Below are 47,024 nucleotides of genomic sequence, written 5' to 3' on the forward strand. Positions count from 1 at the left end.
GGCGCCGCTGCGCGGCTTTCCCCCTCTGTGGCGCGCCTTCGGCGCTTCGAAGGGGGACGGCATCTCGGGCTGGCGCAGCCGGACCCTGGATGCCGCTGGACGGGGCTGCTTCATGCGGTCGGGTCGCGCTGCGGCGCGGTGAAAAACTGATACCGCCTGCCCCAGGGCCATGACGCCCAGCTACCGAGGCCGCTTCGCCCCCTCCCCCACCGGCCCGCTGCACGCGGGTTCGCTGGTGGCCGCACTGGCCAGCTGGCTGGACGCACGCGCGCACCGCGGCGTATGGCTGGTGCGCATTGAAGACGTGGACACGCCCCGCTGCGTGCCCGGTGCCGACCAGCACATCCTGGCGCAGCTGGCCGCTTGCGGCCTGGCCAGCGACGAGCCGGTGGTCTGGCAATCGCAGCGAGCGGCGCACTACCAGGCCTTGCTCGATGCGCTCATCCAGCAAGGCCACGCCTACCCCTGCGGCTGCTCGCGCAAGGACATTGAGGCCGCGCTGCACGCACAGGGCCTGACCCGCGAGCGGCACCATGCCGCGGTCTACCCCGGCACCTGCCGGCCGGACCGGGGCGGGCTGAACGGCAAACCCGCCCGCGCCTGGCGCTTCGCGATTGACCACCCGGGCCGGCTGCACTGGTTCGACCGGCGCCTGGGTGCGCAGCAACAGAACGTGGCCACCGAGGTGGGTGACTTCGTGCTGCGGCGCGCCGACGGCCTGTGGGCCTACCAGCTCGCGGTGGTGGTGGACGACGCAGCTCAAGGCATCAGCCACGTGGTGCGCGGCGAAGACCTGGCCGACAACACCGCGCGCCAGCTGCTGCTGCAGCGCGCGCTTGGCCTGCCCTACCCGATCTACCTGCACACACCGCTGGTGCTGGGCGCCAACGGCGAGAAACTGAGCAAACAGAACGGCGCGCAGGCGCTGGACCTGAGCGACCCGCTGGCCGCGCTGGCGCTGGCGGCACAGGCGCTGAGCCTGCCGCCGGTTGGTACCCACAGCGTGCCCGAGGCGCTGGCGCAATGGACGCGGGCCTGGGCGGCCTAAAATCCACCGCTTTCCTGCCTGCCGACATCCCCCGCCATGACCGACCCTCGCCACGCGCAGCCGCGCACCCCTCCCAGCGACGTGCCCTACCTGCGCGAGGTCAAAAGCTATGTGCTGCGCGCCGGGCGCACCACCGTCGGCCAGGCCAAGGCCTACGAACAGTTCGGCCCGCGCTTCCTGCTGCAATACGCACCCGTGGCGCTGGACCCGGCCGCCGCCTTCGGGCGCGAGGCGCCGCTGATCATGGAGATCGGCTTCGGCATGGGCGGCGCCACCGCCCACATCGCGGGGGTGCGGCCGCAGGACAACTTCCTGTGCTGCGAGGTGCACGAGCCCGGTGTGGGCGCCTTGCTCAAGCTGGTGGGCGAACAGGGCCTGGAGAACATCCGCATCTTCCGGCACGACGCGGTCGAGGTGCTGAACCACATGCTCGGCGAAGCCAGCCTCGATGGCGTGCACATCTTTTTCCCCGACCCCTGGCACAAAAGCCGGCACCACAAGCGCCGCCTGATTCAGGGCGAGTTCGTGAACCGGCTGGCGCGCCACCTCAAGCCCGGCGGCTACATCCACCTGGCGACCGACTGGGAGCCGTATTCGCAGCAGATGCTGGAAGTGCTCAGCGCCGAACCGCTGCTGCAGAACACCGCCGAGCCCGGTGGCACCGGCTTCGTGCCCAAGCCCGACTACCGGCCGCTGACCAAGTTCGAGAACCGTGGCCTCAAGCTCGGCCACGGCGTCTGGGACCTGGTGTTCCGCCGCGTCTGAGCGGCGGCGGCGCGGGCCTTATTGCGCGGGGCCGCTTGGCGTGGCCGCCTCGTCGGGGCCCATCACCGCGTCCGCGGTCTTGCCGATGATCTTGCCGCCGATGCGCGCCGTGCCCACCGCCGCATCCACCGCGAGCCCTGCCACGCCCACCACGGCCGAGGCCGCCACATCGGCCACCGTGATCACTGCGCAACCGCTCAAGGCCAGTGCGCAACAAGACAGCGCAGCGGCATGCCACCACCGCCGCCCGCGTGGTAACACACGGCGGGCTTGGGCATCGGGTTCGGGGCTGGGCTTCACGTTGGTCTTTCGGTGTTGGCGCTTCGCCGGGAACGCCGCCACCGGCAGTGGCGGCGGCAGCCTGGCGCGAAGCCACCGAGAATAGCGGCTTCGCGGACGGGTCAACCCACCGCCCATCCGTCAAACCGCGCCATGTCACGCCCACCCAAGAACCCCCTGATCCCGACGCGCCACGGCGTGTCGGCCAGCTGCATCGCGCTGCCCTACGACAAGGCCGCGCCCTGGCCGTTGCTGATCGACTTTCTCGCCGAGCGCCTGGGCGCCGTGGCGCGCGACGACTGGGCACGCCGCATGGCGCGTGGTGACGTGCTCGACGAGGCGGGGCAAGCGCTGGCACCCGACGCCCCCTGGCGGCCCGGCATCCGGGTCTATTACTACCGCGCGCTCGACAACGAGCCGGTGGTGCCGTTCGATGAAGCCGTGCTGTACCAGGACGAACACCTGCTGGTCGCGGACAAGCCGCACTTCCTGCCGGTCACGCCCGGCGGGCGTTACGTGCAGCAGTCACTGCTGGTGCGCCTGAAGAAGCGCCTGGGCATCGACACGCTGAGCCCCATCCACCGCATCGACCGCGAGACCGCCGGCCTGGTGGTGTTCAGCCTGCGGCCGCAGGACCGCGACGCTTACCAGGCGCTGTTCCGCGAGCGCACGGTGCACAAGGTGTACGAGGCGGTGGCAGCGCACGATCCGTCACTGGTGTTGCCGCAGGTGTGGCGCAGCCGCATCGTCGAGGAAGAAGGCGCCTTCTTCCGCATGCACGAAGCCGTCGATGGCGAGGCCAACAGCGAAACCCTGATCGACCGGCTGGAAATACGGGGTGCCTGGGCACGCTACCGGCTCGAGCCGCTGACGGGTAAGCGCCACCAGTTGAGGGTGCACATGAACGCCCTGGGCCTGCCGATCGCGGGCGACCAGTTCTACCCGCAAGTGCAGCGCGGCCCCGACGAAGCCGAAGACTTCACGAACCCGTTGCGCCTGCTGGCGCAGGCGATCCGCTTCACCGACCCGGTGACGGGCGCAGCGCGTCGATTCGAAAGCCAGCAGACGCTGGTCTGGCCAGGCGCATAGGCGGGGCGCCGCCCCCCTTGGGGGGTGACGCCGCAGGCGGCGCGAGGGGTTACAGGCGTTCCGCCACCCAGCCCTGCACCGACTGCAGGGCCTTGGGCAGGCCGCTGGCATCGGTGCCACCGGCCATGGCCATGTCAGGCTTGCCGCCACCCTTGCCGCCCACTTGCTGGGCGACGAAGTTCACCAGCTCACCGGCCTTGACCTTGCCCATGCTGTCGGCGGTCACACCCGCGGCCAGCTGCACCTTGGCGCCGTCCACGGCCGCGAGCACGATGGCGGCGGTCTTGAGCTTGTCCTTGAGCTTGTCCAGCGTGTCGCGCAGGGTCTTGGCGTCGGCGCCGTTGAGCACGGCGGCCAGCACCTTGATGCCCTTGACGTCCACCGCCTGCGCCACCAGCTCGTCGCCCTGGCTGGAGGCCAGCTTGCCCTTGAGCGAGGCCACTTCCTTCTCCAGCGCCTTCACCTGCTCCAGCGTCTGGCCGATGCGGGTATTGAGTTCGGCCGTGGGCGCCTTGAGTGCACCGGCGGCCTGCGCCACCGTGTCTTCGAGCGACTGCAGGTAGGCCAGAGCGTTGGCACCGGTGATGGCCTCGATGCGGCGCACGCCCGCGGCCACACCGCTCTCGCCCACCACCTTGAACAGGCCGATGTCGCCGGTGCGCTGCACGTGCGTGCCGCCGCACAGCTCGCGGCTGCTGCCGATGTCGAGCACGCGCACGGTCTCGCCGTACTTCTCACCGAAGAGCATCATGGCGCCGGTCTTCTGGGCAGCCTCGATGTCCATCAGGCGCGCCTGGGTGGCGGCGTTGGCCAGGATCTCGGCGTTGACGATGTTTTCGATCTGGCGGATCTGCGCGTCGGTGACGGGTGCGTTGTGCGCGAAGTCGAAACGCGTGCGCTCGGCGTTCACCAGCGAGCCCTTTTGCTGCACGTGATCGCCCAGCACCTCGCGCAAGGCCTTGTGCATCAGGTGGGTCGCGCTGTGGTTGCGCACGGTGGCGGCGCGCAGCGCGGTGTTGACCTGCGCGTTCACGCTGTCACCCACGTTGAGCGTGCCCTGCTCCACGGTGCCGTGGTGGCCGAACACGTCGGCCTTGATCTTCTGCGTGTCGCCGACGGCAAAACGCGCCGAACCGCTGGTGATCAGGCCTTCGTCGCCAACCTGACCACCGCTCTCGGCATAGAACGGCGTGTTGTCCAGCACCACCACGCCGGTCTGGCCGGCGTTCAGTGCGGCGACCGGGGTGCCATCGAGGTACAGCGCGGCGATCTTGCCGGGCGCTTCCAGCTGTTCGTAACCGACGAACTGGTTGCCCGCGCCGGTGTAGTCCAGCGCCTTGTCCATCTTGAACTTGCCGGCCGCACGGCCCGCGGCCTTCTGTTTTTCCATCGCGGCGTGGAAGCCGGCCTCGTCCACCGACAGGCCACGCTCGCGGCACACGTCGGCCGAGAGGTCGAGCGGGAAGCCGTAGGTGTCGTGCAGCTTGAAGGCGACGTCGCCCGGCAGCACCTTCTCGCCGCCGGCCAGGGCCGCGTCGAGGATTTCCATGCCGTTGGCCAGCGTCTCGTAGAAGCGCTCTTCTTCGGCCTTGAGCACGTCGATGATGCGTTGCTCCTGGCGCGCCAGGTTGGGATAGGCCTCGCCCATCAGCTTCACCAGATCGGGCACCAGCTTGTGGAAGAACGGCGTCTTCTGGCCCAGCTTGTAGCCGTGGCGGATGGCGCGGCGCACGATGCGGCGCTGCACGTAGCCGCGGCCTTCGTTGCTCGGGATCACACCGTCGCTGACCAGGAAGGCGGTGGCGCGGATGTGGTCGGCGATGACCTTGAGCGAAGGGTTGGCCAGGTCGGCCGTGCCGGTCTCGCGGCCGGCGGCCTTGATCAGCGCGTCGAACAGGTCGATCTCGTAGTTGCTGTGCACGTGCTGCAGGATCGCGGCCAGGCGCTCCAGGCCCATGCCGGTGTCCACGCAGGGCGCCGGCAGCGGCGTGACGGCGCCGGTTTCGTCCATGTTGAACTGCATGAACACGTTGTTCCAGATCTCGATGAAACGGTCACCGTCTTCATCGGGGCTGCCGGGTGGGCCACCGGCGATGTGCGGGCCGTGGTCGTAGAAGATTTCGCTGCAGGGGCCGCAGGGGCCGGTGTCGGCCATCATCCAGAAGTTGTCGCTCTTGTAGCGGCCGCCCTTGTTGTCGCCGATGCGGATCACGCGCTCGGGCGGCAGGCCGATTTCTTTCGTCCAGATGTCGTAGGCCTCGTCGTCCTCTTCGTACACCGTGGCGAGCAGGCGTTCCTTGGGCAGCTTGTAGACCTCGGTCAGCAGTTCCCAGGCCCACTTCAGGCTCTCGCGCTTGAAGTAGTCACCAAACGACCAGTTGCCCAGCATCTCGAAGAAGGTGTGGTGGCGCGCGGTGTAGCCCACGTTCTCCAGGTCGTTGTGTTTGCCGCCGGCGCGCAGGCAGGCCTGCACCGAGGTGGCGCGCACGTAGGGGCGCTTGTCGGTGCCGAGGAACACGTCCTTGAACTGCACCATGCCCGAGTTGGTGAACATGAGCGTGGGGTCGTTGCCGGGCACCAGCGGGCTGGAGGCCACCACGGTGTGGCCCTTGGAGGCGAAGAAGTCCAGGAAGCTTTTGCGGATGTCGGCGACGGAAGCAACGGGGCGGGTCATGGGGGCCTTGTGGGTGGTCGGTCGGTCTTGGGCTGCGGGCAGCGCTCGCGCGCGCGGAACCCGGTATTTTCCAACATGTGAGGCCACCCCTGTGCGCGGCCCCCGAAATCGGGTGGATTGCCCGTTGGCGTCGCGGGCGGCACCGCGCCGGCCGGGGCAAAAGGATATGCTGGCCGTCGATTCGGCGGCACAATGCCCAGGGCTTTATTTAACAAGTTAAATGAAGCCGGCCCGCCCCTGGCGCGCCCTGCGCCGCACCGACGGAGACACCCGATGGACATGAAGACCTCCCCCCTGGGCCTGCTCAAGGACCCGACGCTGCTCAAGACCGATGGCCTGATCAACGGCCAGTGGGTGGCCGGCCGCAGCCGCTTCGACGTGCTCGACCCCGCCACCGGCCTCAAGCTGGCCGATGTGGCCAACCTGGGTCCGCAGGATGCCGAAGCCGCGATCAGCGCCGCCAACGCCGCCTGGCCAGCCTGGAAAAACAAGACCGCCAAGGAGCGCAGCAACATCCTGCGCAAGTGGTACGACCTGCTGATGGCGAACCAGGACGACCTGGGCACCCTCATGACGGCCGAACAGGGCAAGCCCCTGGCCGAGGCCAAGGGCGAGGTGGCCTATGGGGCCAGCTTCGTCGAGTGGTTTGCCGAAGAGGCCAAACGCGTCAACGGCGAAACCCTGCCGACCTTCGACAACAACCGCCGCCTGCTGGTGCTCAAGCAGCCCATCGGCGTCTGCGCGGCCATCACGCCGTGGAATTTCCCGCTCGCCATGATCACGCGCAAGGTGGCGCCGGCGCTGGCCGCGGGCTGCCCGGTGATCATCAAGCCGGCCGAGCTCACGCCGCTGACCGCGCTGGCGGCGGCCGAGCTGGCCATCCGCGCCGGCATTCCGGCCGGTGTGTTCAACATCCTCACCGCCGACAGCGAACAGTCCATCGCCGTGGGCAAGGTGCTGTGCGCGAGCGACGTGGTGCGCCACATCAGCTTCACCGGCTCCACCGAAGTGGGCCGCATCCTCATGGCGCAGTGCGCGCCGACGGTGAAGAAGATGTCGCTCGAACTCGGCGGCAACGCGCCCTTCCTGGTGTTCGACGATGCCGACATCGACAGCGCGGTGGAAGGCGCCTTCGCCAGCAAATACCGCAACGCCGGCCAGACCTGCGTCTGCACCAACCGCTTCTACGTGCAGGACGGCGTGTACGACGCGTTCGTGCAGAAGTTCGCCGCCAAGGTGAAAACCGCCAAGGTCGGCAACGGTTTTGGTGAGGGCGTGAACCAGGGCCCGCTGATCGAAGAGGCCGCGCTGGTCAAGGTGCAGCGCCATGTGGATGATGCCGTGGCCAAGGGTGGTCGCGTGGTGGCCGGCGGCCAGCGCCTGAGCAGCCTGGGCAGCGGCCAGTTCTTCGAACCCACGGTGGTGGCCGATGCCAGTGCCGACATGCTCTGCGCGAAGGAAGAAACCTTCGGCCCGTTCGCGCCGGTGTTCCGGTTCCACACCGAGCAGGAAGCCATCGACGCCGCCAACAACACCGAGTTCGGCCTCGCGAGTTACTTCTACAGCCGCGACATGGGCCGCATCCTGCGTGTGAGCGAGGCGCTGGAGTACGGCATGGTGGGTGTCAACGTGGGCATCCTGGCCACCGAACACGTGCCCTTCGGTGGCGTCAAGCAGTCGGGCCTGGGCCGCGAGGGATCGCACCACGGCATGGACGACTACGTCGAGATCAAATACCTCTGCATCGGCGACGTGCTGAAGTAAACGCCCCCGCGCCGGCCTGCGGCCGTCACCCCCCAGGGGGCACACCCGCGCCCCGGCACAGCCGGTTCCGCGGTGCTCTGGACCGAGTCCGTGCACGCCGGTCACCTCTCTTCTTTTTCTCCAAGCAGGCAACCCTTGAACTTCTCCTGGCACAACCCCTATCCGATGTCGCGGGCGCCGCTCATGGCGCGCAACGTGGTCGCCACCTCACAACCCCTGGCCGCACAGGCCGGCCTGCGCATGCTGCTCAAGGGCGGCAACGCGGTGGATGCGGCCATCGCCGCCGCCGCCGCGCTGACCATCGTGGAACCCTGCTCCAACGGCCTGGGCAGCGACAACTTCGCCATCGTCTGGGACGGTGCGGAGCTGCACGGCATGAACTCCTCGGGCGCGGCGCCGGCCGGCTGGAGCAAGGCCTACTTCGACAACAAACACGGCGGCCAGATTCCCCTGCGCGGCGTGGACGCGATCACCGTGCCCGGCGCCGTGGCCGGCTGGGCCGCGCTGTCGGAGCGCTTCGGCGCCCTGCCCTTCGCCGACCTGCTGCAGCCCGCCATCGAACTCGCCGAAGGCGGCCACGCGGTGGCGCCGGTCATCGCCCACAAGTGGGCGTTGGCCGTGCCCCTGCTGCAGAACCAGCCCGGGTTTGCCGAAGCCTTCATGCCACACGGCCGCGCACCACAAGCCGGTGAACGCTTCACCTTCGCCGAAGCCGGCCGCGCGTTGCGCCGCATCGCCGAGACACGTGGCGAGGCCTTTTACCGTGGCGAGATCGCCGCCGCCATCGAGGCCTTTGCGCGTGAACACGGTGCACAACTGCGCGCCAGCGACCTGGCGGCCCACGCGGTGCAATGGGTCAAGCCGATCGAGATGGCCTTTGCCGGCCACACCGTGCACGAGCTGCCACCCAACGGCCAGGGCATCGCCGCGCTGATGGCGCTGGGCATGCTGGAGCAGCTCGACATCGGCCGCTTCGGGCCGGACAGCATCGAAAGCCAGCACCTGCAGATCGAAGCCATCAAGCTGGCCTTTGCCGACACTTATCGCTGGGTGGCGGACGAACGTTTCATGACCGAGGTGCGCGCATCCGACCTGCTTGACCCGGGCTACCTGCGCGAGCGCTCGAAGCTCATTGACCCGAAGCGCGCCATTCACCCCGGCGCCGGCCATCCGCCGCGCGGCGGCACGGTGTACCTCAGCGCCGCCGACGCCCAGGGCCGCATGGTGAGCCTGATCCAGTCGAACTACCTGGGCTTTGGCAGCGGTGCGGTGGTGCCGGGCTGGGGCGTGAGCCTGCACAACCGCGGCCACGGCTTCACGCTGCAGGACGGCCACCCCAACCAGGTGGCGCCGGGCAAGCGCCCGTTCCACACCATCATCCCGGGTTTCGTGACGCGCGAGGGCCAGGGTGTGATGAGCTTCGGCGTGATGGGTGCCAACATGCAACCACAAGGCCATGTGCAAACGCTGGTGCGCATGCTGGTGCACGGACAACAACCCCAGGCCGCATGCGACGCACCGCGCTGGAAATGGGGCAAGGGCATGGACGTGGACTTTGAAGCCACCATGGCCCCCGCCCTGCGCGACGGCCTCAAGGCCCTGGGCCACCGCTTCGAGCCCACCGCCGACACCTACCTCGATTTCGGCAGCGGCCAGTTCATTGCCCGCATGAGCGACGACATGGCCGACGGCTACGTGGCCGCGAGCGATTCGCGGCGCGACGGGCAGGCTGTGGGGTTCTGACGGAGCGCAAGGCCTTCAACGCCTTCGTGCGAGCCTTGCGCCCGGGTCAACGCGCCCAGGCCTTGAGCTGCACAAATCGCCGCTCGCACCAGGCGTATCCATGCGCCAGGACGATGCCGACCACCGTGGCCGAAATCAGCGACAGCCACGGTCTCGCGTGGCCGAACACCTTGAGCACCAGGGACATCATTTGATAGTGGCTGAGATAAATGAACATCGAGGCACTTGCGATTTCAGCCACGATCACCTTCGCCGGCGCGGGTACGACGATCGCCGGAACAAACAACACAATCGCACAGCCGCCCGCCACATAGAAGGCCGCAGAGGTAAAGCCCCACACGGTCAATACAGACACGACGGCAACAGCCATCGCCAGGCAACGCGTGCGCAAGTCGTTTGCACTGGCCAACACCATTCCGAGAACAAATGCCCACGCATAGTGCCAAGGCACACGGTGGTAGTTGTAGTCGGTGTTCCAGACCATTTCGATACCCCGGTCGATGACGACCACCGACACAAACAGCACCAGCGCACTCACCATCGGACGCACGCGAAACGACTCACGGACTCTCGGAAAAGAAAACAGCAGCGCGGCCAGCAAAAGCAGCTGGATGTAAAACTCTACGAAGTAGAAAAGATAGCCCTTCAATGCGCCCGGATCCAGAAAATTGGAGACCAGCAGCAGCGGCGTGATCTCGAACCTGTGCGTCAGCACTTGCAACAAGGCAACCATGAGCATCGTGGGGATGGCCACATAGCGGACCGTACCCAGCAGCGTCTTCACGCTGCCGGCGCGGATGATTTCAGGCAACTGCCAACGCGCGACCGAGTAGCCGGCGAGCATTACCAGGAAATACGCGGCACCCCAGTTCGGGCTGTAAACAAAGGCCTCCGCGTGCAGCGCCACAATGCAGACCATGAAGAACGCACGGGTCAGCGTGGTGGACTCCAGACGCCGCCAGAAGGACTTGGTGGCCCCACCCACGCGTTGCTGCAGCTCGGCGGCCGTGAGTCGTTCCCAGTTGTTGGGCATCGGGCCGAAGCGCTGCTCAAACCGCAGTGAGAACTGGATGTAGTGCAGAGAGTCACCACCGAGTGACTCGAAGGTGTCTTCCGGGCCAATCTTCTGGCCGGGAAACTCGTGCTGGAACAAGGACAGCACATCGCTGATTTTCCCAACAGGCAATGGTGCATCGGTCACTGCCGCCGGCAGTTGCGCAACAAATTGAACCGCCAGCACGCTGCGCTGCACTTTGCCGGTGCCGGTGACGGGCAGCTTCTCCACCGCCATCACCTGCAACGCACTGCCGGCGTCAACCCCCATCTCCCTCAGTGCGGCAATGGCCACCTCTTTGACGCGTGCCGTACCGGACGGCGCGGATTGCACGGCAACCAGCACCCCATCGCCGCGTTGCGCGTCTGGAATCTTCGCCACCGCAATCTGCGCCCCCGGCTCCAGGCGGGCGCGCACACGCGCTTCGAGTTGGTCAGGGACGACCTTCACGCCGCCGCAATTGATCAGATCGTCGGCACGGCCATCAAAGAACAGGTGGCCATCGCGCATGTGGCCCAGGTCGTTGGTCTGCAGCCAGCCGTTGGCGTCCCTCAGATCGTGCAGGCCCTCGGCGTCGATGCGGGACCTGGCGACATGCGGTCCGCGAATCATGATGCGACCGTCGGTGCTGAGCTGCACTTCCGTCTTCCCCACCGGTTGGCCCACGGACTCCAGCAACGCCGCCGGCGCATCGGAAATCTGCAGGAAGGTCGTCCGCGAGGCTTCGGTCAGACCGTAATGCTGCACGATCAGCGCGTTCGGGAACAGCGCCTTGATGCGGGTCTTTTCGTCCGCCGTCATCTGCTGCGAGCCGATTTCCATCCAGCGCAGATTCTTGCCCGCCTCACCGATGACCTCGGGCGAAGCCAACAGGATGCGCAGCAAGGTTGGCACGGCCGAGAGCGCGTTGACTTCACCGGCGGCAAGCATGCGGGCAAGTTCGAGCGGATCGAACCCGCGCGGCGGCAGATAGGCCCGGCCGCCCACCGCGGCGATGGCCCGGTAGCGGGCCATGCCGAAACTGAACGTGGCAGGCACACCCACGTACTCACGGATCTCTGCGGTCATCCGCATCTGCTGGATGATGCGTTCAGCGGCATCGGCCAGGTTGGCGTAGGTCAGCACGATGCCTTTGGGCAGGCCTTCGGTGCCCGAGGTGTAGGTCACCTGCGCGGGCAGATCGTCGTGGATCAGCGCATGCTGGCCGGCGAACCAGCCCGACCGGTCCAATGGCACGGCGCAGCGGTCGATGACGATGCCCGACAGCTTGTCGATCTGGGCCTCGCTGGTCACGATCACCAGCGGCCGTCGTGACTCGTAAAGCGCAAAGACCTGCTCGACGAAGGCAATCGAATTTCTACCGACCACCGCAGTGGCATGCAAGCCCATGGCACTCATACTGGATTCCTTGCACGAATGCAAAAACCAAAGCACCTCAAACGCCAGACGCAATTCAGACGTTGGGGGTGAGACCGATCAAGATACCCGACCTCGGAAAGCCTCTGCGGCCGGTGTCGGTGCCGGCTGCGCAATTCATCACTGAGGATGCAAGAAAAAAAGCCCGGACCGATCTGCAGAAGACCTTGCCCCCTGCGCAAGGGGGCTTGGCGTGCGCCTGGTCATCTGCAACTCGCGCCACTTGTGGCTGGAGCGGGTGAAGGGAATCGAACCCTCGTATGAAGCTTGGGAAGCTGCCGTTCTGCCATTGAACTACACCCGCGTCTCGCATCCCTCAAGTCTCCAAGAGGGTCTCTTTTTCCGTCAGCGCCTGTCGGAGCCAGGTTGGTCCGGCGGTGCAAGCCTCGCCCGCTTGCCAAACTCATCTGCGGCCTTGGCGCAGCTTTTTGAGCCGCCCCACCTCATTCACGCCTCAGCCGTCGGTTCTCTCGCCCCGCCCAGCACTCACGAAACAGGCAGGAGTGTACACAGGTGGACGGGCACGATGCGTCTTGGATGCTAGCGAAGCCAAGCCGCAACCTGGCCGGGTACCAGATGCGGCCCAGGCCCATGGCGCCCTCAATCGGCGCCGGAACACGCCCACGTCGACAGCGACGCTGTACTGGTGCCAGTTGCGCTGGTGGCGCGATCAAACGCTGCGATCAGAAGAGCCCGCCTGGCCTGCAGCGCGGCCTGGATTTCCGGCGCATCGGTCGGGTTGAACTTGTCGAAGTCCAGGTCTGCGCGGGCGACCAGATAGTCTTCGAGCGCCTGGGCGAAGACGGCACCGGGTGTGGGCTGTTTTTTTTCTGCGTTCATGCTGTTGCCTTGGAATTTTCAATGCGCCATACCGTCGAGATGCACGATTTCAACCCACTTGCCCTCAATGCGCGCGCATGCAAGCATTTCCTTTTCTTCTTTCTAACGGCACGAATTTAAATCGCAGCCCTTTTAAACGCCTGTTGAATCGGTAATTGATCGGATTGAGCAACGGCTACGGACATGAACTTGCCCGGTGCTCCCCGCTCGGCCCAATCAACTTCGCCAGGAGTACGCCGCCACCCAATCCACCCAAAACCGACTGAATCACTCGGAATACAAAACACAGACGAACCATTGGCTTTTGAAAGCTCAAAAGCCTGCAGTGAACCCCACCCCACAAAACGTTACATATCTTAATCGAACGTTAAATTGCTATCGCGCAGCTGTCAACCGCTCCTGGCTAAGCAAAAACGCCTATTTCATTTGAGGGTTGCACATTGATGACCGGGTGCCCCAATACAGGCACTGTCTGAATGTGCGCGCCTTTCCCCGGCCGCACCCGACGTGGCATTTCACGCGTGAACGCGGCGGGAATGCCCGGCGAGGCTTGGCGGATCAGGCGTCCAGGGTCCTCGCCGGAACGGCAGAACTCGGGGCGGGATCAACCCAGCATGGCCACGCTGTGGTTGACGAGCGCAGCCAGTTCGTTCTGCCGGTGGGTGCCGGTCTTGCCCAGCGCCTGCTTGAGGTGGGAGCGCACCGTGCCCGTGCTCACCCCCAGGCGTTCGGCAATCTCCTCGGGAGCGACGCCCTCGGCGATGGCCGCCGCCACACGCGCCTCGCTCGGCGTGAGGCCGAAGAGTTGGCGCAGCACCTCGATCGAGGCCTTCTGCTGCAGGGCGTCGCGCAGCAGCACCAGCACGGCCGGCGTGGCATCGGGCGCACCGCGCCAGGGCGTCAACAAGGCGGTGACCGCTGCGCCCGGCATGTCGTTGAGGCGCATCGCGCCGCCGATACCCCGAGCGGCCTGCTCGAGCAGATGCCGCCACAGCGAGGCAAAGGCAGGCCCCGCCACGACGCGGCCTGCGCAAAGCGACAGATCGGTGCCGCGCCGCAGATGGGCTTCACCCAGTGCGCTGGCATGCAGCAGGCGCCCCGCTCCATCGAGCAACAGGGCGGGCGTGCGCAATCGGTCGAGCGCGGCCAGTTCGGCCGTCCTGGCATTGGCGGCACCGGCCAGCTGGCTTCGCACGCGCAAGGCACGCTGCAGGTGCGGCAGCACGTGCGCCAGTCGCCGCCGCTCAGCCGCGCCGAACTCGGCGCCCGCGTGCCCCCGGTGAATGCCTATCACGCCGGTGCGCTCACCCGCCATAGGGAACACGGAGCCAACCATGTGGAGGATGCCCAGGGGGCGGTTCCAGTCCTGGTAGAAGCCGCTGCGCACGTAGTCAGACCGCTCCAACAACTGCTGGCTAACGAAGACGCCCGAAGGCTTCAGCGCCATGGCTCGCTCGACCCACAGGTCGTTGGGTGCCAGTGCGCCGTCCACGCCGGGTCACGCTCGCACACCGCGAAGTTCTCGGTCTGCTGAAGCAGCTCCACCTCTGCGCCACCCTGGAACTTGAGGATCGCGCTGTCGGCATCGAACGCGGCGGCCAGGGCTTGCGCCGCGCCGTCCCACTCGCGTGCGCCCACGGCAGCGTCGTAGAACCATTCGATCAGATCTTTGGTGGAAGGACGTGCGTTGAATTCGGGCGGCATGCGGATTTATACCGTGCACTGCGCCCTATAGCACACAAGTGTTGAACGCCGCCGGTTTCCAGCGCATCGAGCAGGGGCTTCCGCCCGCGCGAGGCCCCTGCGAACCAGCAGGCCCGCGTCTCTCAACCGGTCATCGAAGCGCCAACACCCAGCAGCGCCAGCACACCCAGCACCGCAAAGATCAGCGCCGCGACGATGTGCACGATCTTGATCGGCACGCGGCGTGTGATCGCGTCGCCGAAGAACACCACCGGCGCGTTGGCCAGCATCATGCCGAAGGTGGTGCCGATCACCACCGCGATCAGCGGCTCGTACTGCGCACCCAGCGCCACCGTGGCGATCTGCGTCTTGTCGCCCATCTCGGCCAGGAAAAACGCCCACAGCGTGGCGATGAACACGCCCATCTGGCGCTTGGGCATCGCGTCTTCTTCGTCCAGCTTGTCGGGGATCAGCATCCACAGCGCCATGGCAATGAAGGACACGCCCAACACCCAGCGCATCACGTTCGGGCCAACGGCGGCCATGATCCAGGCGCCCGCAGCACCGGCGAGCGCGTGGTTGAGCAAGGTGGCAACGAGGATGCCCCAGACGATGGGCCAGGGGCGTTTGAAGCGGGCGGCGAGGACCAGGGACAGCAGTTGGGTCTTGTCGCCCATTTCAGCCAGGGCGACGATGCCGGTCGAGATCAGGAATGCTTCCAAGAAAATGCTCCGAGGGCCAGCAGAAACCAAAAGACCACACGGCATCCCCGGCCCAACCGGAGGCAGTGTGGTCAAAGGTCTTGCCAGGCTGGAAGCTGTCTGCGCCATGGCCGTGGGAGCCAAGTGTGTTGACGCAGACCTCTGCAAGGTGCAGAGCGGCTACTCCCCAATGACGGGTGAGCCGCGAGTATATCCCCCGGGGGGGATCAGACCAGCGTGACACCCGTCCTGGACTGGATGAATTCGCGCGTCACGTCCGGTGCCAGCTCGACCAGCTTGAGGCCTTCGGGCGTCACGTCCATCACGCCGAGGTCGGTGATGATGCGGTCCACCACGCCCACGCCGGTCAGAGGCAGGGTGCAGTTGGCAAGGATCTTCAGGTCTTCCGTGCCGTCTTTCTTCTTCGCCACGTGCTCCATCAGGATGATCACGCGCTTGACGCCGGCCACGAGGTCCATCGCGCCGCCCATGCCCTTGACCATCTTGCCGGGGATCATCCAGTTCGCCAGGTCGCCCTTTTCGCTGACCTGCATGGCACCCAGGATGGACAGGTTGATCTTGCCGCCGCGGATCATGGCGAAGCTGTCGTGGCTGCCGAAGACGCTCGAACCCGGCAGCGTGGTCACGGTCTGTTTGCCGGCGTTGATCAGGTCGGCGTCCACCTGGTCTTCGGTCGGGAACGGGCCGATGCCGAGCATGCCGTTCTCGCTCTGCAGCCACACCTCTTTGTCGCCGGTGTGGTTGGCCACCAGGGTCGGGATGCCGATGCCCAGGTTCACATAGAAACCGTCTTCGAGTTCTTGCGCCGCGCGCGCGGCCATTTGGTCTTGGGTCCAGGGCATGGTCAGGCTCCAGCTTTCTCGGTGATGGTGCGCTTTTCAATGCGCTTCTCGGGGTTGGCGTTGTGCACGATGCGGTGCACGTAGATGCCGGGCAGGTGCACCTGGTCGGGCTCGATGGCGCCGGTCTCGACGATCTCCTCAACCTCGACCACGCAGATCTTGCCGGCCATGGCCACGGCCGGGTTGAAGTTGCGCGCGGTCAGTCGGAACTGCAGGTTGCCGGACTTGTCGGCGCGGTGCGCCTTCACCAGTGCCACGTCGGGCACCAGGGCGTGCTCCATCACATAGGTCTCGCCGTCGAACTCACGCAGTTCCTTGCCTTCGGCCACCTGGGTGCCCACGCCGGTCTTGGTGAAGAAGGCCGGGATGCCCGCGCCGCCGGCACGCAGCTTCTCGGCCAGCGTGCCCTGCGGCGTGAATTCGAGCTGCAGTTCACCGGCGAGGTACTGGCGCTCGAACTCCTTGTTCTCGCCCACATAGCTCGCGATCATCTTGGTGATCTGCCGGGTCTCCAGCAGCTTGCCGAGGCCGAAGCCGTCAACGCCCGCGTTGTTGGAGATCACGGTGAGGTCCTTGGCACCGCTGTCGCGCAGCGCGTCGATCAGGGCCTCGGGGATGCCGCAGAGGCCAAAGCCCCCGACGGCGAGCAACTGGCCATCGGCCACGATGCCTTTGAGCGCGGCAGCCGCGTCCGGATAAATCTTGTTCACGTCGGGGTCTCCTGGTTGAGGCGTTTCGGCCGTTACCATACTACGTAACCATGTACGTAGTATTTCGTAAAGCCTTACCCGCAGCCTGCCCGACATGAGCGCCGAGCACAACCCCTCACCCGACATCGACTACCGCCTCGCCTTCGACCTCGCACCGGTGGGCCTGGCCCTGTCACGCCAGCGCACCATGGTCGACTGCAACCAGGCGCTGTGCGACATGTTCGGCGCCACACGCGAGCAGCTGGTGGGGCAGAGCTTCCGCATCCTCTACCCCAGCGCCGACGAATACGAACGCACCGGCGCACGCATCACACCGCTGATGGGCCGCAGCGGAACCTACTCCGACAACCGCATCATGAAGCGCGTGGGCGGGCGCCTGCAGGGCGACACCTTCTGGTGCCATGTGACCGGCCGCGCACTGCAGCCGGACACGCCGCACGCGGCCGGCATCTGGAGTTTTGAAGACCTCAGCTCCAGCCGCACGGTGAAGGCCGAGCTCACACCGCGTGAGCGGGAGGTGGCGGCGTTTCTCATGGACGGCCTCACCAGCAAACAGATTGGCAAGGCCTTGTCCATCAGCCACCGCACGGTGGAGATCTACCGCGCGCGTTTGATACGCAAGTACGAGGCCCAGAGCACGCCAGACCTGATGCAGCGCTTGCTGGCCGGCTGAAGCCGGCTCGGCGGCGGGCAGCCCCGGGCCGTCGCCGCCAGCCGGATCAAAGCCTTTGGCTCACTGCGGCTGGAAGCCGCTGTCCTGGATGATCTTGGCCCAGACCTTGCCGTAGGCCTGCTCGCGCGCGCCCAGCTGTTCGCCGCTCATGAAGCCCACGGTGAGGCCCATGGCAGTCAGCTTGTCGCGCACGTCGGCCTGGGCCAGGGCCTTCTGCACCGCCTGCGAGATGCGGTCGAGTGCGGCCTTGGGCGTGCCGGCCGGTGCGAACAGGCCGTAGTACGGCACGTCTTCAAAACCCTTGAGGCCGAGTTCGGAGAAGGTCGGCACCTCGGGCATGGCGGCCTGGCGCTGCGAGCCCATCACCGCCACCACGCGCAACTTGCCGGCCTTGTGGTTTTCGATGAAGTCGGGAATGGAGGCCACGCCGGCCGGGATCTGGTTGCCCAGCATGTCGCCCATCATGGGCGCGCTGCCGCGGTAAGGCGCGGCCACCAGGTCCAGGCCGTTCTGCTTGCCGATCACCTGCACCAGGAATTGCGGCACCGACGCCGGCGCCGGAATGCCCACCGTGCTCTTGCCGCCGGCCGCCTTCACGCTGTCCACATAGGCCTTGAAGGATTGTGCGGGCGTGCCGTTGGAGACGGCGAACGCGTTGACGAAGGTGGCGAAGCCGGCCACGGGCACGAAGTCTTTCGCCGGGTCGAAACCGGGGTTCTTGGTCACCATCGGCAGGATGGTGATGCTGTGGTCGTGGCTCAGGAACAGGGTGTGGCCATCGGCCGCCGAGGCCTTGAGCGCCTGCGCGGCGAGCTGGCCGCCGGCCCCGGGCTTGTTCTCCACCAGCACCGTGCTGCCCAGTTCGTGCTGCAGGCGTTCACCGAGGATGCGCGCAATGGCGTCGGTGCCGCCGCCGGGCGGAAAGCCCACCAGGATGCGCGTGACACCGGACTGCGCCTGGGCCAGGCCGACGGTACAGACCAGGCCGGCGGCCAGCAGGGCGCGGCGAACGAGAGAGGGGCGTGAAGCAGCAGACATCGGGGTCTCCAGTGGGGTTGTTGGAAGGCTCAATCGTAGCGCTGCCGCGCATCAGGCTGTGTCGCCATCAACCACGCTGGCGGCGGTGCGGAAAGCGTCGACCGCCGTGGGGATGCCGCAGTACACGGCGGCGTGCAGCAGCACCTCCTGCAACTCGGCCGGCGTGGCACCGTTGTTGAGCGCGCCGCGCACATGGCCCTTGAGCTCGTGCTGCCTGCCCAGGGCGGTGAGCAACGCCACGGTGATCAGGCTGCGCGTCTTCAGGTCGAGCCCCTCGCGCTGCCAGACGTCGCCCCAGGCCTTGCGTGTGATGTGCTGCTGGATCGGTTCGGTGAACGGCGTCATGTTGCCGAAGGCTTGCGCCACGAAGGCCTCGCCCATCACCTGCTTGCGCATGGCCAGGCCGCGTTCGAACTCGGGATCGTTGGGCATTGGTGGAATCGTCTCTTGCATCGTGTGCTCCAGGGGAAAGCAGGCTGTTGGTGGAGCGCACGATACCGTAGGATGAAGCCGGGCGGCCAGCGCGCACGCCGACGAAACCCACAACAAACCCGGAGACCTGCATGACCCGTTACCCCGCCCCCGACATCAATGATCTGCCCGACGACATCAAGGCCAAGGTGTTGGAGGTGCAGGAGAAGGCCGGCTTCGTGCCCAACGTGTTCCTCGCGCTGGCGCGCCGCCCGGCCGAGTGGCGCGCCTTCTTCGCGTACCACGACGCATTGATGCTCAAGGAAGACGGTTCGCTGACCAAGGGCGAGCGCGAGATGATCGTCACCACCACCAGCGCGGCCAACCAGTGCCTGTACTGCGTGGTGGCGCACGGTGCGATCCTGCGCATCTACGAGAAGAAGCCGCTGGTGGCCGACCAGGTGGCGGTGAACTACCGCAAGGCCGACATCTCGCCGCGCCAGAAAGCCATGCTCGACTTTGCGATGAAGGTCTGCCAGCGCTCGCACGAAGTGAACGACGACGACTTCCCGCCGCTGCACGCGCACGGTTTCTCGGACGAGGACATCTGGGACATCGCGGCCATCACCGCCTTCTTCGGCCTGTCCAACCGGCTGGCGAGTTTCAGCAACATGCAGCCCAACCCCGAATTCTTCCTGATGGGCCGTGTGCCCAAGGCCAAGCCGGCGGCTTGAACCCGCACGCCGGATGCCGGCTGTAGGACAAGAACCCGTTTACCCGCCGACACCGAAGAAACACGAAAAACAGGCACTTCGGTGCCCGGCGCCGGTTCAATGGGTACTCCGCAACAACGGGAGTACCGTCCATGAGCCACAACATCACATCCACCACCACCCGCGCCTTCATGCTCGCCGCCGCGCTTTCGCTGGGCGTAGGTGCCGTGCACGCGGAAGATTTCAAGGGCCGCATCGAAGGCATCGACCTGACCGCCAGAACCTTCTCGCTCAACGGCGAAACCGTCTACGTGACCGACAAGACCGACTACGAAAACGACTACAAGCGTTTTGAAGACCTGCGCGAAGGCCACTACGTGGAAGTCGAAATCAAGCGCCGCGACGGCCGCCTGTATGCCGACGACATCGAGTTCAAGCTGGGCGACAACAAGGGCGCGCCCAAGGTCAACGACCTGAAGGGCCGCATCCAGGGCGTGGACCCCACGGCCAAGACCTTCGCCCTCAATGGCGAGACGGTGTACGTGACCGACAAGACCGACTACGAAAACGACTACAAGCGTTTTGAAGACCTGCGCGTGGGCCACTACGTGGAAGTCGACATCAAGCGCCGCGACGGCCGCCTGTATGCCGACGACATTCAGTTCAAGCAGGGCAAGCAGTAAGGCAACTCACCTGCCATCGCGCGTGCCCCGTCATCACGGCGGCGCGCATGCGCCGCACCTCAGGCGTTCACGCGCAGCAGCCGGCCGCTGTCGGTCAGCAGATACAGGTGCCCGTCAGGGCCCTGGCGCACATCCCGGATGCGTTCGTTGAGGTTGGCCAGCAAACGCTCGCGCCCGACCAGGCGGGCGCCGTCCAGCTGAAGCCGCCACAAGGCCTGCCCCGCCAGCGAGCCGACGAACAGGCTGCGGTTCCAGTGGCTGGGTTGTGAGCCGGTGAAGAAGGCCATGCCACTCGGTGCGATGGACGACTTCTGCCCCCCCGTCCAGGGCTCCCCGGTCAGCGTTTCCCAATACGTCACGGGCTGCTCCATGCCCGCCCTGCCCGTGCCTTCGCCCACCTGCTGCGTGGTGCTGTACTCCTGGCCATAACTGATCACCGGCCAGCCGTAGTTGCGCCCGGCCCGCGTGAGGTTGACCTCGTCACCGCCCTGCGGGCCGTGCTCGCTGGTCCAGAGTTCGCCGGTGTCCGGGTGCAGCGCGGCACCCTGCGGGTTGCGGTGGCCGTAACTCCAGATGCCGGCCTGCGCGCCGGCCAGCAACGGGTTGCCGGGCGCGGCCGCGCCGCTGGTGGTGATGCGCACCACCTTGCCGTTGCCACGGCTGAGGTCTTGCGCGAACACGCGCTGTTCGTTGCTCTGCCGGTCGCCCAGGGTCACGAAGAGCTGGCCGTCGCGGTCGAACACCAGCCGCGAGCCGAAATGTGCCGTGCTCGCGACCTTCGGCAACTGGCGGTAGATCACCTGCAGGTTCACCAGGGCCAGCGCGCCGGTGTCGAGCTCGGCCCGCGCCACCGCCGTGCCGTTGAGGTTGGCGTTGCCGCTGTCGAGTTCGGAGAAGCTGAAGTAGATGCGCCGGTTGCTGGCGAAGGCCGGATCCAGCACCACGTCGAGCAAGCCACCCTGCCCGGCGCTGGTCAGGCCCGACAGGCCACCCAGGCTCACATTGCCGAACGACTGCCCGTTGGCCGCGTAGAGCCGCAGTTGTCCGGTGCGGCCGGTCACGAGCATGCGCCCGTCGGGCAGGAAGGCCAGGCTCCAGGGGTTGGGCAGTCCGGTGGCGAGTTCGGTCACCGTCACGGGCGTGGTGGTCGGCACGAAGGCCGGTGGCGGCACCGTACCGCCGCCACCGCCATCACCGCCGTCCTGTGCATCCCCCCCTCCGCCGCCGCAAGCGGCCAGCAACCCTATTGAAAGGCCGATGAGGACCGATGCGGAGAGATGGCGCATGAGGGCCATGCTAGGTGCGGCCTCGCCCCCTGTGTGCAAGCATTTGTGCACCCGCTGGCGCGGGCCGCTCAGACCAGGTGCGTGCGCAACCAGTCGGGCAAGGGGGCCGACTTCTGCAGCGGGAAGTTGACCCACACCGTGGTGGCGCCGCCGGCGGCGTACACGGTGTCGGGGTCGTCGCTGCGTGCCAGCGTGCACCAGCTCTCGAAGCTGCTGCGGCCCGCGTCGCTCACGTACATGGTGGCGATGACGTCGCCCGGGTATTCCAGCTGCTTGTAGAAATTGCAGAAGGCATTGACGATCACCGGGCCTTCGCCCTGCGGGTCGGGCGGGCAACCGACGGAGCGCATCCATTCGATGCGGATGACCTCCAGGTAGCGGAAGTAGATCGTGTTGTTGACGTGATTCATGCCATCCATGTCACCCCAGCGGATCGGGATGGTCATGCTGAACACGCGTTTTTTCTGTTCCGGCAGTTCGAGTTTCATGGGGTCGGACTTTCCTTTCAGCGGTGGGCCTGGATGGACGCGAGGATGCCCAGCACGAACAGCGCGCAGGCCAGCCATTGCACGGCGGCCGGCCAGGATGCGCTCCAGGCGAAGGCGTAGAGCAGGCCGAACACGGTCTCGCTCACGATCAGTTGGCCCGCCAGGCTCGCACTCAGGCGGCGGCTGGCCATGTTCCACAGCACCGACGCGACCCAGGCCGAACCGACGCCCGTGACCACGCACACCAGCACGAATGTGCCAAAGCCCGGGCGCTGCACCAGCGTGTCCAGCGTGCTGCCGGCCACCGCCCAGATGAACAGGGCACCGAGGCCGGCGGCCACGCCCAGCCAGTTGGCCCAGACGGTGGAGTTCACCTCCGGGTGGCGCGCCAGCCAACGTGCATTGAGCAGGCCATACGTGGTCCACGAGGCCATGGCGAGTGTGGCGTAGAGGATGCCGAGCCAGAGCTGCTGGCCCCCATCGTCGGCCGCGCCCGCTGCGCCGCCATGCGCGGTGACGCGCATCATCAGCGCCAGGCCCGCCAGCGTGAGCAGCAGCCCCGGCACCAGCGCGCGCCAGCGCAGGCCCTGCGGTTTGCCGAGCAACATGATCCACAGGGGAATGGTGCCGATGATCAGCACCGGCAAGGCCGCGCCCGCGGCCTGGATGGCGAGCACCAGCAAGAGGTAATAACCGGTGTAGCCCAGCAGGCTCAGCCACAGCGCCGTGCCGGCCTGGCGCCAGCTCGGCCGCTGCGCTTCACCCCGCAGCCCCGACCACAGCAGCAACAGCACCGACAACACACCGCAAGACAGGAAACGCCCCACGGTGAGGTCGATGGAGCTGAAGCCGGGCGCAACCAGCGGCGCCACGAACGTCGTGCCCCAGAACGCACCGGCACCCAGGCCGGCCAGGATGCCGACGGCCATGCCCGGCGGCCAGCCCGACGGGCGGCCCACGACGGCGGCGCTCATGTCGAAGCAGCGGCGGCAGGGCCCAGAACACCGCGGGTCCGGCTTCGCCGGTCCGCAGGGGTTGCCCCCTGGGGGGTGACGCCGCAGGCGGCGCGGGGGGCACTCATCTACGCACCGAAACCGTCATCGGCCGCGATCACCGCGCCATTCACGAAATGGCTTTCACTGGAGCACAGCATCACCAGCACCGCATCCAGGTCGGCGGGCGTGCCGACGCGCTTGCGCGGCAGCATGCCGATGAGCTTCTGGCCCTGTTCGGTCTGCCAGTGCGCGTGGTTGATCTCGGTGTCGATGTAGCCCGGGCAGATCGCGTTCACGTTGATGCCGAAACGGCCCCACTCCACCGCCATCGCCTTGGTCATGTGCACCACCGCCGCCTTGCTCATGCAATACACGCCGATCTGCGGCAGCACCCGCAGGCCGGCCATGGAAGCGATGTTGACGATGCGCCCACCCACATAGGTGCCGGGTGCGGCGCCCTTGGCGCGCGCCAGCATGCGCTTGCCAACTTCCTGCGCCACGAAGAAGGCGCCCTTGGTGTTGGTGTCGAAGACGTAGTCGTAGTCTTCTTCGGTCACGTCCTGCAGGCGCTGCGTGGTACTCACGCCCGAGTTGTTGACCAGGATGTCGATGCCGCCCACTTCGGTCTCGGCATGGGCCACGGCGGCCTTGATGGAGGCCCGGTCGGTCACGTCCACCGCCACCACGTGGGCGTCACCGCCCGCGGCTTCGATGTGGGCACGCAGCGCCATCAGGCGGTCGGTGCGGCGCCCGGCCAGCACCACTGCGGCACCGGCCCGCGCCAGCGTCTTGGCAAACTGCTCGCCCAGGCCGCCGGATGCGCCGGTGATGAGGGCCACGCGACCCGACAGATCCAGGCTGTATGCCATGAACAGAACTCCTCGAAATGAACCAGTTGCGCGGGCCGTTCGCGCAACGCGGGCCCGTCCGACACGATTGTGCGCCATGGGCCACTAAAATCAGTCCCGACCACGACACCGGCCTGCCCCGTGCACCGCCGTCATGAAAATCCCGGGCACCCCACCCGACCGAGCGAGACCTTGCACATGACCCCCGAAGAAATCCTCAGCACCTACGGCCCCCGCGAAGCCATGGAGTACGACGTGCTCGTGGTCGGTGGTGGCCCTGGCGGGCTGGCCACGGCAATCCGCCTGAAGCAACTGGCGGCCGAAAAAGGCAGCGAGATCAACGTCTGCGTGCTGGAAAAAGGCTCCGAGCCCGGCGCCCACATCCTCAGTGGCGCGGTGATGGATCCCAAGGCCCTGAGCGAGCTGCTGCCGAAGTGGAAGGAAGACGGCGCTCCGCTGAACCAGGCCGTGACCGACGACAAGCTGTTCTGGCTGACCAAAACCGGCGCCATCGACACGCCCAAGTTCCTGATCCCGAACAACTTCCACAACGAAGGCAACTACGTGGTGGGCCTGGGCAACGTGGTCAAGTGGATGGGCCAGCAGGCCGAGGCGCTGGGCGTGGAAATCTTCCCCGGCTTCGCCGCCGCCGAAATCCTCTACAACGAGGACGGCTCGGTCAAGGGCGTGGCCACCGGCAACCTGGGCATCGGCAAGGACGGCCAGCCCAACGACAGTTTCCAGCTCGGCATGGAGCTGCACGCCAAGTACACCGTGTTCGCCGAAGGCTCGCGCGGCCACCTGGGCAAGCGCCTGATTGCGCAATACCACCTGGACGAAGGCAAGGACCCCCAGGCCTATGCCATCGGCGTCAAGGAACTGTGGGAGATCGACCCCGCCAAACACAAGCCCGGCCTGGTGATCCACACCGCCGGCTGGCCCATGAAGGACGACACCTACGGTGGCGGCTTCATGTACCACCTGGAAGACAACAAGGTCACGCTGGGCCTGGTCACCGGCCTGAACTACAGCAACCCCTGGCTGAGCCCGTTCGAGGAAATGCAGCGCTGGAAGACCCACCCCCGCATCAAGGCCTTCCTCGAAGGTGGCAAGCGCATCGGCTACGGCGCGCGCGCCATCACCACCGGCGGCCTCATGAGCCTGCCGCAGACCACCTTCCCCGGCGGCGCGCTGGTGGGTTGCGATGCCGGTTACCTCAACGGTGCGCGCATCAAGGGCAGCCATGCCGCCATCAAGAGCGGCATGTTGTGCGCCGAGGCCGCGTTCGAAGCCGTGCAGGCCGGCCGCCAGCACGACGAACTCAAGGCCTACCCGGCGGCGTTCGACAAGAGCTGGCTGAAGCAAGAACTGGAGGCCTCGCGCAACTTCAAGTCCTGGTTCAAGTACGGCAACATCGTCGGCGGGCTGATGGTCGGCATCGAACACTGGCTGCTGCCGCGCCTGGGTTTCAAGGCGCCACCGTGGTCGCTGCACCGCGAGAAGGCCGACCACCTCTACCTCAAGCCGGCGGCCGAGTGCGAGAAGATCGTCTACCCCAAGCCCGACGGCAAGCTCACCTTCGACCGCCTGGGCAGCGTGTTCATCAGCAACACCAACCACGAAGAACAGCAGCCGGCCCACCTGACGCTGAAAGACGCCAGCGTGCCGGTGCGGATCAACCTCGCCAAGTACGCCGGCCCCGAAGCGCGTTACTGCCCGGCGGGCGTGTACGAGTTCGTGAAGAACGCCGACGACACCGACCGCCTGCAGATCAACGCGCAGAACTGCGTGCACTGCAAGACCTGCGACATCAAGGACCCGACGCAGAACATCGTCTGGGTCACGCCCGAGGGCGGTGGTGGCCCGAACTACGCCGGCATGTGAGCGAAGTCACGCAGCGCCTGCCTTCCACCCTCCAGCCGCCTCCGGGCGGCTTTTTCATGCCCGCTCTTCACCACAGCGTCACATGGCCTTGCCACAGTGCAGGCTCCGTGAACGACGTCGTGCAGGAAGAGATGCTCAACAAAACCGACAAGGGCCGGGCCGAACTGATGCCGGGGCAGCGCCAGCTCACGCAGCGCGAGCGCGCCTTGCTGCTTATGGCCGATGGCCGCAAGATCGAAGACGAGCTGTTCGCGCTCTTCGAGGGCCAGGGCCGGGTGCTGGCCGACAGCCTGCTGGCGCGCGGCTACCTGGTGGACGACACGCCACCACCGCCACCCGCTCCACCGCCCTCCCCCCTGTCCACGCCCGAGACCCGCGGCCCGGTGCCGGCGGTGTCGGCGGACGTGTTCTCCGGCCCACGCTCGGTGGCCAGTGCGCGCATGTTCCTGTTCGACCTGAGCGAGCGCATGTTCGCACCGCGCGACAAGGCCCTGGCGCAGCGCTACCGCGATGCCTTGCGCGAAGCGCGTGAACTGCCCGCCATGCTGGCGGTGGGCCAGGAAATGATCGCCGACGTCGAGCGCCTGGCCGGCAGCGAACGCGCCGATGGCATCCGCGAACGGCTGGCCCGGCTGCTGCCCGAGGCGGCGCTCGAAACACCCTGAAAAACGCCCCGCATCCAAGGCCCTGTGGGCCCTGTGCGATACACTCGCGCGGTCAGGAGAGAAGCCGCTTCATTCGCTGAGGCAGCTCGCCGAAGGCGCAGGCGGCACCGCACACCGGGTGCCCTGAACGCTCAGGCAAAAGGACTGACAAACACGGGCCGCAAGGCCGGTGTACCCCCCTGGAGAGAGGCCGCTCCTTGAAGCGACCCACCGAAGGAGCAAACGCGGCATCGCCCGCGTGAATCTCTCAGGTAAAGCGGACAGCGGGGCAGCGCACGGATGAACCGTGTTTCGCCCCACCGGGGTCTGCCCCTTTGCCTGTGAGCCTCTCGTGTCCAACACCGATCTCCTCCAGACCCCGCTGCACGCCCTGCACACCGAACTCGGCGCCCGCCTGGTGCCCTTCGCTGGTTATTCGATGCCGGTGCAATACCCCGCCGGCCTGATGGCCGAACACCACCACACCCGCAGTGCCGCCGGCCTGTTCGATGTCTCGCACATGGGCCAGCTCAAGCTGGTCGGACCCGATGCCGCTGCGGCCTTCGAGACGCTGATGCCGGTCGATGTGATCGACCTCGGCATCAACAAACAGCGTTACGGCCTGCTGCTCAACGACGAGGGCGGCATCATCGACGACCTGATGTTCGTCAACCGCGGCGACGACCTGTTCGTCATCGTCAACGGCGCCTGCAAGGTGGGCGACATCGCGCACATCCAGGCCCGCATCGGCGCGCGCTGCCAGGTGATCCCGCTGCCCGAGCGCGCCCTGCTCGCGCTGCAAGGCCCGCAAGCCGTGAGTGCTTTGCAGCGCCTGGTGCCCGGCGTGGAGAAGCTGGTGTTCATGACCGGCGGTGCCTTTGCCTGGCAGGGTGCCGATCTCTACATCACCCGCAGCGGCTACACCGGTGAAGACGGTTTCGAGATCTCGCTGCCGGGCGAACGCGCCGACGCGTTTGCGCGTGCCCTGCTGGCCGAGCCCGAGGTCAAGCCCATCGGCCTGGGCGCGCGCAACTCGCTGCGCCTGGAAGCCGGCCTGTGCCTCTACGGCAACGACATCGACACGACCACCACGCCGGTGGAAGGCGCGCTCAACTGGGCGATCCAGAAAGTGCGCCGCACCGGCGGTGCACGCGCCGGTGGTTTCCCGGGCGCGGCGCGCGTGCTGGCGCAGCTCGACGGCAGCGAAGCCCTGGCGCGCAAACGCGTCGGCCTGGTGGCGCTGGAACGCGTGCCGGTGCGCGAACACACCGAACTGCAAAGCACCGACGGCGAGACCATCGGCGAAATCACCAGCGGCCTGCTCGGCCCCAGCGCCGACAAGCCGGTCGCCCTCGGCTACGTCGACCCGGCGCATGCCACCATCGGCACGCGGGTGGTGGCCATCGTGCGCGGCAAGCCCGTGCCCATGGAGGTCAGCGCCCTGCCCTTCGTGCCCAACCGATACTTCCGCGGCTGAATTCCGTTTTTGTTTTCCCTTCCTTTTTCAGGAGCTTTTCCATGACCACCAAGTACACCGAAGACCACGAATGGCTCACCATCGACGGCGGCATCGCCACCGTCGGCATCACCGTGCACGCGCAGGACGCGCTGGGCGACGTGGTGTTCGTCGACCTGCCCGAAGTCGGCAAATCTTTTGCACAGAAAGACGTGGCCGGTGTGGTCGAGTCGGTGAAGGCCGCGGCCGATGTCTACATGCCGGTCAGCGGCGAGATCACCGAAGTCAACGAAGCCCTGCGCGCCGATCCCTCGCTGGCCAACAGCGACCCGCTCAAGGCCGGCTGGTTCTTCAAGGTCAAGCTGTCCGACCCCGCACAGGTGGACGCGCTGCTGGACGAAACCGCCTACAACGCGTTTGCAGCGCAATAAGAGGCATCCCCGCCGCGCTGCGCGCGGCGCCTCTGGCCAACCGCCTTCCCTCCTTGCATTCTTTTGAGGACCACCATGCTGATGCCCGCCGTCAAACCCCTGGGTGAACTCGAGAACCCGTCCGAATTCGTGGCGCGCCACATCGGCATTGGTGCGGACGACGAGACGCACATGCTCTCGGTGATTGGCGAGGCTTCGCGCCGCGCGCTGATCGACGGCATCGTGCCGCGCAGCATCGCGCGCAGCCAGGGCATGCAGCTGCCGCCGGCGGTCACCGAAGCGGCGGCGCTGGCCGAGCTCAAGGCGCTGGCGCAGCAGAACCGGGTGCTCCGGAGTTTCATCGGCCAGGGTTACCACGGCACGCTCACGCCCGGCGTGATCCTGCGCAACGTGCTGGAGAACCCGGCCTGGTACACCGCCTACACGCCTTACCAGGCCGAGATCTCGCAGGGCCGCATGGAGGCGCTGATCAACTTCCAGACCATGGTGACCGACCTCACCGGCATGGCCGTGGCCAACGCCTCCATGCTGGACGAAGCCACCGCCGCCGCCGAAGCCATGACGCTGGCCAGGCGCTCGTTGAAGGCCAAGGGCCACACCATCGTGGTGTCGGGCGACATGCACCCGCAGACCATCGAGGTGGTGCAGACGCGCGCGAAACCGCTCGGTCTTACGGTGAAGGTGGCGATGTCGGGCGAAGAGTGGAGCAGCCTGCTGGCCGGGGACGACTACTTTGCGGCCATGGCGCAGTACCCCGCCTCCAGCGGCTGGCTGCACGACTGGACGCAGGACGCCGCCACGGTGCACGGCAAACACGCCGCCTTCATCGTCGCCGCCGACCTGCTGGCGCTCACCCTGCTCAAGCCGCCGAGCGAGATGGGGGCGGACATCGTGGTCGGCAGCACGCAGCGCTTCGGCATGCCCATGGGCGCGGGCGGCCCGCACGCCGCCTTCATGGCCTGCCGCGACGAGTTCAAGCGCTCGCTGCCCGGCCGCCTGGTGGGCGTGAGCGTGGACGTGCACGGCAAACCCACCTACCGCCTCGCGCTGCAGACGCGTGAGCAACACATCCGCCGCGAGAAGGCCACCAGCAACATCTGCACCGCGCAGGTGCTGCCCGCCGTGGTGGCCAGCATGTACGCCGTGTACCACGGCCCGCAAGGCTTGAAGCGCATTGCGCAGCGCGTGGCCGCGTACACCGCCATCCTGTCCAGCGGGCTGGAGCAACTCGGCCACACCGCCACCCACCATGGCGACAAAGGGGTGTTCGACACCATCGCGCTGCACACCAAGGACCAGACCGACGCGGTCATGGCGCGCGCCGTGGCCGCGGGCATCAACCTGCGCAAGGCCTGGGACGAATACACCGTCATCTCGCTGGACGAAACCACCACGCGCGACGACATCCACGCGCTGTGGCGCATCTTCGCGAAAAGCGGGCAGCCCCTGCCCGCATTCGACGCGTTTGAAAAAGGCGTCGAGCCGCTGATCCCGGCCGAACTGCGCCGCACCAGCGACTTCCTCACCCACCCGGTGTTCAACAGCCACCACAGCGAGACCGGCATGCTGCGCTACATCCGCGCCCTGTCCGACAAGGACCTCGCGCTGGACCGCAGCATGATCCCGCTGGGCTCGTGCACCATGAAGCTCAACGCGACCAGCGAGATGATTCCCATCACCTGGCCCGAGTTCGCCCACGTGCACCCCTTCGCGCCGGCCGACCAGTTGCAGGGCTACAAGCTGCTCGACGAACAGCTGCGCGCCTGGCTCTGCCAGGCCACGGGGTATGCCGGCATCAGCCTGCAGCCCAACGCCGGTTCGCAGGGCGAGTACGCCGGCCTGCTCGTCATCCAGGCGTACCACGCCTCGCGCGGTGAAAGCCACCGCAACATCTGCCTGATTCCCAGCAGCGCCCACGGCACCAACCCGGCCAGCGCGCAGATGGTGGGCATGCAGGTGGTCGTCACCAAGTGCGACGACAACGGCAACGTGGACATGGCCGACCTCCAGGCCAAGTGCGAACAACACAGCGACAAACTGGCGGCGGTGATGATCACCTACCCCAGCACGCACGGCGTGTTCGAGACCACGGTCAAGGAACTCTGCGCGCTGGTGCACCAGCACGGCGGGCGCGTCTATGTGGACGGCGCCAACATGAACGCCCTGGTGGGCGTGGCCGCGCCCGGCGAGTTCGGCGGCGACGTGAGCCACCTCAACCTGCACAAAACCTTCTGCATTCCGCACGGCGGCGGCGGCCCTGGCGTGGGCCCGGTGTGTGTGGTGCAAGACCTCGTGCCCTTCCTGCCCGGCCATGCCACGGCCGGACTGCCGGTGAACGGCGTGGGCGCCATCAGCGCGGCGCCGCTGGGCAATGCCGCCGTGCTGCCGATCAGCTGGATGTACATCCGCATGATGGGTGCCAACGGCCTGCAGCACGCCACCGAGGCCGCCATCCTCGCGGCCAACTACATCAGCAAGCGCCTGTCCCGGCACTACCCCACGCTGTACGCCAGCGCCAACGGCCATGTGGCGCACGAGTGCATCCTGGACCTGCGCCCGCTGAAAGACACCAGTGGCGTGATGGCCGAAGACGTGGCCAAGCGCCTGATGGACTACGGCTTCCACGCGCCCACGCTGTCGTTCCCGGTGGCCAACACGCTGATGGTGGAACCCACCGAGAGCGAGACGCTGGAAGAGCTGGACCGTTTCATCGACGCGATGATCGCGATCCGCGAAGAAATCCGGCAGGTCGAACAGGGCCACTGGCCGCAGGACAACAACCCGCTGAAGAACGCCCCCCACACCGCCGCCAGCCTGATGACGGCCGAGTGGGATCGGCCCTACTCGCGCGAAGTGGGTGCGGCCAGCACATCGACCCGCGCGCACGCCAAGTACTGGCCACCGGTCGGCCGGGTGGACAACGTCTACGGCGACCGCAACCTGTTCTGCAGCTGCGTGCCCATCAGCGAACTGGAAGACTGAGCCCGGGGCGGGTTCTCGGGGCGGGTTTTCGCGGCGGCCCGCCACGGCGCCGATGCGGTATCGTGGCGGCGCAGGAGACCGCCATGACCACCGCCCGTTCGCCGCGCCCCGCAGCTGCCACCCTCGCCAGGCTGGCCCGCTGCATGGCATGGTGCCGGCACGGCGCCAACGGTTGGAGCGCCGCATGACCGGCTTCACCCGCGCACGCTCCATGGGCGGTGTGGCCGAAGCGGTGCGCCGCGCCGGCGGTTCGGTGGAGCGTGTGTTCCGGCGCGCGGAGCTGCCGCTGCAACTGATCGACTGCCCCGACCAGGTGATCCTGCTGCGCGACCAGCTCGCACTGGTGGAACACGCAGCCCACGCCATCGGCGACGACGCGCTCGCCCCCCGGCTCTCGCTGCTGGCCGGCTTTCGCAGCCTGGGCCCGCTGGCCGGGCACATCCTGCGGGCGCGCTCGCTGGAAGAAGCCATCCGCCTCTGCAACCAGAACATCGGCACGCTGCTGCAATCGGCCACCCACATGTGGCTGGCGCCGCGCGGCCACGCGCGCGTGGCCTGGTGCTACAGCATCAGCGACACGGCGCGCCTGGGCCGGCACCGCAACGAGGTGCTGGCCCTGGGCTACATGCTCGACCTGGTGCGCCACCTCGCCGGCCCGGCCGCCGCACCGTGCTGGGTGGAGCTGCCGGGCGAGGTGGCCGCGCGCCAGCCGGTGTGTGATCTGCTGGGCTGCGAGATCCGGCGCGGACCTTTGGCGGCGCTGGTGTTTCCCGCGTCGTGGCTGGCGCTGCGCGGCGGGGTGGAATCCACCACTGCCGACGCCCCCGGGATCACGCTGGAGCAGGTGCCGAGCGAGCGCGATCTGCTGGCCGGCGTGGCGCAGCTGATGCGCCTCGCGCTGCTGGATGGACGCCCCACCATGGCCTGGATGTCGCGCCGGCTCGGCATGGCGCCGCGCAGCCTGCAGCGCCGCCTGGCGCTGGCGGGCGGCCGCTTCGAGGCCTTGCGCGACGATGCGCTGGCGGCGCGCGCGGCCGAGCTGCTGCGCAGCGCGCGCCTGTCCGTCACCGAGATCGCCTACGAGCTGGGCTACACCGAGCCCGCGCATTTCACGCGCGCGGCGCGGCGCTGGTCCGGCATGGCGCCGAGCGCCTGGCGGCAAGACCTGCGGGCGCGCGCCCACACCGCTTCCGGCTGAGCTGACACGGGGCTGACGGCCCGGCCGCTGGATGGCGCGAAATGGCAAGTCCGGCCCCCGGGCCACGAATAAGGTCGCACCTGGACGCCCCACCACAGCGGGTGCCAAGGAGACCCCCACATGTTCGGTTTGTATGCCCCCCACGCCACCTCCTACCTGGCGACCCTGATGACGGTGACCACGGTCGCCTTCGCCCTGCCCATCTTTCTGGTGCCGCTCACCTGGGCGCGCCTGATGCGCTGGCGGATCCCCGAGCACACCGACCTGGCGGTTTACTTCGGCCGCTGCCTGGGTGCCTTCATCCTGCTGGTGGAATGGCTGATGTGGCGCGCGGTGACCGATGGCCACGGCATCGCGTGGACCTTCGACGCGCTCTACTTCGTGTTCGGCTCGATGTTTGTGGTGCACGTGTACGGCGCGCTGCGCCGCATCCAGCCCATCACCGAGACGCTGGAGATCGGCATGTGGGGCATGTTGCTGGTCCTGAACACGCTGTTCTACCCGGTCGCGCGCACGGCGGGCTGAGCACCCCACGGCACCGCCATCGAACGGCCGGTGCGCTGTCGATCCGACTCCGTCAGCGTCGGCCCTGCCACTGCTGGCGCCAGTGGTTCAGCATGCGTTCGCTCACGGCGGCTGACGGCGCGCCAAACACATAGTGCCGGCCCAACTGGCTGATCAGCACATGTGCGCGGCGCTGCTGCGGGTCGTAGAAGACCACCGAGCTGTAGTCCCGGCATTCGTCTGCCTTGCAGTGCGCGCCCACGGTGTAGTCCACCCCGTCCACGCGCTCGGCGGCGAGTTGGGTTGCCGGCCCGCTCAGGTCCGCCAGCCAGCCGTTCAGGGCAACCGGGCCGAGGGTGCGCCGGTAGACCTCAAGAAAAGCCGGGTCACGCATCAAGGCCGACACGCTGTCGGCCGCCCCGGTGGTCTGCGGCGGACCGTCCACGGCAGCGGCCTGCGGCATCGCCAGGGCGCTGACCGCCGGGGCATCCGGGTCCACCGACGCGCAGTGGCGAAAGCTGTACAGCCCCAGCACCCCCAGCCTGGTCATCACCGTCGCGTCACCGCGCAAGCGCAACAACAGGCCTTGGGCATCGGCGTCCACCACCGCCGTCACTTCGTGTTGGCCCTTCACATGCCCGACCAGGGCAATGCGGAGGTCTGGCCGTGGCCGCTGCCCGGCAGGCTGCAATACCGCTTGCGGGTTGGCCACGGTCACGATCCCCTGCTGCTCACGGATCCGTATCCGCCCGGCGTCAACACGCACGTAGGCCGACTGCCGGCTCGTGCAGTCGATTGCGTACACCCCGCCAAAACGCGCCATCACATCGGGCGCCAGGTCAGCGGCCTGTGCCGCTGGCGCCAGCAACCCGGCCAGCAGCGCGCCGGCCCACCACACTCCGTTCATTGAACTCGTCTCCCGCCGGTTATCGGTGGCCGCATCCTACGTCAGGCAGCGGGCCGCACCGGGGCAGCCGAATGCCATGGCGCCGCGCAGTGCATCGCCAACCCCGTAAGATCGGGCCTGCCCACGCCCCATGCCATGACCACGCCTGCCCTGCGCGTGCTGAGCCTCATCCCGCCGATGACGCAGCTCAACACGCCCTACCCCTCCACCGCCTACATCACCGGCTTCCTGCGCTCGCGCGGGGTTGACGCGGTGCAGGCCGACCTCGCCCTGGCGCTGGTGCTGCAGCTGTTCACCCCCGCCGGGCTGGACGCCGTGCGCGAGCGCGCCCTGGCCGTGCCCGAGGCGCAGCGCTCGTCCAGCGTGCACGCCTTCCTCGACCAGTTCAAGCGCTACCGCGGCAGCATCGCGCCCGTCATCGCCTTCGTGCAGGGTCGAGACTCGACCCTGGCACACCGCATCGCCGCGCGCGAGTTGCTGCCCGAAGGCCCGCGTTTTGCCGCGCTCGAGGTGTATGTGGATGCGGCCTTCGCCGAAGAAGGCGACGACCCGCTGGCCTGGGCCTTCGGCGCACTCGGCGTGCAGGACAAGGCGCGCCACATCGCCACGCTGTACCTGAACGACCTGGCCGACGTGTTGCGCGACGCGGTGGACGAGCGTTTTGCCTTCGTGCGTTACGCCGAATCGCTCGCCAGCAGCCAGCCCAGCTTCGACCCCATGGCCGCCGCGCTGGCCGCGCCCTTCACCCTGGTGGACGAGGTGCTGCACCGGCTCACGCTGGACACACTGGCGCGGCACCAACCCACGCTGGTGCTGCTCTCGGTGCCCTTCCCCGGCGCGCTGTACGCGGCGCTGCGCATCGCACAGACCATCAAGGCACACGACCCGTCGATCACCATCGCCCTCGGTGGTGGCTTCGTCAACACCGAGCTGCGCGAACTCGCCGAGCCGCGCCTGTTCGACCTGGTGGACTTCGTCACGCTGGACGCCGGTGAACGCCCGCTGCTGGCACTGCTGGAGTTCCTGCAGCAGAAGCGCTCGCGCCAGCGCCTGGTGCGCACCTTCCTGCGCGACCAGGGCGATGGCGCACAGGCCGGCGTGGTGAAGTACATCAACTTCGTCGAACCCGAGGTGCCGTTCGACGACATCGGCACGCCCACCTGGGACGGCCTGCCGCTGGACAGGTACCTGAGCCTGCTCGACATGCTCAACCCCATGCACCGGCTCTGGAGCGACGGGCGCTGGAACAAGCTCACCGTGGCACACGGCTGCTACTGGAAGAAATGCAGCTTCTGCGACGTGAGCCTGGACTACATCAGCCGCTATGAAACCGCGTCGGCCGCCACGCTGGCCGACCGCATCGAGGCCATCGTGGAAGAAACAGGCCAGACCGGCTTCCACTTCGTTGATGAAGCCGCGCCGCCCAAATCACTGAAGGCGCTGGCCGACGAACTGATCCAGCGCCAGTTGCCGATCTCCTGGTGGGGCAACATCCGGTTTGAGAAAACCTTCACCCCCGAGCTCTGCCAGCGCCTGGCCGACAGCGGCTGCATCGCCATGAGCGGCGGCCTCGAAGTGGCGAGCGACCGCCTGCTCACGCTGATGAAAAAAGGCGTGTCGGTGGAACAGGTGGCGCGTGTCACCAAGGGTTTCTCCGACGCCGGCATCCTGGTGCACGCCTACCTCATGTACGGTTTCCCCACGCAGACCGTGCAGGACACGGTGGACGCGCTGGAGTACGTGCGCCAGCTGTTCGAGAACGGCTGCATCCAGAGCGGCTTCTTCCACCGCTTCTCGTGCACCGTGCACTCCCCCGTGGGCATGGACCCGGCGGCCTACGGCATCGAGCTGATCCCGCTGCCCGAGGTGACGTTCGCCAAGAACGACATCGGCTTCATCGACCCCAGCGGCGTGGACCACGAAGCCCTGGGCGTGGGCCTGCGCAAGGCGATCTACAACTACATGCACGGCATCGGCCTCGACGAAGACGTGCGCGCCTGGTTCAGCCACCTGCCCGACCCGGTGCCGCGCACGCGGGTGAAGAAACACTTCGTCGCGCGCGCGCTGGAACGGCGCGAGCCGGTCTGAGCGGACGGGTGGCGGGCCGGCAACGGCCTTCGCGCCGCCTGTAGAATCCGCCCCCCGCCGCCGCACCATGCCCCACATCGCCGTCAACCAGCTTCTCAAGACCTACCGCATCCACGAGCGCGACCCCGGTGTGCTCGGCGCGTTGCGTGCCCTGGTGCGCCCGCGCCACCGCACGGTGGAGGCGCTCAACGGCGTCTCGTTCGAACTGCAGCGCGGCGAGCTGCTCGGCTTCATCGGCCCGAACGGCGCCGGCAAATCCACCACCATCAAGATCCTGGCCGGCATCCTGCGGCCCGATGGCGGCAGCGTGCGCATCGACGGGCTCGATCCGTTTGCCGACCGCGAACGGCACGTTGGCCGCATCGGTGTGGTGTTCGGCCAGCGCACCCAGCTCTGGTGGGACCTGCCGGTGGGTGATGGCTTCGCGTTGCTGCGCGACATCTACCGCGTGGACCCGGTGCGTTTCCAGCGCACGCGCGACGAGTTGGTGGCGCTGCTGCACCTGGAGCGCCTGCTCGACCAGCCGGTGCGGCAGCTCTCGCTGGGCCAGCGCATGCGCGCCGAAATCGCCGCCGCGTTGCTGCACGAGCCAGACATCCTTTTTCTCGACGAGCCCACCATCGGGCTTGATGCGCCGTCCAAGCTGGCGGTGCGCGATTTCATCCGGCGCATCAACCGCGAACGCGGCACGACGGTGCTGCTGACCACCCACGACATGCACGACATCGAGGCCCTGGCCGAGCGCGTGATCGTGATCGGCCATGGGCGCGTGCTGGCCGACTGCGCAGTGCCGGCCCTGCGCGAGCAGGTGGTGGCGGCACGGCGCCTGAACGAAGACCTGCCCGAAGACGCAGAAGATGCGGAAGACGAGGGCATGACCATCGAAGCCGTGATCGCGCGTTTCTACGCCATGCACGGCGCGTCCGAGGCCTGAGTGCCATGAGCCCGCGCGCCCTCGTGCGCCCCTATGCCGCGGCGTTTGCCTCGCGCTTCCTGCAAATGCTGCAGTACCGCACGGCGGCCTACGCGGGCTTTGTCACGCAATGCTGGTGGGGCGGCATCAAGGTCATGGTGCTGGCCGCCTTCTACGGCAGCGCGGCCGGCGCCGCCGGTGCCCCGCTCTCGCTCGCGCAGGTCATCACCTACACCTGGCTCGCACAAGGCCTGCTCGCCCTGTTGCCCTGGATGGGCGACCCCGAGGTGGCCCAGGCCGTGCGCAGCGGCTCCGTGGCCTACGACCGCTTGCGGCCGGTGGACGCCTACACGCTGTGGTTCGTGCGTTCGGCCGGCTGGATCGCCGCGCGCGTGCTGCCTCGCGTCCTGCTGATGCTGGCCTTTGCGGGCATCGCCCTGCCGCTGGCCGGGTTGGGCGACTGGGCCTGGCAGGCGCCCGCCAGCCTGGCCGCCGGGCTGGCCTTCGCCGTCTCCCTGCTGCTCGCGCTGCTGCTGTCCACCGCGTTCGTGATGCTGCTCAACATCGCCACCACCGCGGCGCTGAACGAACGTGGCATCAACACCCTGGCCGGGCCGGCGGTGGTGGTGCTGTCGGGCAACCTGCTGCCGCTGCCACTGCTGCCCGACGCCTGGCAGACGCTGTTGCTGCTGCAGCCGCTGGCCGGCGTGATGGACATCCCGGCGCGCATCTACTTCGGCCAGCTCGCCGGCACACAGGCCCTCGTCGGGCTCGCACTGCAGTGCCTGTGGACCGTGCTGCTGGTGCTGCTGGGCCGGGTCGCCATGGGGCGCACCATGCGCCGGCTCGAGGTGCAAGGCGGATGAAGCCCATGGGTTCATTGGCCTTGTTCAGCCGCCTCGTGGGTGCCTCCCTGAGCGGCCAGGCGCGTTACCCGGCATCGGCGCTGATGCTCACGCTGGGCCAGTTCCTGGCCACCGGCATCGAGGTGGTGGCGGTCTGGGCGCTGTTCCACCGCTTCGGCGATGTGCAGGGTTGGCGCATCGGTGAGGTGGCGCTCTTCTATGGCCTGGTGAATTGCATGTTCGCCATCGCCGATGCGCTCGGGCGCGGTTTCGACGTGCTGGGCTCGGAGTTCCTGCGCACCGGCGCCTTCGACCGCCTGCTGCTGCGGCCGCGCCCGCTGGCGCTGCAGTTGATGGGCCACGACTTGCGCATCAGCCGCCTCGGGCGTCTGCTGCAGGGCCTGCTGGTGCTGGCCTTCGCCACCACGCAGGCGGGCATCACCTGGACACCCGCGGCCGTGGCCGTCGCGCTGCTGGCGATTGCGGGCGGCGTGGCCCTGTTCCTCGGCATCCTGGTGCTGCAGGGCACCTTGTCGTTCTGGACCGTGGAAAGCCTGGAGATCGCCAATGTGCTCACCTACGGCGGCGTGCAGGCGGCGCAATACCCGCTGGCCTTGTACGCACGCTGGTTCCGGGCCGTGCTCACCTTCGCCGTGCCGCTGGCCTGCGTGGCCTACTACCCGGCGCTGGTGATCCTGGGCAAACCCGACCCGCTCGGCGCGCCCGACTGGCTCGGCATGGTGTCGCCCCTGGCGGGCTTCGCCTTCCTGGCCGCGGCGTTCAGCGCCTGGCGCCTGGGGCTGCGGCACTACGCCTCAACAGGCAGTTGACGAGCCCCGCTCTGCCGATCAAACTGGCGCCGTCGATCTCGATCCAGGCCATCAGGTGGCGGTTGCGCGAGCACAGACCATAACGTCGGCAAACCGATCATCATGCGTTCAATCTGACGGTGCACGGCTTTAGCGACAAGCGCTCAACGAATAGATATCTCACCTCCACCGAATCCGGCGCAACAGTTGCCTTCACGGTCACGCCGCGGGAGCCAGACAGCGCGCAGGCCAGCGTTAAACGTCCCCCTTCCAGTTGCGCTGCATCGCCCCGGTGAACTGGTAAGCCCTGAACAACCTCGGTAACTTCAGACAGTGCGCGAGCACCCGGCACCGTACGTGGGTCAGCCTGCCTCTGCAATCTGCCGCAGCGCCTGCGCAAACACCTCGGCCGGCTGGCCACCGGAAATCAGGTGGCGGTCGTTGATGATGACGGCCGGCACCGAGCGGATGCCCTGGCTTTGGTAGAAGGCTTCGCGCTCGCGCACCTCGGCGGCAAACTCGTCGCTGGCCAGAATGGCGGCGGCGCGCGCTTCGTCCAGCCCCACCTCGCGCACACAGGCCAGCAGCACGTCGTGGTGGCCCATGGCTTCCGAGCGTGTGTGGCAGGCGGCGAGCAAGGCTTTCTTCAGCGCTGTTTGCTGGCCGGGCGCGCCGTCCTTGTCGGCCCAGTGCAGCAGGCGGTGCGCGTCAAAGGTGTTCCACACACGGCCCCGGCCTTCGGGGTTGAAGGCAAAGCCGACTTCGGCACCACGCGCGCGGATGGTGTTGCGGATCTGCGCCTGCTGCTCGGGCGTGGAGACGTACTTCTCGGCCAGATGTTCGCCCACGTCCTGTCCTTCGGCGCCCATCTGCGGGTTGAGTTCAAACGGCTGAAAATGCATGTCGGCCGACACCTCGGCCTTGAGAGACTGCAGCGCCTCTTCGAGCGCACCCAGGCCCACGGCGCACCAGGGACAGGAGACGTCGGACACAAAATCGATCTTGAGCGAAGTGGGGGTGGTGGGGGTATTCATGCCCGCCATGGTAGGCCCCGGCGCTTGTCCACGGGCCGGCCAGGGGCTTGCTGCGCGACAATGCGGCACCTTGTGCGCTGATGTGCGCACGCCGACACCGCCATTCTTTTCCATGACCGACCGTTACGCCGTTCTCGGCCACCCCATTGGCCACAGCAAGTCGCCCCTGATCCACAGCCTGTTTGCGCAGGCGACGGCGCAGGACATCGTCTACACCGCCATCGAGCCCGCGCTGGACGGTTTCGCCGACGCGGTGCGGGCCTTTCGCGACAGCGGCGGGCGCGGCATCAACGTCACCCTGCCCTTCAAGCTGCAGGCCTTCGAGATCGCCAGCGCACCGAGCGAGCGCGCCCGCCTGGCCGGTGCGGCCAACTGCCTGCGGTTCGGCGACGGCGGCCTGATCGAGGCCGACAACTTCGACGGCGTTGGCCTGGTGCGCGACCTGCAACACAACCTGGCCGCCCCGCTCGCCGGCAAACGTGTGCTGCTGCTGGGCGCCGGCGGCGCCACGCGTGGCGCGCTGCTGCCGATCACAGCCGAACAGCCGCAACTGCTGGCGGTGGCCAACCGCACGGCGGACAAGGCGCACGCATTGCGGCGCGACTTCGCGGCCCACGCAGCCCTGCAGACCAGCGGCTACGCCGAGCTGGCCGGCCAGTCTTTCGACGTGGTGATCAACGCCACCTCCAGCGGCCTGTCGCAAGACACCCTGCCCTTGCCCGACGGCCTGTTTGCGCCCGGCGCATTGGCCTACGAAATGGTGTACGGCAAAGGCCTCACGCCGTTCCTGCGCCAGGCGCAGGCCGCTGGCGTCCAGCGCGTGGCCGACGGTGTGGGCATGCTGGTCGAGCAGGCGGCCGAGGCCTTTCAGTGGTGGCGCGGCATGCGCCCCGACACCGCAGCGGCGTTGCAACGGCTGACCGTGCCACTGGTTTAATCAGTACCCGCATTCCCCCTCAAAGATCCGAGACCGACCACCATGTCCACCCTGCTGCTGCTCAACGGCCCCAACCTCAACCTGCTCGGCACGCGCGAACCCGGCGTCTACGGTGCCACCACACTGGCCGACGTGGAAGCGCAGGCGCTGGCCACCGCGCAGCGCCTGGGTTTCGGGCTGGAGGCCTTCCAGAGCAACCACGAGGGTGCGCTGATCGACAAGATCCACGAAGCCGGCCGCCGCCACAAGGCGGGCGAACTGGCCGGCGTGGTGTTCAACCCGGGTGCGTTCACCCACACTTCGGTGGCGCTGTTCGACGCCATCGGCGGCGTGAAACCGCTGCCGGTGATCGAGATCCACATCAGCAACGTGCACGCGCGCGAAGCCTTCCGCCACCACTCCTACATCTCGCCGGCGGCGGCGGGCATCGTGATCGGCTTCGGCACCGAGGGCTACACACTGGCCATCGAGGGCCTGGTGCGCAAGATCAAGGCCGCTCACCCGGCCTGACCGCTGCAACGCCGGGCTCAGGCGCCCGGCCGTTCCTCTTCCACGCCGATGATGGCGGCGGTGCGGCGGTAGTGCTCCGTCAGGCACTGCACGGCCAGATCGGCATCACCGGCCATCGCGGCCTCGGCGATCGCACGGTGTTCGTCCCCCTCCTGGCGGCGACCCTTGTTCACCCGCAGCGCCAGCATGCGGTAGCGGTGCGCATGGTCGTACAGCTGTGAGCAAAAGTCCGTGATGTAGGCACTGGTGCACTGCGACAGCAAGGTCATGTGAAAGCGCCTGTGCAGTTGCTCCCATTGCGGGTTCTCGTCCACGGCATCGCCGTCCTGGCCCACGCTGAGAAAGCGCGGCTCTTTTGACAGACGGTGCAGCGCGAGCACCACGGCGTCTTCCCATGCATCGGTGCGGTGCTCGATCGAATCGCGCAGCGCCGTGCCCTCTGCCCAGATGCGCGCCTTCAACAGCTGCAGGTGTTGCTGCGGATCGGCTGCCACCACGTGAAAGCCGCGTTGCTCACGGTGCTCCACCCAACCTTCGGCCGCCAGCCGGTTCAAGGCTTCGCGCAGCGGGCTCGGGCCAAGCGCGTACTGCCGCTTGAGCGTTTCGATCACGAGTTTGGCGCCCGGCGGAATGCGCGCAAACACGATGTCTTGCCGCAGGCGCTCGTAAGCCTCGGCGATGTCGGTGGTTCCGCGGTCGAGAAGATCAGTCGTTTTTGTCATGGTTTTCACTATTTTATCGATACACCGTTGACACATTGGATTTTATCGACAAAATATCGACGAAACCCAGACCTCATCAACCTTATCGATATGTCTATCTCCAAAGACAACATTACCGACAAAGTCATCGACGAATACCAGTTCAGCGGTGAAAGAGAACAGGTGCTGGTGCATGGCTTGATCCGCCACCTGCACGCCTACGCAAGGGAAGTCGGCCTGACGCACAGCGAGTGGCGCGCAGGGCTGACCTTCTTGACGAAAGCGGCCCAGTTCACGGACGAAGGACGCAACGAGTTCAGCCTGTTGTCCGACGTGATGGGCTTGTCGTCCCTGGTGGATTTACTGGCCAGCCCCCCGCGCGCCACGCCCGGCAGCGTGCTGGGGCCCTTCCATGTGCACGACTCGCTGGAGCAACCGAATGGCGTCGACCTGAAGGGCGAGCAGCCCGGCACGCCGACGGTGTTTGAAGGCGTTGTGCGCAGTGCCGACGGCGAGCCCCTGGAAGCGCTGCTGGATTTCTGGCAGAACGCGGACAACGCGCTCTATCCCAAGATGGATGCCACGCAGGATTACCACAACCTGCGCTGCAAACTGCGCACCGGCCCGGATGGACGCTTCCGCTTTCGCACTCTGCTGCCCAAGCCTTACGGCATTCCAGACGACGGCCCCGTGGGCGATCTCGTGCGCGCGGCCCAGCGGCACTGCATGCGGCCCGCCCACTTCCACGTCATCGTCAGCGCCGACGGCTATCGGCCGGTGACCACCGAGGTGTTCTTCGCCGGCGACCCCTACATCGACTCCGATGCGGTCTTCGGGGTGCGCGATGCGCTGGTTACCCAGGTCGAGAACGTGCCCGATCCGGCGCAGGCCCTTGATGCGGGCATGCCGACGCCGTTCAGCCGCGTCCGCTTCGACTTCCAGCTGGTGGCGCTGAGCGCACCCCAGGCCTGAGCCACCAGCCGCTTCTTTCCTCCTCCACCACAGGACCTTTCATGAAGTTCATTTCGTTCGAGGCGGACCGCAGCGTCGGCACCGGCATCGTCCACCCCACCAACCCCGCGCTGTTCACACGGGTCGAGACCCTGGACGCCGAGGCGCCCGCCTCGTTGATGACCTTGATCGCCCAAGGCCCGGCCGCAGTGGGGCGATTGGGCCAGCGCGCAAGCGAAGCCGCCGAGCGCGGCCGGGCCGGATGGGAAGACCTGAGCAGCGTACGCCTGCTGCCCGTCATTGCACAGCCACCCAAGATCGTCTGTGTCGGCCTCAACTACGCCGAGCACGCCAAGGAAGGCGGGAACGCCAGGCCGGAGTACCCGAGCTTCTTCATGCGCGGCGCCACGTCGCTGATCGCGCACGAAGCGGCGCTGATCCGCCCGCCGGTGTCGGACAAGCTCGACTTCGAAGCCGAGCTGGCGGTGGTGATCGGCCAGCGCGTGCACCGCGCCACCGTGGACAACGCGCTTGACGCGGTAGCGGGCTACGCCTGCTTCAACGACGGCACGCTGCGCGACTACCAGCGCAAGACCGCGCAATGGACCATCGGCAAAAACTTCGACGGCACCGGCGCCTTCGGCCCGTGGCTGGTCACGCCGGACGAGTTGCCCGCTGGCGCCCGTGGCTTGTCCATCGTCTCGCGCCTCAACGGCAAGGTCATGCAGAGCTCCACCACGGCCGACATGCTGTGGTCGGTTGCCGAACTGATCGCCATCGTCTCCGAATGCATGACGCTGGAGCCTGGCGATGTCATCGCCACCGGCACGCCGTCGGGTGTGGGCTACGCGAGGACGCCGCCGGTGTTCATGCGCGATGGCGATGTGATCGAAATCGAGATCGAAGGCATTGGCTGCCTGCGCAACCCCGTTCGCGACGAGGCCACCGCGTGAGCCTGGCCGCCATTTTTGACGACGCCCGGTCCTACGCCCGCTTTCGGGACGTGCCGGTGGACCCCGCCGTGCTGCGCGTGATCCACGAGCACATGAAGTGGGGGCCGACCTCGATGAATTGCCAGCCACTGCGCATCCGCTGGATGGTGTCGGCGCAGGCCCGTCAGGCCTTGTCGGAATGCGTGTACGAGGGCAACCGCGCCAAGGTACTTGCGGCGCCAGTGTGCGCCGTGCTCGGCATGGACCTGGCCTTCGTGCCCACCCTGGAAAAGCTGTTTCCGCACAAAAAAGATGCGGTGGCGTACTACGACGGCAAGCCCCAGCTGGTCGAGAGCACCGCACTGCGCAACAGCTCGCTGCAGGCGGCCTACCTGCTGGTGGCCGCACGCATGGAAGGCCTGGACTGCGGACCGATGTCCGGCTTTCATCAAGCGCAGGTCGACCGCCTGTGCTGGGACGGCACCACCGTCAAAACGAACTTCCTTTGCAACATGGGCTATGGCGACCGCCTGGAGATGCGCGAGCGCAACCTGCGGTGGTCGTTCGAGGACGTGTGCGAAGTGAGGTAGAGGCCCGGTCATCGAAGCGCCTGGCCAACACAGACTGAACGACAGATTCAGCCCCATCCATCAACAGGAGACAAACATGCACTCGGAACAACCACCCTTCTTGAAACCACAACGCCGTCGCATCGCATGCGCCTGGGTCGCGGCATCGGCGCTCTTGCTGGGCGCCTCGGCTTTTGCGCAGACCTCTGACGCAGCGTGGCCGCAGCGCACGGTGACGCTGGTCGTGCCCTTCGCCGCCGGCACCGCCACCGACGTGATGGCGCGCCAGTTGACCGAACCCCTGGCCGCGCAGTTGGGGGTGGCCGTCGTGATCGACAACAAGCCGGGCGCCAGCGCCGCCATCGGCGCTTCGGCCGTGGCCCGCGCGGCACCGGACGGCTACACCATCCTGGTGGGATCGAGCACCACGCACGCCGCCAACGCCGCCTTGTTCAAGAAGCTCAGCTACGACCCGATTGCCGATTTCAAGCCGGTCACCCTGCTTGGTTATGTGCCGCAGGTCATGATGGTCAATGCCAACTCGCCGGTGAAGTCGGTCAAGGAATTCATGGACTTCGCCAAGGCCAACAAGGGCAAGGTGAACTACGCACAAGGCTCCAGCGGCAACCTGTTGCCAGCGGCCATCCTGAACCTGCGCAAAGACCTCGGCATGACCATGGTGTCTTACAAGAGCCCGCCGCAAGCCGTGCAGGACTTGCTCGGAGACCAGGTCAGCATGATGTTCGGCGACCTTTCCGTGTCGCTGGGCAACATCAAGGCCGGCAAACTGCGCCCGCTGGCGGTTACCGCGAGCAGCCAGCAACCGCTGCTGCCCGGCGTGCCGCCGCTGTCCGAGACACTCGAAGGCTTCGAGCTGACCACGTGGATCGCGATGTTCGCGCCGGCCAGAACACCCGATGCCATCGTGGAGAAACTGCGCGCGGCGGTGACCTCGGTGATCAACGACCGAGCCGTCACGGCCCGGATCAACGAGTCGGGCATGCGCGTGCAGACCAGCTCCAGCGCAGAGCTGGGGAACTACGTCAGGAGCGAAACGGTGAAGTGGGCCGGCTTCGTGAAAGAAGCAGGCGTCCAGCCGGAGTAAGGCGTGGCGACAACGGCGGGTGGCCCGGCGCTGTTGTCGCCACGGTCACTCAGCCGCCGCTGCGCGACTGTGCCGCGATGTCTGGCGTGGACAGCTGCACGTCGCCGCACTGTGCACGGTGCAGCAGCGCGTGGTCCATCACCACCAGCGCGAGCAGCGCTTCGGCGATGGGCGTGGCGCGGATGCCGACGCAGGGGTCGTGGCGGCCCTTGGTGATGACCTCGGTGGCCTGGCCCGCCGTGTCGATGGTCTCGCGCGGAATCAGGATGGAGCTGGTCGGCTTGATGGCGATCTGCACTTCCAGGTCTTGCCCAGTGCTGATGCCGCCGAGCACGCCGCCCGCGTTGTTGCCCTTGAAGCCTTCGGGCGAGAGGCTGTCGCCGTGCGTGCTGCCCTTGTGCGCCACGCTGGCAAAGCCCGCACCGATTTCCACGCCCTTGACGGCGTTGAGGCCGAGCATGGCGTAGGCGATGTCGGCGTCGAGCCGGTCGTACAGCGGCTGGCCGAGGCCGACCGGCATGCCCTGCGCCGTGACGCGCAGGCGCGCACCACACGAATCACCGCTCTTGCGCAGCTCGTTCATGTAGGCCTCGATGGTGGACACGTCGGCCACCGGGGCGAAGAAGGGGTTGTGGGGCACGTGCTCCCAGCTCTCGAACGGAATGGCCAGTTCGCCCACCTGCGTCATGTGGCCGCGGAAGGTGGTGCCGTAGCGTTCCTTGAGCCACTTCTTGGCGACGGCGCCGGCGGCCACGGTGGGCGCGGTGAGGCGAGCCGAACTGCGGCCACCACCACGTGGGTCGCGGATGCCGTATTTCTGCCAGTAGGTGTAGTCGGCGTGACCGGGGCGGAAGGTCTGCAGGATGTTGCCGTAGTCCTTGCTGCGCTGGTCGGTGTTGCGGATCAGCAGGGCGATGGGCGTGCCGGTGGTCTTGCCTTCGTAGACGCCGCTGAGGATTTCGACCGCGTCGGGCTCGTTGCGCTGGGTGACGAACTTGCTGGTGCCGGGGCGGCGGCGGTCGAGGTCGGCCTGGATGTCGGCCTCGCTCAATGCCATGCCCGGCGGACAGCCGTCGATCACGCAGCCAATGGCCGGGCCGTGGGATTCACCGAAGTTGGTGACGCAAAACAGGGTGCCGAAGGTGTTGCCGCTCATAGAGGCGTGATTATCCCCGAGGCGTGCTGGTGCGCGGGCGGGCCAGTCTGGTGCACAGATCGCCCCTCGAAAGGGCCATCCACACCGCCCGGGCCACGGGAACACTTTGTGCTTTGTGCCGGACAGCAGCGGATCGGTTGCTGCACACCCCAGAAAGGAGCGTCCCATGCTTGATCGAACCTCCACGCTGTTTTCCCACGTCAAAGGTGACGAGGGGGACTATGTGAGCGGTGGCCTGCGCGATTTTTTCCTCTACCGCGACCTCGGCATTGCCAACGCCACGCACGGCAAGGTGATCGCCCACCTGGTGAAGGCGAACCTGCCGCCCGAAGAAGGCACGGGCTGGCACCGCCATGAGGCGGATTTCCAGATCGTGATCATGCTCAAGGGCTGGGCGCGTTTCATGTACGAAGACCAGGAGACGTTGGTGCAGGCCGGTGACTGCGTGCACCAGCGGCCGGGCATCCGGCACTACCTGTTCGACTATTCGCCGGACATGGAGTACCTGGAGATCGTGTCACCGGCGGACTTCAAGTCGGTGGATGTGGAGCCGGTTTGTGGGATTCCCAAGCCTACGCCCTGGGTTTAGTTTTCTTTTTTGAGGCGGTGCGGATTGCTCCCTCTCCCTCTGGGAGAGGGTTGGGGTGAGGGCTCTTCTGCTTTTGCTTTTGCGTTTGCAGTGGTGTTGCTGCTGTCGTGGCAAG

45 protein-coding genes, 1 tRNA gene and 3 riboswitches are annotated in these 47,024 nt (G+C 67.1%); of the genes, 26 read left to right on the forward strand and 20 right to left on the reverse strand.

Annotated features, from left to right (window positions below; all coding sequences use genetic code 11):
• Positions 1 to 169 precede the first annotated feature (169 nt).
• A complete protein-coding gene (gene gluQRS, locus HPA01S_RS17525) occupies positions 170 to 1,048 on the forward strand; it encodes a tRNA glutamyl-Q(34) synthetase GluQRS (RefSeq protein WP_066272066.1) in 879 nt (292 codons plus the stop codon).
• Positions 1,049 to 1,084: 36 nt separating this feature from the next.
• Positions 1,085 to 1,813: a tRNA (guanosine(46)-N7)-methyltransferase TrmB gene (gene trmB, locus HPA01S_RS17530; protein WP_066272067.1), complete on the forward strand. Its 729-nt coding sequence runs from the start codon at positions 1,085 to 1,087 to the stop codon at positions 1,811 to 1,813.
• Between the two features lie 18 nt (positions 1,814 to 1,831).
• On the opposite strand, the gene HPA01S_RS17535 is transcribed toward trmB, so the two are convergent.
• Positions 1,832 to 2,014 (reverse strand): hypothetical protein, encoded by a 183-nt coding sequence (locus HPA01S_RS17535; protein WP_245638693.1) that lies wholly within the window; start codon positions 2,012 to 2,014, stop codon positions 1,832 to 1,834.
• Positions 2,015 to 2,245: 231 nt separating this feature from the next.
• Between HPA01S_RS17535 and HPA01S_RS17540 the strand changes: the two genes are divergently transcribed.
• Positions 2,246 to 3,181, forward strand: coding sequence for a pseudouridine synthase (locus HPA01S_RS17540; protein ID WP_066272068.1), 936 nt, complete (start codon positions 2,246 to 2,248; stop codon positions 3,179 to 3,181).
• Between the two features lie 49 nt (positions 3,182 to 3,230).
• On the opposite strand, the gene alaS is transcribed toward HPA01S_RS17540, so the two are convergent.
• Positions 3,231 to 5,855: an alanine--tRNA ligase gene (gene alaS / locus HPA01S_RS17545; RefSeq protein ID WP_066272069.1), complete on the reverse strand. Its 2,625-nt coding sequence runs from the start codon at positions 5,853 to 5,855 to the stop codon at positions 3,231 to 3,233.
• A gap of 273 nt (positions 5,856 to 6,128) precedes the next feature.
• Between alaS and HPA01S_RS17550 the strand changes: the two genes are divergently transcribed.
• Entirely contained in the window at positions 6,129 to 7,619 is a 1,491-nt protein-coding gene (locus HPA01S_RS17550) for an NAD-dependent succinate-semialdehyde dehydrogenase (RefSeq protein WP_066272070.1), read from the forward strand.
• A gap of 165 nt (positions 7,620 to 7,784) precedes the next feature.
• Positions 7,785 to 9,362, forward strand: a complete 1,578-nt coding sequence (locus tag HPA01S_RS17555) for a gamma-glutamyltransferase family protein (protein ID WP_066272071.1) — start codon at positions 7,785 to 7,787, stop codon at positions 9,360 to 9,362.
• Between the two features lie 46 nt (positions 9,363 to 9,408).
• Here the strand turns inward: HPA01S_RS17555 and HPA01S_RS17560 are convergent, their stop codons facing one another.
• The 8 genes from HPA01S_RS17560 to HPA01S_RS17595 all read right to left on the reverse strand — a co-directional run bounded on the left by HPA01S_RS17560 (position 9,409) and on the right by HPA01S_RS17595 (position 16,629).
• Positions 9,409 to 11,814 carry an AMP-binding protein gene (locus HPA01S_RS17560; RefSeq protein WP_157085082.1) on the reverse strand — a complete coding sequence of 802 codons (2,406 nt, stop codon included), beginning with the start codon at positions 11,812 to 11,814 and terminating at the stop codon, positions 9,409 to 9,411.
• Between the two features lie 248 nt (positions 11,815 to 12,062).
• Positions 12,063 to 12,136, reverse strand: a tRNA-Gly gene (locus tag HPA01S_RS17565).
• Between the two features lie 296 nt (positions 12,137 to 12,432).
• Positions 12,433 to 12,672, reverse strand: a complete 240-nt coding sequence (locus HPA01S_RS17570) for a hypothetical protein (RefSeq protein WP_066272072.1) — start codon at positions 12,670 to 12,672, stop codon at positions 12,433 to 12,435.
• A gap of 604 nt (positions 12,673 to 13,276) precedes the next feature.
• Positions 13,277 to 14,164, reverse strand: a complete 888-nt coding sequence (locus HPA01S_RS17575) for a helix-turn-helix transcriptional regulator (RefSeq protein WP_169801551.1) — start codon at positions 14,162 to 14,164, stop codon at positions 13,277 to 13,279.
• On the reverse strand, positions 14,110 to 14,376 hold the full coding sequence (locus HPA01S_RS17580; protein WP_066272074.1) for a hypothetical protein: 267 nt from the start codon (positions 14,374 to 14,376) through the stop codon (positions 14,110 to 14,112). The genes HPA01S_RS17575 and HPA01S_RS17580 overlap by 55 nt, the downstream gene beginning before the upstream one ends.
• A gap of 122 nt (positions 14,377 to 14,498) precedes the next feature.
• Positions 14,499 to 15,077: a TMEM165/GDT1 family protein gene (locus tag HPA01S_RS17585; RefSeq protein ID WP_066272075.1), complete on the reverse strand. Its 579-nt coding sequence runs from the start codon at positions 15,075 to 15,077 to the stop codon at positions 14,499 to 14,501.
• A gap of 6 nt (positions 15,078 to 15,083) precedes the next feature.
• A riboswitch (yybP-ykoY riboswitch) is annotated at positions 15,084 to 15,257 on the reverse strand.
• A gap of 26 nt (positions 15,258 to 15,283) precedes the next feature.
• Complete coding sequence (locus tag HPA01S_RS17590; RefSeq protein WP_066272076.1) at positions 15,284 to 15,919, reverse strand: 3-oxoacid CoA-transferase subunit B; 636 nt, start codon at positions 15,917 to 15,919, stop codon at positions 15,284 to 15,286.
• Positions 15,920 to 15,921: 2 nt separating this feature from the next.
• Complete coding sequence (locus tag HPA01S_RS17595; protein WP_066272077.1) at positions 15,922 to 16,629, reverse strand: CoA transferase subunit A; 708 nt, start codon at positions 16,627 to 16,629, stop codon at positions 15,922 to 15,924.
• 94 nt (positions 16,630 to 16,723) lie between these two features.
• Between HPA01S_RS17595 and HPA01S_RS17600 the strand changes: the two genes are divergently transcribed.
• Positions 16,724 to 17,302 carry a LuxR C-terminal-related transcriptional regulator gene (locus HPA01S_RS17600; protein ID WP_066272078.1) on the forward strand — a complete coding sequence of 193 codons (579 nt, stop codon included), beginning with the start codon at positions 16,724 to 16,726 and terminating at the stop codon, positions 17,300 to 17,302.
• A gap of 60 nt (positions 17,303 to 17,362) precedes the next feature.
• On the opposite strand, the gene HPA01S_RS17605 is transcribed toward HPA01S_RS17600, so the two are convergent.
• Positions 17,363 to 18,340, reverse strand: coding sequence for a Bug family tripartite tricarboxylate transporter substrate binding protein (locus HPA01S_RS17605; RefSeq protein ID WP_066272079.1), 978 nt, complete (start codon positions 18,338 to 18,340; stop codon positions 17,363 to 17,365).
• Positions 18,341 to 18,391: 51 nt separating this feature from the next.
• A complete protein-coding gene (locus HPA01S_RS17610; RefSeq protein ID WP_066272080.1) occupies positions 18,392 to 18,772 on the reverse strand; it encodes a carboxymuconolactone decarboxylase family protein in 381 nt (126 codons plus the stop codon).
• Positions 18,773 to 18,903: 131 nt separating this feature from the next.
• On the opposite strand from HPA01S_RS17610, the gene HPA01S_RS17615 reads away from it, so the two are divergent.
• Positions 18,904 to 19,485: a peroxidase-related enzyme gene (locus tag HPA01S_RS17615; RefSeq protein WP_066272081.1), complete on the forward strand. Its 582-nt coding sequence runs from the start codon at positions 18,904 to 18,906 to the stop codon at positions 19,483 to 19,485.
• A gap of 131 nt (positions 19,486 to 19,616) precedes the next feature.
• Positions 19,617 to 20,147, forward strand: a complete 531-nt coding sequence (locus HPA01S_RS17620; RefSeq protein ID WP_066272082.1) for a DUF5666 domain-containing protein — start codon at positions 19,617 to 19,619, stop codon at positions 20,145 to 20,147.
• A 59-nt stretch (positions 20,148 to 20,206) separates the two neighbouring features.
• On the opposite strand, the gene HPA01S_RS17625 is transcribed toward HPA01S_RS17620, so the two are convergent.
• From HPA01S_RS17625 to HPA01S_RS17640, 4 genes are all read right to left on the reverse strand, one after another.
• Positions 20,207 to 21,433 (reverse strand): PQQ-dependent sugar dehydrogenase, encoded by a 1,227-nt coding sequence (locus HPA01S_RS17625; protein ID WP_245638694.1) that lies wholly within the window; start codon positions 21,431 to 21,433, stop codon positions 20,207 to 20,209.
• A 68-nt stretch (positions 21,434 to 21,501) separates the two neighbouring features.
• Positions 21,502 to 21,921 (reverse strand): acyl-CoA thioesterase, encoded by a 420-nt coding sequence (locus tag HPA01S_RS17630; RefSeq protein ID WP_066272083.1) that lies wholly within the window; start codon positions 21,919 to 21,921, stop codon positions 21,502 to 21,504.
• 17 nt (positions 21,922 to 21,938) lie between these two features.
• Positions 21,939 to 22,895, reverse strand: a complete 957-nt coding sequence (locus tag HPA01S_RS17635; protein WP_245638695.1) for a DMT family transporter — start codon at positions 22,893 to 22,895, stop codon at positions 21,939 to 21,941.
• A 107-nt stretch (positions 22,896 to 23,002) separates the two neighbouring features.
• A complete protein-coding gene (locus tag HPA01S_RS17640) occupies positions 23,003 to 23,785 on the reverse strand; it encodes an SDR family oxidoreductase (protein WP_066272084.1) in 783 nt (260 codons plus the stop codon).
• Positions 23,786 to 23,962: 177 nt separating this feature from the next.
• Here HPA01S_RS17640 and HPA01S_RS17645 point away from each other — a divergent pair, with 177 nt between their 5' ends.
• From HPA01S_RS17645 to HPA01S_RS17675, 7 genes are all read left to right on the forward strand, one after another.
• Positions 23,963 to 25,648: an electron transfer flavoprotein-ubiquinone oxidoreductase gene (locus tag HPA01S_RS17645; protein ID WP_066272109.1), complete on the forward strand. Its 1,686-nt coding sequence runs from the start codon at positions 23,963 to 23,965 to the stop codon at positions 25,646 to 25,648.
• 107 nt (positions 25,649 to 25,755) lie between these two features.
• Entirely contained in the window at positions 25,756 to 26,313 is a 558-nt protein-coding gene (locus tag HPA01S_RS17650; protein WP_066272085.1) for a hypothetical protein, read from the forward strand.
• A gap of 43 nt (positions 26,314 to 26,356) precedes the next feature.
• Positions 26,357 to 26,470, forward strand: a riboswitch (glycine riboswitch).
• A 12-nt stretch (positions 26,471 to 26,482) separates the two neighbouring features.
• A riboswitch (glycine riboswitch) is annotated at positions 26,483 to 26,587 on the forward strand.
• A 57-nt stretch (positions 26,588 to 26,644) separates the two neighbouring features.
• Positions 26,645 to 27,769 carry a glycine cleavage system aminomethyltransferase GcvT gene (gene gcvT, locus HPA01S_RS17655; protein WP_066272086.1) on the forward strand — a complete coding sequence of 375 codons (1,125 nt, stop codon included), beginning with the start codon at positions 26,645 to 26,647 and terminating at the stop codon, positions 27,767 to 27,769.
• 41 nt (positions 27,770 to 27,810) lie between these two features.
• A complete protein-coding gene (gene gcvH, locus HPA01S_RS17660) occupies positions 27,811 to 28,179 on the forward strand; it encodes a glycine cleavage system protein GcvH (protein ID WP_066272087.1) in 369 nt (122 codons plus the stop codon).
• Between the two features lie 75 nt (positions 28,180 to 28,254).
• Complete coding sequence (gene gcvP, locus HPA01S_RS17665) at positions 28,255 to 31,161, forward strand: aminomethyl-transferring glycine dehydrogenase (RefSeq protein ID WP_066272088.1); 2,907 nt, start codon at positions 28,255 to 28,257, stop codon at positions 31,159 to 31,161.
• 184 nt (positions 31,162 to 31,345) lie between these two features.
• The gene (locus HPA01S_RS17670; RefSeq protein WP_066272089.1) at positions 31,346 to 32,359 is read left to right on the forward strand and encodes an AraC family transcriptional regulator; all 1,014 of its coding nucleotides are present in this window, start codon (positions 31,346 to 31,348) and stop codon (positions 32,357 to 32,359) included.
• 120 nt (positions 32,360 to 32,479) lie between these two features.
• Positions 32,480 to 32,884, forward strand: coding sequence for a hypothetical protein (locus HPA01S_RS17675; protein WP_066272090.1), 405 nt, complete (start codon positions 32,480 to 32,482; stop codon positions 32,882 to 32,884).
• A 52-nt stretch (positions 32,885 to 32,936) separates the two neighbouring features.
• Here the strand turns inward: HPA01S_RS17675 and HPA01S_RS17680 are convergent, their stop codons facing one another.
• Positions 32,937 to 33,770: an Ivy family c-type lysozyme inhibitor gene (locus HPA01S_RS17680; protein WP_084360787.1), complete on the reverse strand. Its 834-nt coding sequence runs from the start codon at positions 33,768 to 33,770 to the stop codon at positions 32,937 to 32,939.
• 135 nt (positions 33,771 to 33,905) lie between these two features.
• Here HPA01S_RS17680 and HPA01S_RS17685 point away from each other — a divergent pair, with 135 nt between their 5' ends.
• From HPA01S_RS17685 to HPA01S_RS17700, 4 genes are all read left to right on the forward strand, one after another.
• Entirely contained in the window at positions 33,906 to 35,858 is a 1,953-nt protein-coding gene (locus HPA01S_RS17685; protein WP_066272092.1) for a B12-binding domain-containing radical SAM protein, read from the forward strand.
• A gap of 67 nt (positions 35,859 to 35,925) precedes the next feature.
• Complete coding sequence (locus HPA01S_RS17690) at positions 35,926 to 36,792, forward strand: ABC transporter ATP-binding protein (RefSeq protein WP_066272093.1); 867 nt, start codon at positions 35,926 to 35,928, stop codon at positions 36,790 to 36,792.
• A 5-nt stretch (positions 36,793 to 36,797) separates the two neighbouring features.
• On the forward strand, positions 36,798 to 37,637 hold the full coding sequence (locus tag HPA01S_RS17695) for an ABC transporter permease (protein ID WP_066272094.1): 840 nt from the start codon (positions 36,798 to 36,800) through the stop codon (positions 37,635 to 37,637).
• 5 nt (positions 37,638 to 37,642) lie between these two features.
• Positions 37,643 to 38,446, forward strand: a complete 804-nt coding sequence (locus HPA01S_RS17700; RefSeq protein WP_066272110.1) for an ABC transporter permease — start codon at positions 37,643 to 37,645, stop codon at positions 38,444 to 38,446.
• Positions 38,447 to 38,787: 341 nt separating this feature from the next.
• Here the strand turns inward: HPA01S_RS17700 and HPA01S_RS17705 are convergent, their stop codons facing one another.
• Positions 38,788 to 39,468, reverse strand: a complete 681-nt coding sequence (locus tag HPA01S_RS17705; RefSeq protein WP_066272095.1) for a DsbA family oxidoreductase — start codon at positions 39,466 to 39,468, stop codon at positions 38,788 to 38,790.
• A gap of 103 nt (positions 39,469 to 39,571) precedes the next feature.
• On the opposite strand from HPA01S_RS17705, the gene aroE reads away from it, so the two are divergent.
• Together aroE and aroQ are read left to right on the forward strand one after the other, a co-directional pair.
• On the forward strand, positions 39,572 to 40,396 hold the full coding sequence (aroE, locus tag HPA01S_RS17710) for a shikimate dehydrogenase (protein WP_066272096.1): 825 nt from the start codon (positions 39,572 to 39,574) through the stop codon (positions 40,394 to 40,396).
• A 42-nt stretch (positions 40,397 to 40,438) separates the two neighbouring features.
• Positions 40,439 to 40,906: a type II 3-dehydroquinate dehydratase gene (gene aroQ, locus HPA01S_RS17715; protein ID WP_066272097.1), complete on the forward strand. Its 468-nt coding sequence runs from the start codon at positions 40,439 to 40,441 to the stop codon at positions 40,904 to 40,906.
• A gap of 17 nt (positions 40,907 to 40,923) precedes the next feature.
• Here aroQ and HPA01S_RS17720 read toward each other — a convergent pair whose 3' ends face one another.
• A complete protein-coding gene (locus tag HPA01S_RS17720) occupies positions 40,924 to 41,628 on the reverse strand; it encodes a GntR family transcriptional regulator (RefSeq protein WP_066272098.1) in 705 nt (234 codons plus the stop codon).
• 90 nt (positions 41,629 to 41,718) lie between these two features.
• Between HPA01S_RS17720 and HPA01S_RS17725 the strand changes: the two genes are divergently transcribed.
• From HPA01S_RS17725 to HPA01S_RS17740, 4 genes are all read left to right on the forward strand, one after another.
• The gene (locus HPA01S_RS17725; RefSeq protein ID WP_066272099.1) at positions 41,719 to 42,579 is read left to right on the forward strand and encodes a dioxygenase family protein; all 861 of its coding nucleotides are present in this window, start codon (positions 41,719 to 41,721) and stop codon (positions 42,577 to 42,579) included.
• A gap of 41 nt (positions 42,580 to 42,620) precedes the next feature.
• On the forward strand, positions 42,621 to 43,511 hold the full coding sequence (locus tag HPA01S_RS23605; RefSeq protein ID WP_066272100.1) for a fumarylacetoacetate hydrolase family protein: 891 nt from the start codon (positions 42,621 to 42,623) through the stop codon (positions 43,509 to 43,511).
• Complete coding sequence (locus tag HPA01S_RS17735; protein ID WP_066272101.1) at positions 43,508 to 44,080, forward strand: malonic semialdehyde reductase; 573 nt, start codon at positions 43,508 to 43,510, stop codon at positions 44,078 to 44,080. Before HPA01S_RS23605 ends, HPA01S_RS17735 begins: the two co-directional genes overlap by 4 nt.
• Before the next feature lie 76 nt (positions 44,081 to 44,156).
• On the forward strand, positions 44,157 to 45,164 hold the full coding sequence (locus HPA01S_RS17740) for a Bug family tripartite tricarboxylate transporter substrate binding protein (protein WP_066272102.1): 1,008 nt from the start codon (positions 44,157 to 44,159) through the stop codon (positions 45,162 to 45,164).
• Positions 45,165 to 45,213: 49 nt separating this feature from the next.
• Here HPA01S_RS17740 and aroC read toward each other — a convergent pair whose 3' ends face one another.
• The gene (gene aroC / locus HPA01S_RS17745; protein ID WP_066272103.1) at positions 45,214 to 46,320 is read right to left on the reverse strand and encodes a chorismate synthase; all 1,107 of its coding nucleotides are present in this window, start codon (positions 46,318 to 46,320) and stop codon (positions 45,214 to 45,216) included.
• A gap of 166 nt (positions 46,321 to 46,486) precedes the next feature.
• On the opposite strand from aroC, the gene HPA01S_RS17750 reads away from it, so the two are divergent.
• Complete coding sequence (locus HPA01S_RS17750) at positions 46,487 to 46,909, forward strand: cupin domain-containing protein (protein WP_066272104.1); 423 nt, start codon at positions 46,487 to 46,489, stop codon at positions 46,907 to 46,909.
• The last annotated feature ends 115 nt before the right edge of the window (positions 46,910 to 47,024 follow it).

It is taken from the genome of Hydrogenophaga palleronii NBRC 102513 (assembly GCF_001571225.1).
Lineage (GTDB): Bacteria > Pseudomonadota > Gammaproteobacteria > Burkholderiales > Burkholderiaceae_C > Hydrogenophaga > Hydrogenophaga palleronii.

What these genes read in the sequence shown, in the direction of transcription:
- HPA01S_RS17705 (WP_066272095.1), bottom strand. Translation starts at nt 39,468, where the DNA reads ATGGCGGGCATGAATACCCCCACCACCCCCACTTCGCTCAAGATCGAT.
- aroE (WP_066272096.1), top strand. Translation starts at nt 39,572, where the DNA reads ATGACCGACCGTTACGCCGTTCTCGGCCACCCCATTGGCCACAGCAAG.
- HPA01S_RS17560 (WP_157085082.1), bottom strand. Translation starts at nt 11,814, where the DNA reads ATGAGTGCCATGGGCTTGCATGCCACTGCGGTGGTCGGTAGAAATTCG.
- HPA01S_RS17725 (WP_066272099.1), top strand. Translation starts at nt 41,719, where the DNA reads ATGTCTATCTCCAAAGACAACATTACCGACAAAGTCATCGACGAATAC.
- HPA01S_RS17640 (WP_066272084.1), bottom strand. Translation starts at nt 23,785, where the DNA reads ATGGCATACAGCCTGGATCTGTCGGGTCGCGTGGCCCTCATCACCGGC.
- HPA01S_RS17680 (WP_084360787.1), bottom strand. Translation starts at nt 33,770, where the DNA reads ATGAACGGAGTGTGGTGGGCCGGCGCGCTGCTGGCCGGGTTGCTGGCG.
- aroC (WP_066272103.1), bottom strand. Translation starts at nt 46,320, where the DNA reads ATGAGCGGCAACACCTTCGGCACCCTGTTTTGCGTCACCAACTTCGGT.
- HPA01S_RS17620 (WP_066272082.1), top strand. Translation starts at nt 19,617, where the DNA reads ATGAGCCACAACATCACATCCACCACCACCCGCGCCTTCATGCTCGCC.
- HPA01S_RS17695 (WP_066272094.1), top strand. Translation starts at nt 36,798, where the DNA reads ATGAGCCCGCGCGCCCTCGTGCGCCCCTATGCCGCGGCGTTTGCCTCG.
- HPA01S_RS17630 (WP_066272083.1), bottom strand. Translation starts at nt 21,921, where the DNA reads ATGAAACTCGAACTGCCGGAACAGAAAAAACGCGTGTTCAGCATGACC.
- aroQ (WP_066272097.1), top strand. Translation starts at nt 40,439, where the DNA reads ATGTCCACCCTGCTGCTGCTCAACGGCCCCAACCTCAACCTGCTCGGC.
- HPA01S_RS17610 (WP_066272080.1), bottom strand. Translation starts at nt 18,772, where the DNA reads ATGCCCAACGATCCCGAGTTCGAACGCGGCCTGGCCATGCGCAAGCAG.
- HPA01S_RS23605 (WP_066272100.1), top strand. Translation starts at nt 42,621, where the DNA reads ATGAAGTTCATTTCGTTCGAGGCGGACCGCAGCGTCGGCACCGGCATC.
- HPA01S_RS17750 (WP_066272104.1), top strand. Translation starts at nt 46,487, where the DNA reads ATGCTTGATCGAACCTCCACGCTGTTTTCCCACGTCAAAGGTGACGAG.
- HPA01S_RS17685 (WP_066272092.1), top strand. Translation starts at nt 33,906, where the DNA reads ATGACCACGCCTGCCCTGCGCGTGCTGAGCCTCATCCCGCCGATGACG.
- gcvH (WP_066272087.1), top strand. Translation starts at nt 27,811, where the DNA reads ATGACCACCAAGTACACCGAAGACCACGAATGGCTCACCATCGACGGC.
- HPA01S_RS17615 (WP_066272081.1), top strand. Translation starts at nt 18,904, where the DNA reads ATGACCCGTTACCCCGCCCCCGACATCAATGATCTGCCCGACGACATC.
- HPA01S_RS17670 (WP_066272089.1), top strand. Translation starts at nt 31,346, where the DNA reads ATGACCGGCTTCACCCGCGCACGCTCCATGGGCGGTGTGGCCGAAGCG.
- alaS (WP_066272069.1), bottom strand. Translation starts at nt 5,855, where the DNA reads ATGACCCGCCCCGTTGCTTCCGTCGCCGACATCCGCAAAAGCTTCCTG.
- HPA01S_RS17540 (WP_066272068.1), top strand. Translation starts at nt 2,246, where the DNA reads ATGTCACGCCCACCCAAGAACCCCCTGATCCCGACGCGCCACGGCGTG.
- HPA01S_RS17645 (WP_066272109.1), top strand. Translation starts at nt 23,963, where the DNA reads ATGACCCCCGAAGAAATCCTCAGCACCTACGGCCCCCGCGAAGCCATG.
- HPA01S_RS17570 (WP_066272072.1), bottom strand. Translation starts at nt 12,672, where the DNA reads ATGAACGCAGAAAAAAAACAGCCCACACCCGGTGCCGTCTTCGCCCAG.
- HPA01S_RS17605 (WP_066272079.1), bottom strand. Translation starts at nt 18,340, where the DNA reads ATGTCTGCTGCTTCACGCCCCTCTCTCGTTCGCCGCGCCCTGCTGGCC.
- HPA01S_RS17740 (WP_066272102.1), top strand. Translation starts at nt 44,157, where the DNA reads ATGCACTCGGAACAACCACCCTTCTTGAAACCACAACGCCGTCGCATC.
- HPA01S_RS17550 (WP_066272070.1), top strand. Translation starts at nt 6,129, where the DNA reads ATGGACATGAAGACCTCCCCCCTGGGCCTGCTCAAGGACCCGACGCTG.
- HPA01S_RS17625 (WP_245638694.1), bottom strand. Translation starts at nt 21,433, where the DNA reads ATGCGCCATCTCTCCGCATCGGTCCTCATCGGCCTTTCAATAGGGTTG.
- trmB (WP_066272067.1), top strand. Translation starts at nt 1,085, where the DNA reads ATGACCGACCCTCGCCACGCGCAGCCGCGCACCCCTCCCAGCGACGTG.
- HPA01S_RS17700 (WP_066272110.1), top strand. Translation starts at nt 37,643, where the DNA reads ATGGGTTCATTGGCCTTGTTCAGCCGCCTCGTGGGTGCCTCCCTGAGC.
- HPA01S_RS17590 (WP_066272076.1), bottom strand. Translation starts at nt 15,919, where the DNA reads ATGCCCTGGACCCAAGACCAAATGGCCGCGCGCGCGGCGCAAGAACTC.
- HPA01S_RS17690 (WP_066272093.1), top strand. Translation starts at nt 35,926, where the DNA reads ATGCCCCACATCGCCGTCAACCAGCTTCTCAAGACCTACCGCATCCAC.
- HPA01S_RS17635 (WP_245638695.1), bottom strand. Translation starts at nt 22,895, where the DNA reads ATGAGCGCCGCCGTCGTGGGCCGCCCGTCGGGCTGGCCGCCGGGCATG.
- gcvP (WP_066272088.1), top strand. Translation starts at nt 28,255, where the DNA reads ATGCTGATGCCCGCCGTCAAACCCCTGGGTGAACTCGAGAACCCGTCC.
- gluQRS (WP_066272066.1), top strand. Translation starts at nt 170, where the DNA reads ATGACGCCCAGCTACCGAGGCCGCTTCGCCCCCTCCCCCACCGGCCCG.
- HPA01S_RS17720 (WP_066272098.1), bottom strand. Translation starts at nt 41,628, where the DNA reads ATGACAAAAACGACTGATCTTCTCGACCGCGGAACCACCGACATCGCC.
- HPA01S_RS17600 (WP_066272078.1), top strand. Translation starts at nt 16,724, where the DNA reads ATGAGCGCCGAGCACAACCCCTCACCCGACATCGACTACCGCCTCGCC.
- HPA01S_RS17555 (WP_066272071.1), top strand. Translation starts at nt 7,785, where the DNA reads ATGTCGCGGGCGCCGCTCATGGCGCGCAACGTGGTCGCCACCTCACAA.
- HPA01S_RS17580 (WP_066272074.1), bottom strand. Translation starts at nt 14,376, where the DNA reads ATGCCGCCCGAATTCAACGCACGTCCTTCCACCAAAGATCTGATCGAA.
- HPA01S_RS17675 (WP_066272090.1), top strand. Translation starts at nt 32,480, where the DNA reads ATGTTCGGTTTGTATGCCCCCCACGCCACCTCCTACCTGGCGACCCTG.